Origin of the sequence: Candidatus Cybelea sp., assembly GCA_036489315.1 — a bacterium.
Classification (GTDB): domain Bacteria; phylum Vulcanimicrobiota; class Vulcanimicrobiia; order Vulcanimicrobiales; family Vulcanimicrobiaceae; genus Cybelea.
On the sequence record DASXFZ010000055.1, the window covers coordinates 57,672 to 101,790 of the forward strand.

Here is a 44,119-nt window from a genome sequence, read left to right on the forward strand (position 1 = left end):
CGTCATGCGGACGGATGAAATCGCGAACCACCGCAGCGCCGGCCTCCGAATCGTCCTCGCCGCCCTCCATCGAGCGTACGAGCGCCGCCTCGCCGCCCGCGACGTGCGACCGCACGAGTTCCGGCGGCGTTCCGAAGGTCGGCGCCATCTCGGAGGCATCCAGCGTAGCGATTCGTCCGCTGCTTCCCGCGCCGACGTAGTGCAGCGCCCCGCCGTTGCGCAAGCGCCGGGCGATCTCGTCGATTGCGTCGGCAATCGCAGGCGTCTGCGCGAGCACCGCGGCGACGGCATCTCGCTGATCGGCTGCAATCAGAGCGACGATCTGCTCCGTACTCAAACAATCGAGTCCGCCGCTCTTCGAACTCTCGCGTTCGGTCGGCGGAAGGTGCGTCACGATACGGCCCCCAGCCCGCGAGCGAGCGCGAGTGCGCCGGTATACGGCTCGGTTCGCTTCTCGACGACGGTCACGTCCAGCCACTCCTCGGCGATGCGCTGCTCCAACCGCTGCGAGAGCACGTTGGGCTCGCGAAGCAGGCCGCCGGAGAACGCCAACGGCAATGCCGGCCGGCCGCACTTTTCAACGATCGACGCAATCAGTTCCAGTAAGTCTTCGGCAGCCTCGTGCACGATCCGCAGCGCGTAGTCGTCGCCGGCGGCGGCCTGTTCGAGAACGATACGCGCGTGGCCGGCGATCTCGACGACCGGCGACGGCAAACGATAAAGGCGCACCAGCAGCTCTCGATCGCCGGCGTCGACCTGCTCGCGCAATCCGGCCGCGCCGATTGCGTACCCCGAGCCGCGGTCACCCAGCAGATAACCGTAGCCCCCCGCAAACAGGCCGCTGCCGTCGAGCTCCGCGTACGCGATCGAACCCGTACCGGCGATCAACACGATCCCGTCACCCTCGGGCACCGCTGCACGCAGCGCAACGCGCGCGTCGTGCGTCACCGCAACGGGTACGCCGGGGAATCGCGTTTCGAGCAAACGGCGAAGCCGCTCTTGCACGTCGTCCGAGCCGGCGCCCGCGACGCCGGCGACGATCGCAGCGGCGCAAACGCCCGCAAGAACGCTCTCGATCGCACTCGCGATAATCTGCGCGGCGCCGTCGAGGCCGACGACGTTCGGATTTGCGGGCTTCGCTTCGAACGTACGCACGATCTCTCGCCCGCGGGCCAGCGCTGCAACGGTACGGCTGCCGCCCGCATCGACCCCGACGAAGAGATTGGGCTTCGCAACGTCCAATAGGGGCCCGGGTGCGTTTGGCATTGGTGCTTCTTTATGCGCTCGCGCAGGCCGGTTCCCCGTCGCGTTCGCAGCTGCCGCCGGCGTGGTTCGATCCGTTCTGCGCCGTGTCGGTGCAAGCGGTGCCGTGGGACGTCAGGAGCAACGCTCCGGCGAGCGATGCCACGGCCGACGGCCTCGCGGTCGAGCTTTCCGCGGAGAACGCAAACCGGCTCGACGCGCACCTCACGCTGATCGGCGACACAAACGCCTACGACCTCTTGCTGCAGCGGGTCTCGCTTTCGGGTAGCCCGCCCGGACTGCGCTCCCGCCCGTATCTCGCGCAACTGCCGAAGGCCGAGGCGATTCGCTATGCGTTCGTCGACTCGTACACCGTCGGCTCGTCGACGACCAACTGTCCCTCCGAGCCGGTCAAGGTCGAGGCCGCCGGCGCCCGTCCGCAACGCCCGAATCCAGCCGACCGCGTCGTGGCCGTCTACAAACAAGCGATCGGGCCGCTGAAATGCGGCAAAGAGTTCGAGGCCCCGGCGCTCGCGGGCGCCTCGGTAGCCGAAGCGAGCGGCGTCGACAAACCGCGCACGAGCTTCATCATGGCCTTCGTCAACGCCAACGGTGACGTCGTGAAGACGTACGTGTGGCAGTCCAGCGGCATCGACTATCTCGACACCGCTGCGGCGGTCGCGGCCAGGCGTTCGCGATACGCGCCGGGCACGCTGCTATGCACGCCCGTGGTCGGCACCTATCTCTTCCGCGCCGACTTCAAGCCGTAGCCTTTCGAATAGATCCGGGAGATCGTAGGGTGCGAGCGCGCCCAGCACGACGCGGCGCCGCGCGCCTGTTGCCGCCGGAACGTTCGCGGCGCGCCCGCGCAGTGTTTCGTACCCCAGCACCGCAAACGCGATCGCCTCTTTTGCGTCTGCCGGCAAGCTAAACGCATCGCTGCGTTCGAGGCGGCCGGGCGCGATGCGCGCCGCCAGCCGCTCGAGCAAAAACGAATTGCGCGCGCCGCCGCCGCTGACGACGAGCGCCGCGCCGGCAAAGCCGGCGCGGCGGATAGCGAACGCGACCGCGACGGCCGTCAGCTCGGTCAGCGTCGCCGCGCCGTCTTCGAGCGTCAGCGTATCGAGCCGGGCCGCGTGCTTGGAGAGATACTGCCGTCCGAAGCGCTCGCGTCCGGTCGTCTTCGGCGGCGGCGCGAGGAAGAACTCGTCGCCAAGCATCGCTTCCAGCGTGCCCTCGTGGGTGCGGCCCTTTCGCCCAAGCGCGCCGTCGGCGTCAAAGCACTTTCGGCCGGCGGTGCGCTGCGTTAGGAATGCATCGAGCAGCATGTTGCCAGGACCGGTATCGAACGCGATTGCATCGTTGGCAGCCGCGCCCTTGCGCAAGAGCGTCACGTTTGCGATACCGCCGAGATTGAGGGCGACGCGATCCTCACCGGCGGAACCCAGCAGCAGCGCGTCGACGTAGGAGACGAGCGGCGCGCCGTGTCCGCCGGCCGCCGTATCGGCGCTGCGGAAATCGTAGCAGACGGTCGCAGCGACGGCTTCGCGGATGACGAATGCGTCGCCGATCTGCAGCGTCACGTGCGCGGGACCGTCGTGCCAGATCGTCTGCCCGTGCGAGGCCACGAAGTCGACTCGCTCGCCGCGGCGTATCTCGCCGGTCGCGCGCGCGTAGGCCCGTCCGAGCGCGTTGTGCAGGTTCGCAAGGGCGGCGACGCTCCCGGGGTTGGGCGGCAGCGCGGCGACGAGGTCCCTTTTCAGCGCTGCGGCATACGCGAACGTCTCGAAGCGCAAGAGCTCGAGCGCATAGCTTCCCGCGCGCGGCTCGATGCGCACCAACGCCGCATCGATACCGTCGAGCGAGGTGCCGCTCATGAGGCCAACGGCGATCACTTCAGGCCGAGGTCCTGGATCATCGCTTCGTAGAAGCGCAGCCGCAGGCTCCGCTCCGCGCTCGGCGTCGCGTCGCGCCCGAAGTAGACGCCGTTGGTCAGCAGCACGCCCTGCACGTCGCGCACCGGATCGGCCCAGACGCACGTGCCGACGAAGCCGGTGTGCCCGAACGACGATGCGTCCATCCAACGGCCGCACGAGTTTTCGTCGTTGGTTTTGAGCGCCCAGCCCAGCGCGCGACGGAGCGTAGAATCGTAGGCCTGTTCGCTCACCGCTTCCCGCGCGAGCGGCTCCGGCAGCAGCGCACAGACGCGGCCGGCAAACGGGGCGAGATACGACTCGGTCATCGCGGCGACGGCCGCCGCCGATCCGAAGAGCCCCGCGTGGCCGGCGGCGCCGCCCATCAGGTGGGCTTTCTCGTCGTGGACGAGTCCCTGCACGCGCCCGCGCCACGAGTCTTCTTCGGTGGCCGGGATCACGAGACGCTCGCGAGGTGATGGGCGGTAGGCTACGGTGCCGCCAAACGCTGCGCGAACGAGCGAATCGAGCGAACGGGCGGCGATCCGTTCGATCGCGACGCCGAGCGCGATGAACCCGAGGTCACTGTAGATCACGCGGTCGCCGGGCGCGCGCAGGAGTGGCGTTGTGAGCGCGAAGCGCTCGACGTTCTCGTTGAGGATCGCGCGGTAGTCGGCGCCCGAGTTCATCCCGGAGTCGTGCGCGAGCAGCATCCGCGCCGTAATGGCGGCGTGCCGCCCGATCTTCCATTCCGGCAGAACCGCCCAGAGCGGATCGTCGAGCGACAACCGATTCTGCGCGACGAGCTGCAGCGCGAGCGTGGCGACGAATAACTTCGTCAGCGATGCGAGATCGAAGCGGGTGTCGCAGTAGACCTGCCGCGCCTGGGCGTCATCGCGCGTCGTGCCGTACGCGCCCTCGAAGACGACGCGACCGCGATGCTCGATCCGCGCGACCGCGCCGGTGAACTCGTCACCGTGGCCGGGGCGCAGCGCCGCCTCGACGCGTGCGAACGGTTCTCGCGCGGTTTGAACCATCTTATTAAAGCGTCAAGTCGACGGGGAGTGTGCCGGTAGGCATGCTGTTGCCGAAGAGCACGTCGGCGAGGCCGCCGATCGACGCGGCGTCGTCTCCATAGGCCGCAAGCAGGTGCCGCGCGCCGGCAAACAGCGGCAGGTCGTACGGCTCGAGCAGCGAGACGACGAGCGCGTCGGGAAAGCGAGCGACGAGGGCGGCGATCGCTTCAGCCTGCCGCGCGTGAAGATGCGCGCGGCGCGCGAGCAGAATGGGACGACGATCGCTTTGCGCGAGCGAAGCAAATGCTCGTTCCACTTCCGCCGCGCTGGGATCGACCGCGAGCGTAACCTGCGCGAGTGCCGGCGCCTCGCGCTTTAAGGACGCGGGCTCGCTACCGAAGGAGACGGCGAGCGACGTGAGTGGGCTCGCTTCGGGCACGCCGCGCAATACGGTGATCGCACGTCGCGCGATCTCTCGCCCGACATTGGGGTGCGGCGGAAAGGCGTCGAGCGGCACCGGCGGATTCGCTGCTTCGCGCAGTCGTGCGACGCGGTCGTGTGCCTCCTCCAGGCGCGCGAGCGGCAGACGCCGCTGTGCAACCGCCGCCTCGATCTCCGCGGCGGCGGCCAAGGCGAGCTCGACGCTATGGCTGAAGATCAGCAGATCCGAACCCGCGTTGAGCGCGTCGACCGGCGGCGCGGGAGCGATCGCCTTCATCTCGAGACAATCGGTGACCAGCGCGCCGCGAAAGCCGAGTTCGGAGCGCAAGAGTTCCGTCGCGATGCGCGGGGAAAGCGTCGCCGGCTCTTCGCGATCGAGGCACGCAACGACGACGTGCGCGCTCATAATTGCCGCGGCGTCGCGCGCAACCGCGGCAAACGGCGCGATGTCGCGCGCGAACAGCGTCGCCTCGTCGACGTCGAGTGAGGGGCGCGCGTCGTGCGAATCGACGGCAGTCGCACCATGCCCAGGAAAGTGCTTGTAGCACGGCAGTATGCCGCCGCGCGTCAAGCCGCGCGCGAAAGCTGCTCCCAGCGCAGCGACGCGTTGCGGATTGGATCCGAAAGAGCGCGTGCCGATCACCGTGTTCGCCGGATCGAGCGCCAGATCGAGCACCGGCGCAAAATCGAGCGTGCACCCGGCGCGGCGCAGGTCGAAGGCGGTCTGCTCGCCGGCGCGCTGTGCGAGCTCGGCGTCGCCCACGGCGCCCAGCGCCATCATCGAGGGCATCGTCTCGACGCCACGCTCTAGCCGTGCGACGCGCCCGCCTTCTTGATCGATGGCGATCAGCGAACGGTCGCCGTATCGCTCGCGAATCGCGTCGGTGAAGGCGCGCAGCTCGGCGGCCGAGGCACCGTTGCGCGAAAACATGAGGTATCCCGCGAAACCCGCCCACTGCGGTTTCGGGGCCTCGGTCAAGCCGGTGAGGATGACGCCGCGAGCCAGAGCAGCGATGTCACTCACCGGCGCGCCGCTCCGTTTGCATCAAAGTGACGAATCCAAGCTGCCGGGAGGTCGAGCGCCACGCGGTCGCCTGGTTGCGTGCAATCGTCGCCCGGGACGCGCGCGACGATCGAGCCGCGAGCGGTCTCGACCTCGAGGTAAAGGTCGGCGCCCGTCCGTTCGCGGCGGGCCACGCGACCGTCGAGCGCACCCTCGGGCGCGAGGCGAACGCGCTCGGCGCGAATTCCCGCCAACGCGCCGTCGTGCTCGAAGAGATTCATCGGCCGCTCACCGAGAAAGCGCGCGACCGAAGTGGTGCGCGGCGCATCGTAGACGCGCTGCGGCTCGCCGATATCTTCGAGCCGGCCGCCGATGAGCACGGCGAGGCGGTCGCCGACGCTCATTGCGTCGACATGATCGTGCGTCACATAGAGAACGGGACCGCCGAAGCGTTCGTGCACCCCGAGTATCTCGTCGCGAACGCTGCGCCGCAACGAGGGATCGAGGTGCGCGAGCGGCTCGTCCAGGAGCAGCACCGCAGGATCGGAGAGGAGTGCCCGGGCGATCGAGGCACGCTGGCGTTCGCCGCCGGAGAGCTGGTTCGGCCGCCGTTCGAGACGATCGCCGACGTGCAGTGCCTGCGCCGCAGCAGTAACACGCGCGTCTCGCTGCTCGAAATCGCGCGCCGCAAAGCGCAGGTTCTGGCGAACCGTCATGTTGGCAAAGAGCGCGTCGTCTTGAAAGACGAGCGCCGCACGCCGCTCCTGCGGAGGCAGCCCAAGCTGCGAGACGTCGTCGATGCACACATCTCCGCCCGACGGATCGTGGAGGCCCGCGACGATGCGCAGCAAGGTCGTTTTCCCCGCACCCGACGGACCGACGATCGCCAGCGTCGCTTTGTCTTCTACGTCGAACGAAATCTTGTCGAGCGCACGCCGCTTTTGGCCCGGATAGCAAGCGACGAGTTCGCGCAGGCTCAGCGCCATTACGCGGGCGGCTGCACGAGCGAACGAAACTCCTCGCGGGCGCGTTGGTCGCCGGTTTTTGCCCGCGCGATGAGATCGCGCGCCGCCGTAACGGTTGCATCGTCGGCCTTCGCCCCGGCCAAGACCAGGCGAAGGGCGATCAGCGCCAGGTCCGGTATGCGCGCCCCCAGCCGCGCCAGGCCCTCGTAAAATGGGGCTGCAGGGCCCGATTCCGGACGATTCTCGAGAAGTTTACGCACGAGGTCATCTTTCGGCGGCACTCCGTCGAGGAGGTAACCGTCGAGCAACTCGAAGTCCATCGGCCATGGGCTTCGCCGCACGGGCCGGCTTGCTCTTCGCGATCGTGCTAACGACGTTAGGAGCCAACCGGAGTCAAAATGAAGTCGTGCGGCTGCTCGAACAGATGCGTGCCGCTGCCGGACCGGTATGGGGCGCGCATATCGTCTCCATCTCGCGCTTGACCTTCGAAGGGACGCCTGCGGTCGTATCGAGCGAGAGTCAGGCCTTGCAAGTCATCATTCGCCGCTGCACGGGCGAGCTTTGCGACGGCAGCTATTTCGACGGCCAGCGTCTCTATACGGTCAACATGAACGGCACGGCGCTCCCGCAATCGCCCGAGACGCAGCCCTACCTGCGCGCCTTGCGCCTGGTCGCGACGCTCAACTTCCTCTCGCCGTCGTTCATCGCTCGCGGCGGACGCCTCGGCGATGCCGGCAGCGAGAACATCGGCGGCCGCGTCTATCGGACAATCGTCGTCGCCGACCCGCAGTCGCTGGCGATTCGCGTCTACATCGATCCAGCCACCGGCCTGGTTCGCTACGCGCGCGCGTTCGGCTCGGGCGAGATGTACGAGTTTCGCAGCTATCGCCGCGTCGGCGCGCTCAACCTTCCCTTCGACGTGCTGAGCAACGGCAAGGCGTTCGAGCATTACGACGACCGAGCCATCGTATCGTCGGCCTTCCATCCGCCGCACGGGCTTACGCCTCTTCTACACGAGAGGCCGACGACCGTTGCCACCGATCCAAAGGCAATCGAACCGATCATCGACTGCAGCGTGAACGGGATTGCGCTGCGGTGCCTGATCGATACCGGCAACTCGGGTCTTTCGCTGAGCGCCGAGATCGCGAGCCGGCTCGGAGCGCCGGTGGTGGGAACGTATAAGGTGCGCGGCCTCGGTGGTTACGCGACGCAGGTCGTCCGCGCGGGGCCGCTTCGGATCGGCAGCGCGACCTATCCCGAGGCGTATTACGTCGTGCTCAACGATCTGCGCCGCTACGGATACGACGTCGTGCTTGGCTCCGACGTCTTCGGCGCAACGGGCGTCGTCGTCGACCTGAGCTCGCACGTCGTGCGCTTCGGCGCTGCTCTCGATGCCCAGTCGATCGCCGTTCCATTGTCCTTCGAGCACTTCATTCCCGTGGTGCGCGTCGGGCTCGGGAGCGTCGAGGCCGACCTAGCAGTGGATACGGGCGACGAGTCGAATGTAAATCTCGCATACGACTTTTATGCCAAGCATCCGGGGCTTTTCACTGTGACCTCGCACCGGCCCGTGAGCGGAATCGGCGGCAGCAGCATCGAGATGATCGGCGAGATTCCGCAGGTAACGATCGGCGGCTATCGCGCCGGTCCGCAACGCATCGGCACGACGTGGACGCTGCACGGGACCGCCTCGGGGCATCTCGGCGCCGCCTTCTGGCAGCAGTTCATCATTGGCTTCGACTACGCCGGGGGCCAGTTGCACCTCATCCCGAGGCACAGTTAAGCGCTTGAAGCAGCTCTGCGGCGCGTTTGTGTGCGGAGCGATTCTGCTTCTTGAAACCGGCGCCGGGCCGAGCAGCGTGACCATCGACGAGTGCACCATCATCGCCGTTCAGATGATGGATAAGGTCGACTCGAGCGACGCCCGCCCCGGCGATTTCTTCCGCTTCGAGACGATCAACGCGGTCACCACGGGCGCGACGATCGTCATTCCCGCACGGACGATGGGTGAGGGAATCGTCGCGGTCGCTTCGCCGGCGGCGCGCGACGCGCGCCCCGGCACGCTCGTGCTCGAGCCGCGCTACCTGATGCTCCCCACCGGAAGGCGCCTCGACGTCGTCCTCAATCACAACACGACAAACTTGATCGAAGCGGGCGCGAGCTCCGGGATTCCGGGCTATCTCGGCGCGATACCGTTTCCCGGGGTCGGCGCGGCAATCGGCGTCTTTAACTACTTCCACAAGGGTAAGAACATCGTCGTGCCGCGCGGCACGGCCTTCACCGTCTTCCCCAGCGACGATCCGTCGGTCGAGCACTGCCAAGACCATCCCGCATACTAGTGGCGATCGGTGCGGCGGCCTCTTGGCCGTTTCCTAGGGAGTGATGCTGACCGAGACGCCAAGCGGTTCGGTCGTCGCGTCGTACCTCTTGAAGGGATCGCCGCCGGAGGGATAGCGCCAAAAGACCACGCCGTTCGAGCTGCCGTCGTGGCATGACGTGCTGACCCCGACCAGAATGTTGCCTTCCTTGAGATTCACCGGCGTATTTTTCTTGCCGACGAAGAACGGCTGCTCGATGTCGGTGTAGCCGCTATCGCATCCGCCGTCGAGATTCGTGCTGCCGACGACCGTCAAGCCGCCGGAGGGATCCTCGACCGCCTGATACACGCCGCTCTGATAGCCGCCGGCATAGCCCTGATCCGTCAACGTGATGTGCTTGCCGTCCCACATGACGCTGCCCGGATAGAGAATGCTGGCGCCCGAGAGCGGGACGACGGCCATCGTCGCGCTGCCCGCCGCAACCTCGCAGAGGCTCACGAGCGTCGACGACCGGTTGCGCGTCGAGCCCTCATAGGACTCGCCGAGCACATAGAGGTTGCCGCGATCGTCGTAGCCGGCCGGCCACATGATATTGCAGGACGTATTGACGTAGGTCCGGCCCGTGCTCTTGCCTTTGCGGAAGACGGTAACGTTGCCGGGATTGAAACTCGTCACCGCAAGATCGCCTCCCCGGTCGACGGAGCAGCCCAGCGGCGTCCCGTCGGTGAAGAACGTCTCGAGCGGGCTCGTGCCGCCGTGCGCGAACTCCATCGTCTCGCCGTCGCCGTAGTTCGTGATGAAGACGTTACCTCGATCGTCGACGCACTGGCCGTAAGGCTCGTCGAAGCCGGTCAGCGTTCCGACCTGCTCTCCCGTCTTGTAGTTGGCGACGTTGACGACGTTTTTCGCCCAGTCCGAAACGTAGAGCAGCATATCCTTGACCCGTCTCGGACGGTGCATCCAAGAGTGACCTGGGGGCGTCGCGCGCGCGGGCGGTACCGGCACGAAGTGCGCGAGCGGCGAGCTCGCCATTTGCCCGGTCAGCATCGCCGCCGCCGGGGGTGCGCTGGTCGCCGCCGATCCGCCGCATCCGGCCAGCAACGTCAACGCCAACAAAAAGCCAACGTTCCAGCGCCACATTTTTCGTGTCTCCATGGGCTAACAGCTCACGCCGCCACCTTCTGCGGAGCCTCCGAGCCGACCCCTCCCGGCGGATCTACGGCTGCTTGGCCGCGAGCTTCTCGATAAGGGTGTCGGCCTCGCGCAGCCCGGCACGCGCAGCGGCCGTCGTCGCGTCGTCCTTCGAGCCGCTCGCGACCGTATCGAACAGGTTGCGGCCTTGCACTGCGGCTTTCTGCGCCATCCCGATATTGCCGATGGCGGCTTCGCTCGCGCTAAAGTAGAGAATATCTTGTGCCTCGTGCAGGAGCGCAGTCGAGCGAGCTTCGCCCGTCTTTGAACCGGCATCCGACGCATAGGCAAAGGCCGCCCGCTGGCACCAGGTAATGACGCCGGAATCGTCGTGCGCTGCGGCCGCCGCCGAACACTGCTTTTGGAAAGACTCCGGCGTCTCGCTTCCCAACGCGCGCGCGGAAAGCGAGAGGAGGGCAAGGGCCAGAATAATACTTGCCTGCTTCATGCGTCTGTGTTCGGCAAAAGGTCGTCGCCGTCTGGTAGACTAGTGGCCCGTAACAGCCACTAGTCGGTGCGGGTGCGCCAGCGGCGAATCGCCTCGTCGCGGAAGTCGACGCCCACCGAATCGCTCTGCCACGCCTCAGAGAAGCTCGCGCTGTGGCTGCGCGGGCGCTTTTCCGGCGGTAAAGTGTCGAAGCGGATGTGCATCGGCAGCGGAACCGCTTCGCCGAAGACCACGGCTTGCTGCGAAGGAAGGCTCGAGAGCGCGCTCAGCATCATGTGGCCGGTATCGGGCAACGCGCCTTCGACGAAGCGCTGATCGAGATCGTTTCCGAGACGCAGCGCGAAGACGGTGCCGCATTGCGAGAGGGCTTGCGGCGAGAGCTCCGACGGCCGCTGCGAGATCAGCGCGAGCGAGAGACCGTACTTGCGTCCCTCGCGGGCGATCCGGCTGATCGCCCGGCGGCAAGCAGAAAAGGCCGCGCCTTCGGTCGCCGGGAGATAACGATGCGCCTCTTCGCACGCCAAGAGAATCGGCGGACGGAGCTTTGGATCCGACCAAAGCGTAAAATCGAAGAGCATGCGGCTGATCAGCGAGACGATAACGTCGGCGATCTCAGAGGGCACGCCGGAGAGATCGACGATCGTGATCGGCTTGCCTTCGACCGGGATGCGCAGCAAACGCCCGACGATCTGCGAAAGATTGTCTTCGGCCTCAAAGCCGTCGGCAAACATGAACGCGAAGCGGCGGTCCTCCATCAGCGACGTCAGCTGCGCTTCGAGCCGGCGGTACGGTCCTGCCGTGTCGGACTTGTTAATCTGGCCCATCGCCTCGCGGAGGCTGCGGCGCAACTCGGGCACGGGGAACGGCGCCGGCGTATCGACGGTAACCCATGCTGCGTAATCGCGCGAGTGGGCGTAGGCGTGGCGCGCCTGGCGCAGCGCGCCTTTGAGGATGGTCGCCTGCGTCTCTTGCTCTTGCTGCGTACCGCCGCGCACGAGAATTTGCACGGCCTCCTCCAGATTGAGCAGCCAGAATGGCAGGCGCGTGTTTTGGATGTTGACAACCTCGGCCAGCTCGCCGAAGGCCGCCGAGTATTCGTTGTGCGGATCGAGCAGCAGCACGTGCGCGTTGGAACGCGCGGCGAGAATTTCGGAAAGGATCAGGGTAACGGCGCACGATTTCCCGCAGCCGGTCGAACCAACGATCGCAAAGTGTTTGGCCAGCAGCTCGTCGATCATCACGAACGCCGGCTGCAGCTCGTTGTTGCCCAAGCGCCCAACTCGGACGCTCGGCACGGCCGGACGGGCATAAACCGTCAGGAGGTCGCTGCTCGTAACCGTCATGACCGCATCGCCGAGCGAGGGAAAGCGCGATACGCCCCGCTGAAACGCCGCGCCGTGATCGGCCGCCGTCGAGATCTCTCCCACCAGACCGATCGAAAGCAGAAAGCCGTTACGGCCGGCGTTGAGCTCGATCGAGTTGACGATGCCGATGATATCGCGGTAACCGCAGATCTTGACGAGGGCGCCGGCGCCGATCGCGCCTTTGGCATCCTCGCTCTTTCCTTCGACCGTGATCTCCGACCCCGTGATTTTCGTGACCTGGCCGAGGACGCGGGGGGGTTCGGTCTCCGCTGTCGTGTTGAGCTGATTTAGCGAGAGCATGCGCGTCCCCAATACTTAGTGCGCCGGCCCCATTACGCGGGCCGGCTCGGTGGTTCTCGGCTGGGCGTGGCTTGCGAGCGTGCGCGGGCAAATCCTGCCCCGTAAGAAACAAAGCGGCCCGAACGGGGCCGGAAAATCGACGGCGGCACGATTCGGCTCGACGGCGTTAACGTCGCAACATCGCCGGACGCGCTGCGCCCCTTGCTCGGATACCTCCCGCAAGATTTCGGCATCTGTTCCTATTTATCGGCTAGTCAGTTCCCCGACTGCATAGGGGCGCGCAAAAACCCAGGCGGGCACTCGCGCTGCTAGCCGCGGGTGCCCGCCTGAAGCGTTTGCCGAGAGTATTTACGGAGAGAAGGCGATGCCCCAAGGCTCGTTCAGAGGGTAGTTGTTGCGCGGAAGACCTTTTGGATAGCTCAGCTGGAGCAGGTTCTGATAGCTTTCCGAGACCAGGTACAACTCCCTCGGACTGCCGGGCGCGAAGGCTAGGCCGCTGATGACGTTGGCCATTTGTCCGTAGCTGATCTTACGCTTCGGCTTAGTTGCGCCGGGAGGAAAGACCGCCAGATATTTCGGATCGATGCCGTAGAAACTGTTGACCGGTACGATGAGGTTGCCGTGGCTATCGAAGGTGAGCGCTTCCGCGGGAAAGCTGTTCGTTCCGAGATCGAGGTTGAGATCGCTCCCTTTGCCCGAACCTTCGGTCGGATATTCATAGATGCTGTCGAGGTATCTCGACCCCGTGATCCACGAGACGTAAAGCTTATTTGACGAATCGAGGGCAAGCGCGAACGCGTACTGATTGGGGAGCGTGATCGTTACGTTTGGCGTCACGCTTCCTGCGGAGTACTCCGTAACGCTCCCAAACGAGTTCGAACCTCCGCCTTGGTTGGCGACGTAGAGCGTTCCGTCGCTTCCCACCGCGACGCTTTTTGGCAGGTTGACTCCCTGTGTGTAGGTGACGCTCGGCGTCGTCTGCCCCGGAGGATAGACCGTAACGCTATTGCTGCCGAAGTTCGCAACGTAGAGGTTGCCGGCGCCGTCGGTAGCGATGCCTTCGGGAAGCGCGAGGCCGGAAGTGATCGTCGAGACCCGTTTCAGCTTCGTACCCGCCGCAGCGTAAGCGTTGACTTGGGAATAGCCGGTGTAGGCGTTCTGCAGCGAGATGTAGATCAGGTGTTTGCCGGCATGGGCGGCCGCGTTTGGCGCGCCCTTCGGGAGCGCCGCGAAATCAGACTGGGGCGAGGCGGCGCCGCAAGCGGTCAGCATCGCGCAGAGAGCGCCCAGACCCGCCCCTCGCATGAGAATCGTCATCATTTATTTCCTTCCAACTGCAGGTTCGGCGCGGTCGTAACGGCTTGAACGTACGCGTAGCCCGTGACGTCGAATTCTTCGAACGGCTTGCGTGCGCCAGGCTTATACCCGTAGATCGGCGCACAACCTGAGCCTTCGCACGCGAGCGGAACGTAAAGGTTGCCGTCGGGGCCGACATCGATCATGCCCGGCGTTGCGCCGAACGGAAGGTTGTCGATGACTTTGAACGCGTAGCGGGCGCCGGGACGAAACTCGGAGATGTAATCGCCAAGGCCGGTCGAGCCGACATAGAGATCGCCGTTCGCGTCGAGCGCCACGCCGTTGCCGCCGCCGGCGGAGATGAGTGCGTGCAGGTGGAGCGGCTTCGGTTTGCTCGAACCCGCGCGCACTTCGTATACGTCGGCCGCGCCCGTTTCGGCGTTGTAGTTGACGGCGTAGAGGTCGCCCTTTGCGTCGCCGGCCAAGCCGGCAAGGTTGCTGAATCCATGGGTTGTGATCTCCTTCGTGGGCGAGGTCGCGCCGGCCGGATAGACGTACACCGCGGCCGTTTCGTAACAGCGAGTCCCACACGAGGAGACGTAGACGGTGCCTTTGGCATCGGCGGTTATGCCGACCGGAAAGAAGATCTGGCCCTTCCAATAAGTGTTGAGAATCGTCGGAGCTCCCGTATACGGCGGTGCGAACTCCGAGACGTAGAAGTAATTGCCGTACGCACCGTTGTTGACGACGAAAAGATTACCGGAGGCGTCGACTGTCATCTGATCCTGATTTGCTTCAAGGCCGGTGATCTTTGCGATCGGGCCGCTCTTCGGATCCTTGAGCGAGTAGATCCCAACGGTTCCGTCTTCCTGGGTGACGAAAAGGAGCTGTGAAGGCAGCGTTCGCGTGTGAGCCGCCCGCGCTGCAGGCGGGAGCATGCTCGATGCGGCCGGCGCTCGCGATCCGGGCGCAGAGAGGCCGCCGCATCCCGCCAAGAACGCGATGGCGGGCAGCGCTATGAAGGCAAAAGATAGTCGTCGCATGGCTCATTATGAATCGGCCTTCCCTCGCCACACCTAGGTAATTACCTAGATGACTGCAAAGCGATTGCGGGCGGAGGTCACGTGCGATTGGAAATCGCTCTCATGGCAAGAGATGCCGTCGCCGATTCCCCTTACTACGTCGGACGCGAAGCCGAGCTCGACTCCGTTCGCAGCCTAGTGCACGATGCCGCGCTGGGGGATGGGTCGGCTCTCGTCTGGCTCGGCGAACCGGGCATCGGGAAGTCGCGGCTCCTGCGCGAGTGTGCTAGAAACAGCCGCTCAGTCCAGCTCGTAAGCGTTCGCTGTGGGGCACCCGCGCAGTTCGGACCCGATCTTGCCTCGCAGCTAGCCGTTGCGTTTCGCGTGCCGCGCGAAGCGGACGGCGGGCGAAAGCGTACGGCCGCTCTGCTCGAGGCGTTGGCGAAACGCGCGAGGCATCGGCCGGTCGCATTGCTGGTCGACGACGTCCATCTTGCCGATGCGAGCGAACGTGCGACGCTAAATGGCCTCGTAGCACTGACGGGGCACCACCGGCTGGCCGTAGTCGGCACCGCCGAGGAAGATGGGTGGCGCGGCCGCATCGTTGCGCGCCGCCTAAGCCCCCTCGACGAAGCCGCCACCGAAGTGCTGGTCCGGAGCCTCGCCGGCGTGCGCGCGCTCTCGAACGACGACGTGCATGAGATCGTTCGAACCGCCCAGGGAAACCCGCGGTTTGCGATCGAGCTTGTCCGCAACGCGCTCCAGCCGCGACGCGATGCGCCGCTCGTTCCCGAGAGCGCGCGAGCGGCGGCGGCGCAAATCCGCGCGGATCTGTCGCGAGCAGAGTTCGAGATCCTATCGGCGTGCAGTATCATCGGCGATACGTTTCGCGGCGAGTGGCTCCCGGAGATCGTCGACCGCCCGCGCATCGAGGTGGCCGACGCGTTACAGCGCGCCAGCGATCTCGGCGTACTCTTCGAGCAAGACGCTGCTTCCGGCTGGTTTGCCTTTCGGCGGGAGGCCTTACGCAAGGCGCTCTGTTCGGGTGTCGTCAGCATCAAACGTGAAATACTCCACCAGCGCGTCGTCCAGCGGCTCGGCGGCGAGCGCGAGGCGGACACGCGAACCGTCTCCCTTCTGGCGCACCACGCCGAAATCGTCGAAGACCACGAGTGTGCCGCGGCCTCGTTCATGCGGGCCGCCGATCAGTTTGGGGATTCGGCCGACTTCGCGGCGGCTGCGGAGTTTTACGTTCGCGCCGCCGCGCACGCGGAGCGCGGCGGCGCCAGGTGGGTCGCCTGCATGAAGCAGACGATGCGCTGCTATATCAATACGAGCGATTTCCGGCGCATGTCGTCGGTCGCTCGCTCTGTTGTCGAGACATTGGACGCGTCGCAGGAGGCCGAGACCGTCTCCAACGCCCTCGACTATCTCTTCTTGGCTCAACTGATCGAAGGAGACCTCGGTAATATCGAAGAGACGATCGCACGATTTGGGGAACTCGGCCTTCCGAACAGCGAGAACCGCAAGTGGGTCGCGATGCTGACGCTAGCCTACTGGCTCTCATATACCGGGCGCCTCAGCGACGCCACTCGGCTTTTCACTAAAGTACCGTTCGATCGCCTTGAAAACGACGAAGCCCGGCTCCGCTATTTCATCGCAAAAGCTGAGATCGAAGCGCTCGTAACGCCGCTGCGCCGTACGCTCGCGGTGATCGACCAAGCCGTTGAAGCCGCGAACCGTATGCCCGCCCTACGCGCCGCGGTCTCCGCCTACGGCTCCGGCGTCGAAATCGCGTGTCGTTTCGGCGACCTGCGCCTCGCTCGCGAGTACGCCGAGCGCGCGGACGCGGTCGCGGCAAAGAGAGAGGGCACCGTCAACGATCTGCGCCATCGAGCGCTGAAGGAACGCATGCGAATTGCGCTGCTCGCCGGAGACGTGGCCGACGCCAAGCGGCTCTTCCACGAGCACGCGGCCTGGCGCGCATCGGGCCGCCATAGCGAAGCCTTCGATGCGAGCGCCGCGGTCACGATCGGCATGCGCTCCGGCGATCTTGCGCTCGTCGATGCGTTTTTCGACTCGCAGCTCCTGCACGATGCAATCCGCGCGAACGACGCGGAATCTTGCGGAATGCTCCTCGCCGGCTTTGGCGAGGTGATGCAGGTTCGCGGCATGAGCAAAGACCTTCGCGGCGTCCTCGAGCGCTGCGTCAGCGAGGAGTTTATCGATCCATATACGGCGATTCAACTTTGGGCCGCGCGCGTCGCGGCGATCGGGTGCGCCGCCCGGGCCGTCGAACAGACCGAACGCTATTTCACCGCTGCGCTCGCGCCCAGCGCCCAGGCGCACGTTGCGTTCTGCAAAGCGACGCTCCTGAGCCGGCAGGGGCGACACGCTGCCGCTGCCGAGCTCGCCTCGAAGGCTGCGGCGCGATTTGGCGAGATCGGCTGGCGCCTCTATCAAGCCGGCGCGCTCGAGCTCGCGGGGAATCCACGCGCGGCCGCGCGCGTCTACGCCCAGTGCGGTGCGACGGCGGACGTCGCGCGTCTGGCCGCCGGCGAAACGTATAAAGCGAAGTACGCACCGTTCGGCGCACGCCTCTCCCCGCGCCAGCGCGAAGTGGCACGACTCGTTGCCGCGAAACGGTCGAACCGTGAGATCGCGACGGTCTTCGAGGTCAGCGTTCGGACGATCGAGCACCACGTCGAAGCGGCCTTTAGCAAACTGGGAATACGCGCCCGCTGGGAGCTGACGCCGGAGATGCTCGATCCGCCGGCTACGTGACCTCGGCCAGCGCGTCGACGAGCGGCTGCAGGTCGGCGACCGCGTGCTGCACGCGCGGATCTGCCGACGCGCGATACGCCTCAAGCAGCTCGCGATAGTTCCAAAGCGCCTGCTCCGGCGTTGAATGAAACCGATTCCAGACCGTCGGGCCGAAACGCTGCACGTCGCCCAGCGTCGCCCGCGCGTTGTGCAGCTTGTCCGCGGCGCTGACCAGAAGCACGGAAGAATCGCCGGTTTCGCGCAGATGCTCGTGGTAGCGCTCCTTACGAAACTGCCACGGCTCTTTCTGCCGCGGATCCTCGACCAGCGAGTCGGAACATCCCTCGACGATGCCCGCGACCCGGCCCCCGAAACGCTCGCGAATTTCTTCGAGCACCGGTGCGCCGCCGCGATCCTCGGGCGCATCGTGCAGGAGCGCCGCGATCGCCTCCTCCTCGTCGCCGCCGTATTCGAGCACGAGGCTCGCGACCGCCAGCAGGTGGCTCAGGTAGGGAACTTCGGTGCCCTTCCGCCGCTGATTGCCGTGCACGCGGTTAGCATAGGCGACCGCGTCGTCGAATCGCTCGGAAAGCTTCATTATGGCGCTCTTCGAAACGGACGTTCTCGTGGCCTACGGCGCAGACTTGGAAGCAAAGGAGTGGATGCCCGAACATGTTTGAGAACTTGACGACCAGACCCGACCCGCTCATCTATTTCGTCATCGTCTTCCCGATCTCGCTGCTGGCGCTTGCCGGCGGCTATTTCTACTCCGCAAGATCGCGATGGAATCAGCACGACAAGGCCGGTTGGGCATACGGCTTGGGACAGGCGGCGATCTTCGCGCTGATCGCGCTGATTCTGGGCTTCTCCTTCTCGTTTGCGGCCGGCCGGTACGAGGCTCGCCGGAGCCTCGTCGTGACCGAGGCCGACGCCATTCGAACCGCGTTTCTGCGCGCCGCGTTCCTGCCCGGGGCGCAGAGCGTTCCCTTCCGGCACGCGCTCGTCGAGTATACGCGCGCGCGGCTCAAGAGCTACGACGAAGTCGAAGATCCCAACGCCGAGCGGGCCGCGATCGACGAGGGTAAGCAGCTGCAAGGCGAGCTCTGGACGATGGCGACGAACGCGGTCTTGCGCGATCCGCGCAGTACGCTCTTTGCCGACGTAACGCGCTCGGTCGTCGAGACGATCAACGCCTCCGAAGAGCAGCTCGCCGCATTGAGCAACCACGTGCCGCGGCCGATCATCTTCATCATCGTCCTCTGCACGATCGTCGGGGCGTTTCTTTTCGGATTGACCTTCGGCTACGCTAAGGAGCCGCATGCCCTGCTCTCGGCGATCTTCTGCCTCTTATTTGCGGCGACGGTCTTTACGATCGTCGACCTCGACCACCCGCAAGGAGGCTTCATCGCCGTCGACGTGGCGCCGCTGCAGTCGCTGCTCGAAGACATGACCAACTCGCCGGCAACGCGGCTGATCCGCTCGCAGGTTCGCTAGAAATGTGCTTCAGAAGTTGAGGTCGGGCTCGCCCGCGAAGCGGAAGAGCCGGTCGAACTTCACGATGTCGAGGATCCGCTTAACGTTGGGGCGGATGTTGATCAGCGTGACCGGAAAATCTTTGAAACGAAAGTGCAGCAGCGCGAGCTGGTGCAGAAACGTCGAATCGATGTATGTCACTCGGCTCATGTCGACCGACGCCGGCCCGTCGGGCACCAGGCGCGCAAAGAGCGCGGCGACCTCTTCCTTTCGGCTGAGATCGTATTCGCCGTCGAGTTCGACGCGGCGAAGAGCGTGGGAACGCAAAGCCAAGCAATGGTAGCACCGTCTCTCCGAGCAAATCCTTGAAGCAACCTGGGAACCCAACAGGGCCTCGCCGATCGTGCGAAGGAAGTCGGGGCATGAGAACGCCGACTCCGGCGCCCGGGCCGGCCTCCACGCCCGGTCCTTCGGAAGCGTTTTGGAAGCGCTAAGCCGCGACGAGTTCGAGCGGGTCGTTGAGGAGGCGCTGGAATCACTTCCGCAGCGCTTCAACGACCTCATCAAGAACGTGGCCATCGCGGTCGAGGAGGAGCCGACCGACGAAGACTTCGAGAGCACGGAAGGGGAGGACGATGACGAGCTGCTCGGCATCTATCGCGGCGTCGCCCTCACCGAACGATCGCACGACGCCCCGCTTCTTCCCGACGAAATCGCCGTCTTCCGCGGCCCGATCAACCGCGTCGCGCGCAACCGCGCCGAAGCGGTAGACGAGGTGCGCGAGACGCTGATTCACGAGCTCGGCCACTATTTCGGGCTCTGCGATGAGGAGATGCCCTACTAAAAGAGCGAACCTGGCGGCGTGGCCAAGCTAAAATCGGTCGTCGTCCGGCAATTCGAGCCGCGAGATATCGCACCGTGCGGACGGATTTGTTACGAAGCCTTTCGTGCGATCGCGCAGCGGCACGGCTTCCCGCCCGATTTGCCGAGCTCCGAGGCCGGCGCCGGCATCATGGAGACGCTCCACGACAGTCCCGGATTTTACGGCGTCGTCGCCGAGCGCGACGGCGCGGTCATCGGCAGCAACTGGCTCGACGAACGCAACGCGATATCGGGGATCGGCCCCATCACGATCGATCCAGCAGTCCAGGACGGCGGCCTCGGGCGCCGGCTGATGGACGCGGTGATCGAGCGCAGCGACGCGCGCGGCTTCCCCGGCGTGCGCCTCGTGCAAGCGGCCTATCACTCACGTTCGCTCTCGCTTTACACCAAACTGGGCTTCGCGTCGCGCGAAGAGCTCGCCGTGATGGATGGCGACGCGGCGGACTCGAACCTAACGGGCTACACCGTTCGTCCTCTCAGACCCGATGATCTGCGCGCGTGCAACGAGATATGCACGGGCGTGCACGGCTTCGATCGGGGCGCGGAGCTTGCGGCCGCCGCCGCGGCGAACGCGGCGTTCGTCGCCGAACGCGAGGGCGCAATCCGCGCGTACACCTCGGGCCTGGGTTACTTCGGTCACTCTGCCGGCGAGACGACCGACGCTATCTGCGCGCTGCTGTTGACCGTCCCCCGGCTGCCGAGCCTCGGTGTGCTCGTGCCGATTCGCAACTACCGGCTCTTTCGCTGGTGCTTGGATCACGGCATGCGGGTCCTCATGACGATGACGCTCATGTCGCGCGGGCTGTATCAGGAACCCTCCGGCCCATATCTCCCATCCATCTTGTACTAGTGAGCGCGTTGCGGCGGCTCGTCCGCGGTTATTCCGACCTCTTCAACGGCTTCAGCAATCTAATCGCCGCGCTCCTCATATGCCTGCTCGGAGCGCTCCTGTGGGATCGCGGCCGCGCGATGGAGCTGGACTTTGCATCATTCGGCATGGGAGCAATCTTCTTCAGAAACGAGCTCGATACGCTGGGACTAGCGACTCTGGCCGTCGCGTTTACCGCCGTCGCCGCCCGCCTCATGCAAAGCTCACGATCGTCCCGCAAGTCGCAGCACGTACGGCAGCTGCTCGCGGTATTAGGCCACGCCCTCACGATGACCAGCGACGGCGCGACGATTCGCGTGGCGTGCCGGCTCTACGACCGCAAAACCAAGAGGCTGCTCCCGTACGAGACTTGGAGCATGCACCGCCACGCGGATACGTACGATCCAATCCCCTGCCAAGGCCCCGACTCCGAGAAGTTTGTCGTCGTGCGAGCCTTCAAAGGGAACTGGATCGACAAAAACGACGTACATATCAACGGCGACTATCCGCCCAACGTAAGAGTCTGGCAGGAGCTCAAAAGCGTGCTGGCCGCGCCGATCAGGAGCTTCGAATCGTCGGACCACGAGACCGCGCCGCTCGGGACGCTTTCGTGCGACAGCAACAAGTCGCTGGTTGAGAGCCGTTTCCACGATCAAGCCGCGATGGACATGGCGTCCGTCTCCGCAGCCTACATCTACGAGATATTGACCGGAGGTTGGGCATGAACAGCGACACGGAGTTGCTCGCAGCGGCAGATGCAGCGCGAAAGAACGCTTCTGCCGAATTTTCACACTTTACGGTTGGTGCGGCCCTCGAAACCGCCGATGGCCAAATCGTAACCGGGGCAAACATCGAAAATTCTTCCTACGGCTTGACGATGTGTGCCGAGCGCGTCGCGCTCTTCAAGGCGCTTTCCGACGGGCACCGCGAATTCAAAAGACTTCTCATCGTATCAGAAGATAACAGAGGCGTCGTGCCGTGCGGAGCGTGCCGCCAGGTCGTGTGGGAGTTTTGCGGAGATATCGAGGTGCTGTCGGCTGTACCCGGAGAGGTCGTACAGCGCTACAAGATGGAAGCCCTTTTACCAACTCCTTTTGACGCACGGAGCCTGCAATAGACGGCCTCCGCACCGTGGTTACTTGAAAAGATTGACTGCGTTACGGAGCGTCAGCGCAACTCCCCAAGCAAGCGGTATACCAACCCAAAGCCAAGCGAGCACGAGTGCGACGGTGTAACTCCTAGTCTGCTGCATGCTGCGTCTCCAGATAACGGCGTTCGTCCACGGGTCGCACGGCGAGATTACAAAGCAATCCAACGACGAGCAGCCCGGCCATCACGTACATGGTGACGGAGTACGCGTCGGCTTTCGCAACGCCGTGATTGATCTGATATTCGCGAATGTAGTTGAAGAGCACGGGCCCGAGCACGCCCGCGGCAGACCACGCGGTGAGCAGCGCTCCGTGAATCGCGCCGACGTTGACGGTGCCGAAGAGATCGCGCAGATAGGCTGGGATCGTCGCGAAGCCGCCGCCGTACATGCTGATTATGATCAGGAACGCGAGCACGAAGAGCACGATCGCGTGCATGTGCCCGAAGCTCGGCGCGAGCACGTAGAGTATCGCGCCGAGGATGAAGAATATGGTATAGGTCGTCTTGCGTCCCATGAAATCCGACGCGGAGGCCCAGCCGATGCGGCCGGCCATATTGAAGATGCTCATGAGCCCCACGAAGCCCGCGGCGGCAACCGCGGTTACCCCGAACATCTCCTGAATCATCAGCGAGGCTTGGCCGAGCACGCCGATGCCGGCGGTGACGTTCAAACAGAGCACGAACCAGAGCACGTAGAACTGCGGCGTGCGCAAGCGCTTGCTCGAGCACGACGTTGCGCGTCGTAACGAGGCCGTGGGAGGCGGTAGGCGCGACGTACCCTTGCGGCTGCCAGTTCTCGGGTGGAACGCGCACGATCATCGAGCCGGCGAACATCCAAACGAAGTAGACGATCGCGAGCACGATCATCGTCTGCGCGACGCCGGTATTCGCTGCATTAGCGAAATGCTTCATTAGCAGCACGGAGAGTGGCGCACCGATCAGCGCGCCTCCGCCAAAGCCCATGATCGCGGTTCCCGTCGCCAGACCAGGCCGGTCTGGAAACCACTTTACGAGCGTCGAGACCGGCGAGATATAACCGATGCCCAAGCCGCAGCCGCCGATCACGCCGTAGCCGAGATAGACGAGCCACAGCTGATGCGCGTCGATGCCGAGGCTCGCGACGACCAAACCGATGCAGAAGCAAAGCGCCGCAACGAACATCGCCGCACGCGGGCCGGCACGCTCGACCCACTTGCCGAACACGGCCGACGAGAGTCCGAGAAAGACGATCGCGATGCTGAAGATCCAGCCAATCGGCGGCACCGACCAATCGGTTGCCGCGGGCGCGGTGATGCCGATCGCCTGCGACATCGGCTTGGTGAAGACGCTAAATGCATACACCTCGCCGATGCAAAGGTGGATACAGAGCGCCGCGGGCGGAACGAGCCAGCGATTGAAGCCGGGGTTTGCAATCGAGCGTGAACGATCGAAGAATGCCGCCATGGCTGACGGTTCTTTTTGCGGGCGAGGGGCCCTGCAGTTTCTCAGCCGTCCAAATTCATGAATTCGTCGAGGGCCGCGAGCGCTTCGGGCAGATTCACTCGACCGTATCCGAGACGGCAATGCGCGTCGCCGGCGTCGAATGCGGTGCTTGGTAAAAGCAGCACCCCCGCGCGTTCGACCAAGCGCGTGCAGAAGGCTTCGCTGCTGCCGGCGAGATAACGCGGAAACGCCGTCGTACCCGCAAGCGGCCGCGTCCAGCGAAAACGATCGGCGCGACGGGCGAAAAAACCGTCGAGCAGGTCGAGATTCCGCGAGGTGATGCGCGCCACGCGCTCCCAGAGCTCGCCGGCGTGGCGCAAAGCAAGCGCTGCGAGCAGTTCGCTCGGCGCGCTGTTGCAGATCGTCAGATAGTCTTTGATCGAGGCCATCTCGTCCAACAGCGACACATCCTGCGCGGCGGCCCAGCCGATTCGCAAGCCGGCGAGCCCGTAGGCTTTGGCCGTGCCCCCCAGCGAGACGCCGCGTTCGTAGAGATCGGCGGCTGCCGGCAGCCGCTCCGCCTCGCGCTCGGTGCCGCGATAGACCTCGTCGCCCAGCAGCCAGATGCCGCGCTTGCGCGCGATTTCGACGATCGCGTCAAGCGCGCGGCGGGTGAACTGGTAGCCGGTCGGATTGTTCGGGGTGGTGATGACGATCGCGCGTGTCTTCGGACGGACCAGGCGTTCGAGCTCGCCCACATCGGGCGCTCCGCCGAGGTCGAGATCGGCATCCCAGCGCGTGACGTGCGCACCGAGGCTCTCTGCAATCGAATAGTGCGACTGATATGCCGGGAACTGCACGACGAGATGATCCCCGGGCTCGAGGATCGCGTGCATGAAGGCGAAGATCGGCTCTTGGGTGCCGCTGTGCGCGAGGATCTGTTCTGCGCCGCGGTTTTCGTAAAGCGAGGCGATAGCATTACGCAGCTCTGGAGTCCCGCGCGAGTCGATATATCCGAGCCGCAACTCGGCGAGCCGGCGATCCGCACCGGGTTCGAGCGCGAGCAGCTCGCTTATCGGCATCGATTCGGGGTCGCTCGAGCAAAGCAGGTAACGTGTGGTGAATTCGTAGCGCGCGAAGAACCGTTCCAACGCGAAGGGCCGAAGAGCATGTGCTTTCATCTTGCGGCGCTTCTCGGCGGCGGAGCTGCGGTCCGGCCGCCGCAGACTATACTATTAGGAATCTAGTTGACAACGCGAGCCGTCGGTGGTAGTCTCTATTACAATCTAATAGCTCTGGAGGATTTGCGCGAAGTGTCTCGCCGAAAAGCGGTCGTCCTAACCGATCACGAGCTGCGGCTCATGGAGGTGCTTTGGCGCAACGGGCAGGGAACCGTCGCCGAGGTTGTCGAGGGACTCGAGCCGCCGCCCCTTACCTATAGCACGGTGCTCACCACGCTGCGTACGCTGGAGCAAAAAGGACACCTTACGCACGACGAAGTTGGGCGCGCTTTCGTTTACCGCCCGGCGATCCGGCGAAGCGACGCGGCACGATCCGCCGTGCGGCACGTGCTCGACCGTTTCTTCGGCAGCTCGCCCGGAGCGCTCGCGGTAACGCTGCTCGACGGCGAACGGCTCTCCTCAGACGAGTTGGCCGAGATCAAACGGCTGATCGCGCGCAAGCGAAAGGAACGCTCGTGATTGCCGGCGTGCTTCTCAATGGCTTGTGGCAGGGAGCGCCGCTGGTCGCGATCGCGTGGCTGGTTACGCGCCTGATTCCCCGTTCCAATGCCGCCACGCGCTACGCCATTTGGTTTGCGACGCTGCTGGCGCTGGTAATCGTTCCGATCCTAGCAACCGCATCGCACGCGGGCGCGTCGCTCGCCGGCCTCGTGCAATCGCACGGCGCGGGATCGGCCGTCAAAATTACCTTGGTCCCGGCGGGCTCTTTCGTCTCGCACGCCGACGCGGTGTTTTCGTGGGCCGCGCCGGTCTTGCTCGGCTTTTGGTTTGCTGCGGCGGTGCTCGCGTTGATCCGTCTCGCGGTCAGCTTTTTTAGGGTCTACGCGATCCGGCGGGCGTTGCGGCCCCTCGCCGGCGCCGGCCGTGACGTCTGGGTGTGCGACGATCTCAGCGTGCCGATCGTCGCGGGCATCCTTTCCCCGGCGATCGTAATCCCGAGCGCGATTGCAAACGAGCTCACCCCTGCGAACCTGCAGCGGATCGTCGCGCACGAGCGCGCGCATATCCGCCGTTACGATCCACTCTGCAATCTGATTGCCCGCGCAGTCGAAGCGCTGCTGATTCTCAATCCCTGGGTGTACCTTGCGGGGCGCAACCTGTGCCTCGAACGCGAGGCCGCCTGCGACGATTGGGTCGTCGAGAGCGTCGGCAGTCCGGGCGAGTACGCCGCGTGTCTCGCGTTGCTCGCGCAATCGGTTCGCTCGCGAAACGCTCCGCTCTTAACCCCGACCGCGTTTCACTCGCGGCGCACCCTCATCGAGCGTATCGAACGTTTGGGTTCGAACGAACCGCGCCGCCTTACCATCAACTCCTTTGCCATCGGAGGTGCCGTCATGCTGTTTCTCATCGCAACGATCGTGCTGCAAGCACTCTCTCCTGCTCTCGCCCTCACGCCCGCGGTGCCAAAAAGGCTTGTGGTAGCGGCGACGTGCGCTCATCCGGTCGTCGAGGCATCCGCTACCGACCCCGCGCCGCCGATGCTGCCGCACGGGCTGGCGGTTTCCGGAACAACCGAGGTCTTAGTGACGCTCGCGCCCGACGGCCATGTCCTCAAAACATCCGTCGTGAAGTCGAGCGGCAATAAAACCGCCGACACTGCCGTCCTCGAAGCGGCTCGCAAGAGCAAGTACTCGCCCGAGATCGCCGACTGCGCGCCCGTCGAGGGAGCGTACCTCTTCCGCGCAGACTTCAAGCCGAGCCCCTAGAAGATAGGTTCCTCGGCCCTGCTAATGGGGGCGCGGCTCCCAGAGCTCGATGCGGTTGCCTTCGGGGTCGACGATCCAGCGGAACCGCCCGTACTCGTGGTCCTCGGCTCTTTCTAGAACGGTAACCCCTGCGCCAGCGAGCTTAGCGATCAGTTCGTCGAGGCCGTCGACCCGAAAGTTGAGCATCACCGGCTGCGTGCGTTCCCAGTAGTCGTCATCGGCATCGAAGATACTGAAGACCGTCAGCGCATTTGGATCGGGATCCTCCGACCAACGGAATGAGATCCCTTCGCCCGGTTTCTCAACGATTCCGAGATGCTTCTCGTACCATTTCGCGAGCGCTGCGGGATCCCGCGCGCGAATGAACACTCCGCCAATCCCAGTTACTCGGGCCATTTGTTCCTGGCTTTTCGACATCGCAAAGGGGGAGACCCTAGCGCCTAGACCCAACTGAGCCGTTAGCCGCGAGGCAGAGGCTCGCAAAGCACGAATACCTTCTAATGGCGTCCGAGGTACTTCCGAGCGGAACGGTTACGCTTTTATTTACCGACATTGAAGGCAGTACCCAGCTTTGGGAACGCCATCCGTTGGCGATGCGTGAGGCGTTATCGCAGCACGATAACCTGGTCCGTTCGACGATCGCTTCGAGCGGCGGTGCCGTATTCAAAACCGTCGGCGACGCCTTTTGCGCGGTGTTCCGAGATCCAGAGGACGCGCTTAGCGCATCCATCACACTTCAGCGCGCCTTGCACGATCACGCATGGCCGGCGGAGACCGGTGCAGTGCGCGTCCGCATAGGTATTCACAGCGGTGTCTGTACCGAGCGTGACGGCGACTACTTCGGGGCGACGACAAACCGTGTTGCGCGACTGATGTCGGCCGCCTACGGAGAGCAGATCCTTTTATCCGAAGCAACTGCCGCTCTGCTCCAGGACGCACTTCCGGAAGGGGTCACGCTCCGCAACGTTGGCCTGATTCGGCTAAAGGGCCTCAGCAGACCGGAGGCTGGTTTCCAAGTGATAGCGCCGGGCCTGCGCGCTGATTTTCCCGCGCCGAAGATGCTCGACTCGCGCCCCAACAATTTGCCCACGCAGATTTCGACCTTCGTGGGGCGTACGCTCGAGCTGCAGCAGGTCAGTACTCTGCTTTCTCGCGGCCGGCTCCTGACGATCGTTGGCCCGGGTGGTATTGGAAAGACCCGACTGACATTACAACTTTGTGCGACTGCCGCAGATCGCTATCTGGATGGGCGCTGGTTGGTAGACCTTTCCCCGGTTCGCAATGCCGACTTCATTCCGCAAGCCGTTGCCGATGCCTTAGGCGTTCGCGAACGCGCCGGTGAGCAAATAGAGGCGACGTTACTGGAGCACCTCGTCGACAAAACTCTCCTCCTAATCCTCGACAACGTCGAGCATCTGATCGGTGGCGTAACCCTCCTCGCGAAAAATGTCCTCTCGAAGTCACCTGGTGTAAGTATCTTGACGACGAGCCGTGAGCCACTGCACGTGGTCGGAGAACAGATTTATCGGCTCGGACCGCTGACCGAGGGTCGAGCGCTTTTCCTGGAGCGCGCGCGCCAGATCGCGCCAATGCTTACGCTTGACGATTCTGACGGTTCTGCGATGGCATCGCTCTGCGCGAAGCTCGAAAACATGCCCCTGGCGATCGAACTCGCGTGCGCTCGCCTCTCCTCGATGACCCTGGAGCACTTGGAACGCCGCCTCAGGTCCGCGCTCACGCTTTCGAGCAAAGATTCGACGGAGACCTCGCGGCACCGGACTCTGCGCGAAACGATAGCTTGGAGCTATGACCTGCTCTCCCACGACGAGCGCGTAGTGCTGCGGGCGCTCTCGGTGTTTGGCGGCGCATGCACCCTTGACGCGATTAGTGCGGTGGCGCCAGAAATCGCGAACGCCAACGAGATCGTCGATTCCCTCATCGACAAGTCGCTTCTCGAGGCCGAGGATCACGACGGCGATGCCTACTATCGCCTACTGGAGGTAGTCTGCGAGTACGGCCGCGAGCAGCTCAGGCAGTCGAACGAGGAAGCGGCAGCCGAGGCCGCACACGCAGGCTATTACGCGTCGATCGTATTGCAAGCGGCAGACGCCTACGGCAACGGCTCGCCCCCGGCAATGCTCGATAACGACACACCTAACCTTCGGTTGATGCTCGAATGGTATTTCGCAAACGAGCAACCAGAAGCAGTGCGTCTGGTTCGTACGCTTTCGTCCGATTGGCGAATGCGCGGAAATATTACTGAAGGCCGGTCCTGGATAACACGCGCTCTCAGCCTCGCAGAGAAGGAAGATTCTGACCGCGCACGTCTCCTTTGCCTAGGTGCGAGTTTCGCTACGTTGCAAGATGACTTAGATGAATCGCTAAGGCTTTCTAATGAGGCCCTCGGCATCTTTCGCTCACTCGATAGCAGCGAAGGGATCGCTCAGGCGCTCTTTCGCATTGCCGAGGTTCAACATCGCCAGGGTCACCTTGATACGGCTGAAGCTCTCTACCGCGAAAGCTTTCCACATTTTATCGAATCGGGTGACGCGCGTGCGGAGATGCTGTGCCTTGGGAATCTCGGAATGTTGGCGCGCCAGCGCGGGGATCTTCAACAGGCTCTCCAGCTGCTCGAAGACGCCATGGAGCGCGCGCAGCGCCTAGGCGAAGCCCGCATCCTCGGCGACGTCTCGATGGCGATAGGATGGGTGAAGTTAGGGCTGCGCGATCTCGAGAGCTCGCGGAGGCTGTTCGAGCGGACGCTTACGGAGCGGCTTCACCAAGGCGACCGATATGGAGCTTGCGCGGCGAGGCACGGGCTGGCAACCGTTGACTTAGAGGAAGGCCGCTTCCACGCAGCGCTTGAGGGCTTCATGGCGACCCTTCACGATGCTTCCGAGCTTCATGCCAAAGACTACATCGCACGCGCCCTTCACGGCATCGCCGCCGTCAAAGCAACGGATGGAGAATCCGACCTCGCTCTTCGTCTTTTGGGGATGGCCGATCGGCTCTTTCGAGAAAGCGGCCGGGAGCTTCACGACAGCATCGCATACGAGATGGCCGTGACGAAGCTGGAAGCTGCCATGCCGGAAACGCGGCGCGCTGCGCTGCGCCAAGAAGGAGCGCAGATGGACATGCGTGACGCGGCTGCCGTTTTAAACCGTAGCAAAGCGCTGGAGGTGACACCGTGATCAAGTTTCTTCGCGGAGTCATCCTTGCGATAAGCGGAGCGATTCTCGCTTCGTGCACGGCAGCGAACCAGGAGCGCATATCCGAGCCGCACGTCCTGCGCATCGCGGACTGGTCGGAACCATCTTCACTTAACCCGTTGCTGGCTCACGATCAAGATACGATCGGCCTGGATCTTCTCGTCGTCCAGACTCTGGTCGGCATATCACGCGACAACAAGATCACACCGGTATTAGTAACGCGCGTTCCATCTCGTGCAAACGGAGACATTTCTTCCGACGGAAGAACGATCGTTTATCATCTCAGGGATAACGTTCGATTCGCCGATGGCGTCCCGCTCCGTTCGGCGGATGTGGCATTTACCTATCATGCTATTATGGATCCACGAAACCCCGTCATCGAAGACGCCTATAGACGCATCGTTTCGCTCACTACGCCGAACCCACAGACCGTCGTCGTCAAGCTCCGAGAACCTTGGAATGCGGCTACACGCGAGCTTTTTGCAGAGTCCGATTTTGCTTTCGGCATCTTACCGGCGCATGCATTCAAGACGACGCTGCTTCGAGGGTCGGCGTGGGAACAGACTCCGTTCGGCACGGGACCCTTCCGTGTGACTCGTTGGTTCCGTGGAGATCGAATCGTTTTCGAGCCCAACGCCTATTTCGCGCCTCGGCCTAAGCTGAAGCGAATCGATGTACGAATCATGCCGGACCTAAGCTCCGTTGCAGTCGCCCTGCGTTCGGGCGAGGTTGATGTGGCACGCGTACCGTCCAGTCTCGCGGCACAGATCCGTCCGGATTCCGGATTGCGAATCGTAGCGACTCCGATCAATGGAATGGACTATTTATCACTTCAAACGTCGGCCGCCCCGACAAACGATGTTCGGGTTCGGCGAGCAATAGTTAATGCGATTGACGTTAAAATGATAGGTCGCGCGCTGCATATCTTCAGCCCTCCGGCCGCGGCATTCCTACCGCCGGTGCTTTCCTGGCACGACACCAGCCTCGAACCAGCCGTTCGTGACGTTTCGAAAGCAGATCTCCTCTTGAAGTCGGCCGGCTGGGAGTGGTCCGGAAGTCAGCGTAAAAAGGATGGCGTTCCGCTCAATGTGTTGATCGTCGCGCAGATTGGGAGTTCCGGCGTTTTTTCAGCCCTCGTGCAGCAGCAACTTCAAGCGGCGGGAATCGGCTCGACGGTAAAATCGTTCCCTGCAAGCATCTTCAACGCGCCTAATGGCCCGCTCAGGACGGGCAGGTTTAACGTCGCCGAGCAGGGCTGGATCGGCGGCGCCGACCCGGAGCAGAGCGTGGATTTCGCATGCAGCCAAGTAGGGGCGAATGGAACCAATATATTCCGCTTTTGCGATCCTCGTTTCGACGCTGCGTATAGAGATCAAGCGTCTACTGCGGACGAAGTGAACCGCGCTAGCGATTTTCGCGCAATGCAACAGATCATCGACGACGAGGCTCCGATTGTCCCGCTGTACTACACGCAATATCTCGATGCTGAGAACCGGCACGTCGTCGGCCTCGCTCGCAATATGCTCGGCTATCCGCTCAGTCCCGAAATGTGGGACGTAAAATAAGTTCCAGAAAAAAGGACTACCGACCGCTCGTTAGGAACGCTAAGCAAGCCAGCACCTGTCTTGGGTTTTTCAAAAGCGAGGAGGCTAGCGAATGAAGTTACAAGTTTTTCAATGGGGCCTTATTGGAGTTCTTATTCTGGCCACCGCATATTTCGGGTTTCGTGATAATTGTCTGGACGGAAATCCGATAGGCTTTGACTTCAAAACCGGAAGCGGCGTCGACCTCAAGGTTGACGGTGCACCTACGAGCCCATGCCTTCCGTCCACTGCACCCGGAGCGCCTAAGCAGCTTCCATGCGTAGTTCAGATTCGCTACCTGACCGACCCGGCGCCGAAGTGCCCGTCGCAGGCAACAAGTGATGATTGCAAGTCTAACGGGACGGATAGAAGCCTGCCAGAGTGTCCCAAGTCTGCCACGTGTATCACGATTAATGCCTCTGCCACGGTTCAGGACCAGGATGAGGACGGCGAACATCCGCTAAGCACAGCCCCCGGGAAAACTCAGACTAAAATAATTTTGTCCCCGATGCGTTAGGAAAAACTGCGTCTATTGCACGATCCAAGGAGGTCTTCCGCGGCCTGCTCGCGCGAACGCAGCCCGCTCAAAGCGATCCGACCGAACCGAACGTACCAATGCGGCAACTCGGCGTGCCTATCACTCCCCCGTCGGCGAGAGCCCTAGCCTACCCCGTGCGAGCAGTCACGTTCTCAAGGCGTCGCTTCTTAAAAACTCAGTACTAATGTATTACGGGCCAAAACCGGGACGTCGCATCATCGCTCGAGCGCCGCGTAATGCCGCGCGGAAATGACCACGCCGTCGATGCCGCTTATTCGAGGCATCATGCAGCGAAATCGCCACCCAGGCGTCGAACGCTTTGAGCGTGACCTCTGCCACGCGAGTCTTGATTGCCGGGGCCGGGCCGACGGGACTCGTGCTCGCGTTGAGTCTCGCCCGACAGGGCATTCCGTTCCGGCTGATCGACGCGGCGGATGGACCCGGCGAACGGTCGCGCGCGATGGTCGTGCAGGCTCGCACGCTCGAGTTCTACCGGCAGTTTGGCTTCGCGGACGCTATGGTCGAGGAAGGAATCGTCGTGCAGCGCCTGCATTTGCGTGAAAGCGTCCGTGGAGGCGCATCGCGCGAGGTGTTGCAGCTTCGCTTTAGCGATCTGGGCGCCGGCATCAGTCCCTATCCGTTCGCGCTTACGTATCCGCAAGACGATCACGAGCGCTTCCTCGAAAAACGTCTCGCGGAAGCGGGCTTTGCGGTCGAACGGAAAACCGCGCTAACCGGATTGTCGCAGGATGAAACCGGCGTCCGCGTGACGGTTACCGGGCCAAACGGTGAGGAAGGGATCGAGGCCGAGTATCTCTGCGGCTGCGACGGCGCGCACTCACGGGTGCGCGAATCACTCGGCCTGGGCTTTGCCGGCGTCACGTACGAGCAGCCGTTCTTCGTCTGTGACTGCAAGGTCGCCGAGGGGTTCGATACCGACCTTTACGCCAACCTCGGCGAGCACGCGCTGGTCCTGCTGTTCCCGGTTCGCTCGAGCGGAATGCAGCGCTTGATCGGGCTCGTCCCCCCGGAGCTTTCGAAAACCGAAAACCTGACCTTCGACGACATCCGCAATCGCATCGAACCGGTACTCGGCACGCGGGTGACCGAGGTCAACTGGTTTGCGTTCTATCGCGTGCACCACCGCGTCGCCGAGCGCTTTCGTAACGGACGAGCGTTCATTCTGGGCGACGCCGCGCACATTCACAGCCCGGCGGGCGGTCAAGGGATGAATACCGGTATCGGCGATGCGGTGAACCTCGGCTGGAAGCTTGGCGGCGTGCTGCGCGGCCGAACGGCAGCAAACGTTCTCGAAAGCTTTGAAGAGGAGCGCGTCGCTTTTGCGCGCGCTTTGGTGGCAACGACCGATCGCGCGTTCACCGCCATCGTCGCGCCCGGCCTCGCCGGTGAGTTTATCCGCCGCTTCGCTGCGCCGCTCGGCATCGTAGCGGCGACGCGGCTGCCGGTCACGAGGCGCACCTTCTTCCGCCTCGTTTCCCAGACGCAGATTCACTATCCCGATTCAAGCCTGAGTGAGGGTAAGGCGGGCGGCGTCCGCGGCGGCGACCGCCTCCCGTGGGTGGAGAGCATCGACAACTACGAACCGCTACGCTCGCTGGACTGGCAGCTGCACGTCTACGGGCAGCCCGGAAGCAGCGTCGCGGCGCTCTGCGAGCATCTCGGCATTTCGGTAGAAGCGTTCGCGTGGAGCCGCGACGTAGCAAAAGCCGGTTTCGCCCACGACGCCGGCTATCTCGTTCGGCCGGACGGCCACGTTGCACTCGCATTTGAGGGCGACGAGCCGGCGCGCTTGGACGCTTACGCTCGGGGCATCTCGCTTTCGGCGATCGCGCCGAACCCCTAGCGGGAGATCGCCGTCTCCAGTGCCTGCTCGAAGCGCTGGGGCTGGTCGAACATCACAAAATGGCGGCTTGGCGTGATTAGGACGACCTTACCGTCGGGGGCATTTTCAACCCAGCGCGTGTAGTCGTCTTGCTTTTGCGCGGCCGTTTTGAAGCCTTGATACGGATCGATATCGGGGTCGAACGGGATGATGGCGGTAAAGGGAACCGTTATTCGTTTGAGGCCCGGCGTGAGATCGAGCGAGAGCGCGGCCTGCAGCCACGCGACGATCGCTGCCGGCTTGCTGCGCGCGGCCAGGATCTCGACGGTTTCGACATCGCCTTTTTGCGTGATCGTATGCTGCAGCGTCTGCTTGCGGGCGACGGCGCTCACCTCAGCCTGCGGCAACCCTTCGTACGGAGCCGTGCTTTTCTTTACGGCCGCGTCGCGGGCCGGCTGCGTTGGAGCGACCGGGTATCCGCCTTCGACCGTCACGAGATTTGTGAGATCGTTGGGATAGTGCTCGGCAAAGTAGACGGCGAGCGTTCCGCCCAAACTGTGTCCGACGATCACCGGCCGGCGGAGATGCCGGGTGACGATCAATTCATGCAGGCTCTCCGCCGCGCGAGCCATCAAGTCGTCGCCTGGTACCATCGGACGACCGCCGAAACCGGGCAAGGTCACGACGACGTTGTATTCCTTCGAAAGCTTGTTGATCTGCGCGTTCCATTGCCATGAGCCGCAAAAGAGCGCCGGAATAAAGACGAGCGCGCGATTATCGCGATTGCCGAAGCGTTCGACTTTCAAGATGCCGGAGTAGGAAGTGCCCTGCGGCTGTACGTGGCGCTCAGAGACGGTCGCACCACAGCAGAGCGGCGCGGCTGAGAGCACCACGAGTATCAGCGCGCAACGCGTCAGGAGCCTCATGCTCTCGCTATTCGGCGTGGCCTTCGAGGTTCCAAGCAGGCGTTTCGGGGACCCGGCTTACTCGGGTTCGTAGGCACTCTTTGGGAGAGGCCGAGCCCGAATCGCTCCACCTTCATCTGCTTCGATAAGATCGACGTAGTAACGAAGATCCTCCCGACCGGGATAGCGTTGCGCGCGACGCGCCTCGAACGTCGCTTTCTCATCGTCGCTGCGTTGACCTCGATCGAGGATGCGGTGGTTGAGATCCTGCGCGTCCGCCGCGTCGTAGTGCCGGCCGTGTGCTTGTATCCAAGCATAGACCCGATCGTCGTTGTGGCCTTCGCGCACGTACGCTTCCAGCACGTCGCCATCGACTTCCAAGAACCCCAGCACCGTGGCATCCATCCCAACGGTCTTGTAGTTATATCCGTCCAGGGTTGGCGTTCCGACGGCGCGCATCTTATCGATCAGCCGCGGCAGGAACACCAAGCCGAGTGCCTTTTCGTACGGGCTGCGGAATGGGCGCCCGGACCCCTCGTTGCGCATCGCTCTACACTACTTTCAGAGGCACCGCATTGCAATAAAACTTTCTAAAAACCGTTCGTGCGCGCCTGGCGGTTCACTCGATCGACCGGCGCGACATCCAGATCAGCAAACGCCGCGGGCTCAGCCGCGAACCGAGCACAACCAGCTTATTCGAAAGCCCGGGAACGACGAGATCGCGCCCGGCCAGCATCGCGCGGTAACCGCTTCGCGCAACCGGCGCCGCCCTTGCCAAGGGCAGTTTTCCAAAGAGCAGCGAACGGCCCGCATTCGCGCGCTCGGCAAAGCCGGTTGCCGAAGCCCCGGGAGCCAGACAAGTCACCGTGACGCCCGTGCCGCGAAGCTCCTCGGCGATTCCCTGCGAAAAAGAGAGCACGTAGGCCTTACAGGCGTAGTACACCGACATGAATGGGCCGGGCAGCAGGCCGGCTGTCGAAGCGACGTTTAAGATTCGGCCGGAGCCGCGGGCACGCATAGCCGGAACGTAAGCGCGAACAAGCTCGGTCAACGTCAAGACGTCGAGGGCGATCTCGTCGCGAATGCGCTCCGGCGGGATCTCGTCGAAGCGGCCGTTCGTGGCGAAGCCGGCATTGTTGATCAGGACGTCGCACTCCGGCACGTGCTTGAGTACGGCTGCCGCGGCATCGGGCTTGCTCAAATCTAAGACCAGCGTCTCGACGCTCACGCCGTATCGCGCACGCAATTCCGCAGCCAACGCTTCGAGCTTATCGCCCGAGCGCGCAATAAGTACGAGATCGTGCTTGTCGGCGGCGAGCAGCTTGGCAAACTCTAAGCCGAAACCGCCTGAGGCGCCGGTCACGATCGCACGACTCATACCGCCTACTTTCTCGAGCCGCTCGCACGGCTCGAGCCGCAGCCTTCAGGTTATTGCTTTGAGCCGGGCCTCGCAGGCCTCCCAGTCGATGTTGCCGATGAAGGCTTCGACGTACTTACCTTTGTCGGCCGGCTTGTAATCGCGCAGCCACGCGTGCTCCCACAGATCCATGACGACGATCGGCTCGCAGCCGGCAAGGTTGTTGACATTGTGGTCGCCGACCCAAACGTTGAGGAGCTGTTTTGTATCGGGATCCAGGTAGGTGATCGCCCAGCCGATGCCGCGCATCCCCCCGGTCGCAGCGAAGTCCTTCTTCCACTGTTCCGCGTCACCGAACGATTTCCCGAGGGCATCGTGCAGCTTGCCCGATTTCAAGGCCACCGGCGAGCTGGTGAGGTTATCGAAATAGTATTCGTGGAGCCGCATCCCGTCGAACTCCCACCCTAAGCGCCGGACGATCTCGGCAAACTCGGGGCTCGCGCCGGAGTTCTGGCCGCCGCTTCGAAGCGCGTCGATTCGGTCGAGAAGCGCATTGGTGTTTTTGACATAGCCTTCGTACAGGCCGAAGTGGATCTCGAGGGTTTGGTCCGAGATGCCCTGCAATCCGGACAGATTCCATTTTTTAGGCGAATATCGCGCAGTAGTACTAGCTGTGGTCATAGAGATGCCTTACCCATCCGCCCATTGAAAATCCTACGAACCATGCGACGGATTGAATCAAGCTATGCGTAGGCTGCTCAACTTAGGATTACCTACCTTTATGTTCGGGTATGTTTGGGGCTGTTTTGCCGGCGGGCGAGGGCCGGTTGGCAACGGTCCGGCCGTTTCGGGAGCCCCTGCGACGAATAGGCAGCCGCGGCGAATTTCAAACGTTAGCCGGCCAGACGATATCTTGTGCGTGACCGTCGCTGCGGCAGATCGTCACCGCTTCGCTTGGTCCCGGCCAGCTTTTCACCGCGGTACGATAGGCGCGTCCGTCGAGCTCCATCGAAACGTGCGCAAAGGGCGCGACCGCCGATGCCGCCTCAGCGCACTGCGCGATCGTGCCGACGAGGCGGGCTTTCTCTTGGGGTGAAAGGTGCTCTTCCACGAGGGTGCTGATCGCGACCGTGACGCGACCGCCGGCCGTGCCGCCTTCACGCGGAAGCCAAGTCGCGTAGCTCTCTTGGTCGACCGTGACCGGAAACGCGCGCGCGACCGCGAGCGCGCCGCGCAGACGCTCGAGACGGTCGTGTTGATCGGGCCAAACGAACGACGTCAATCGTAGACGGTCTTCTTCTTTTGTTGCATCGAGCGGGTGGAGATCGCAACCGCGGCGATCGGTTATTTCGAGATAAGCGTCCAGCGACGCCGGGTGCCCCGAGGCGATGCGATTGCGCAGCACTAGCGGCGATTCCGGATCGCCCCAGCGCCAGTCGCCGCCGTCGTAGCCGAAGCGGTCGAAACGAAGATTGAGCCCCGCGCTCGCGCCGATCTCGCGAAGGCGCAGCGGCATCCCGAAACGCGCCGCCAGAAAAGCGCACGCGGCCAGCAGCGGCATCGAACGCGCCGGCTCGTTCGTCTGGGGGATCCTTGCGAGAATCGGCGCCAATCGCTCGGGCGTGCGCGCGACAATTTCGCGGACGGCTCGCCAGGCGGCGCGCGCGTCGCCGTTGCCGCCGGTTGACGGATAGTGCGTTCGAAGCTTCGGGTCGCCGGACAATGCGAGATAGTGCAACGCACCGGCGAGATGCAGTCCGGGGCGAAAGTACCCGTCGAGGGAGTCGAACAACGCCGCGACCGCGCGATCGCCCGCGCGATACTGCGCGATCGCTTCGCGCAGCAACGCAGCCGTGAACGGGGAGCCCATCGCCGCGCAGGCCTGCGCCTGGTGTTCCAACCGCGTCGTTATATCCGTCATTTTCCTCGTAAGTATAAGCCCTGGTTTTTTCGGGTATCGTAAAACTCCCAACCACGTGCTGGCGGCAGGCCAGGCAATGAAAGGAAGAACGATGTCGGTCGAAGACCCCACCGTCGATCCGCGGCCCGATCCCGACGACCCCGAAGCGCCCGAGACGAATCCGAATTCGCCGCCGCCGAACCCGGCCGAAGGTAGTCCGTTGCCCGACGAAGACGGGGGCAACAACGACGTCAGCCCCGGCGGAGAATAGGCGGAGCGGCAGGTACGCAGCAGCGTTAGTACAGGCCGGGAATCAGGCGCGCGGTACGCGCACGATAGGCGTCGTATTCGGGGCCGAAGTGCGCGCCGAGCAGTGCCTCCTCCGAACGAATGCGCGCGATAATCACCGGCACGAGCAGCGCGGTGCAAATCAGCCCGAGCGCCGACCGAAAGGCTAAGCTCCAGCCAACTGAGCTGATCAATAACCCGGCGTAGCTGGGATGGCGGATGACGCCGTAGATTCCGGTCGTCAGCAACTGATGACCGCGTTGGATCGCTACCAGCCCGCTGAAGCGATCGCCCAAAATGAAGACCGGCCAGATGCGCAGCGCGCCGCCGATAATGAAGAGCACGAGACCGGCCCAGCGAATCGCATCGCCGCCGAACGTAAGAAGGCCGATGCGATCGGAGTATGCGGGCACCACGGCAAGCGCGAGGCCGAGCAGCGAGAAGGGAATCAGCACCCAGCGATTGGAGCGGTCCTCTCGCTCCCCGCGCGATATACCGCCGCCGGCCAGCGCCGCGGCGATAACGAGCGCGCAGAAAGCAATCGTCAGGGCGATGAGCGGCGGCTGGGAGAAAAAGCGCGCGAATCCGCCGTCGCAGAGAATCACGAGCACGAAATAGGCGGCCGAGGTGGTGAGCACGATTAGCTGGCGCATCACGATCGTGCGAGCTCGTGCAGCAGCTTTGCGTATTCCGCGGCTTCGCGTTTGAGAGCGGCGCTCGGCAGAATAGCGGCTTCGGCCGACAGGGTGAGCAGCAGCCCGTAGGGCGTGGCGTGATGTTCGGCCAGCCGGCGCGCTTCACGCAGGTGTTCGCGCGCCGAGCCGACGTCGCCGAGTTTTGCGTGCGCGGTCGCCATCAGCCGATGCGCGTCGCCGAGGCCGCGCTCCGTCCGTTGCGCGCTATAGCCGGCAAGCGCCTCACGCGCCTCGCGCAATGCCGCCTCGTGTTCGCCGAGACGGTCCAACGCGGCGGCCGCAGACGCGTGCCAGCCCGGCACAACCGCGCGCGGGCACCAGGACCCCTCGCCGGGACGAACGTAGCCCATCAGCGAGAGCGCGTCGTGCGGACGGCCGGTCATCGTGTAGGCGTGCGCCGCTTCCATCATCAAGCCGGAACGATCGCCGGGACGCGCGCCGCGCAGCGCGTGGGGTGCCATCGTGCGGTAGCGGCGGATCGCCTCAGTATAGTCGCCGCTGACGGCGTTGAGCCCGACGAGCACCGCTCCGAGGCGGCTCGCCGTCGACGACCATCCGGACTCGGCGCCCCGTTGCAGCAATACCGCGATTTCGCTGACAGCGGCGCGGGTTCGCCCCGTGACGATCGCTTCGATCGTCACGTGTACCGCCGAGATCTCGAGCGCCTCAGGACGGTTCGCAAGCCGGAACGCATCGATGAGCTCGACCGCTTCGGCCGAAGAAGATCGAGCCTGCGCGAAGTTTCCAAGTCTAAACTGCAACAGCGCTTCGTCGCCGAGCGTGTCGGCGAGGGCGGAGTGGGGCTTGAGCAGCGCGGGTTCGGCAGCGATGCTGCGCCGCAGAAAAGCGCCCGCGCGTTCAAAATGCGAGACGCTCTCCAACGGCGTTAGGGATAAGTGCGCCTGCGCGCGAGCGAGGCGTCCGCGCAGCCAATCGGCGACGGCGGGGGCGAACTCACCGTCGTTGAGTACGTGCGACGCGGCGCGCACAGCGGCCGACCCGGCTGGTTCGTCGCTATAGTCGTTCGCCGTTTCGGCCAACTCGAGCAGCAGGTCGGCGCGCTCGAGCAAATCGCTTGCGTCTCTCGCGAGTGCGCGCAGCGCGTCGAGGCACTCCGCGTTTCCGGATTGCGCGAGGCTTCGCGCGAAGGTCTTGCCTGCGAGCACCGCTTCGCCGCCGGCTGCAAACGGGGACGCATCCGCGACGGCCGGGCGGTCCTCCGCGGCGCCTGCATTCTCGTCGAAGAGATGCTCGCTGAGAAAGGCGAGCGCCTGGCGGCGATCGCGAAAGAACTGCCGCGGCGAGAGCGCTAGTGCACGCTGAACGACGGCGGCACTCTCGCCGCCGAGATCGTAGCGCCGCACGATCTCGCGCTGGCGCGGCGGCAAACGGAATAGCGCGATCTCAACGGCGCCTAGCATCGCCAGATGCCGCCGAGCTTCGAGCGAGCGCAACGTCCGCAGCTCGCGCAGCAAGCGGCGTACGGCGGAGAGCGGATCGTCTCGATCTGACTTGCGCGCCATGGAATCTTCTCTTCTCCAGAACGAGCCTCGGGTCTGCCGGGTGACGTGGCATTCTGGCGAAGCGCAGCCCGGCCCCGACTCAAGTAATGCCGCATTTTCGCGCCGCGGTAGGAGCTGGCGCCCGAGCAATCGGAGGGTGCACTGCCATGAAAACATTTGCCGCGCTTGGCGCGATCGCACTTCTCACGGCCTGCTCCGGGATCGGATCGCACGCCGCTCCGGTTCTCCCGAATAGCGGGGCCGCTTCGCAAACGGCCCCGAAGGGCCACGGAAAGTATAACGGGCAAGTCTTCGTTTCAGATTTGGACAACGCAGCCGTTTGGATCTGTCCGACAAACTTCAAGGACATTAAATTCGGCTACCTCGCCGCGACCGGGCAGCTGCAAGGCGTCTCCAACCCGTCGCAGCTCGCGGTCGACGCCAAAGGTACGATCTACGTCGCGAACGCGCAGGTCGACGCCAGCGGCGCCGGCTCGATCGGCGAGTATCCACGCGGCGCGACGTCACCCGCTCGTACGCTGACGACCGGCCTCAACACGACGACGGGAGTCGCGGTCGATTCTCACGGCACCGTCTATGCGAGCAATAAATACCTCGCCTCAGTCGTCGTCTTTCCATCAGGGAAGAGCGCGCCGAGCGAAAGGATCACCGCGAATCTGGTGGGCCCCGACGGCCTGGCCGTCGACGGGCACGACAACTTGTACATCGCGGACAGCTCGGCCAACGACGTGCTGGAGCTGACGCACGGTTCGAAGACGCCGCGCTCGCTCAAACTGACGAAGATCGCGCGGCCGGTCGGCGTTGCGCTCGACAGCAACGGCGACCTCTTCGTCAGCAACATGCTCGGCGCGAAGTCGACGGTCACGATGTACGCACCGGGCTCGACGGCACCGAAAGAGACGATCGTCGTACCCGGGCCGGTCTTCAACTCGTCGCAGAGCACGATCGCCGAGCCTGCGATGCTCTCGGTCACGCAGCCGGGCGACATTCTCATCGTCAGCGCTCCGCTCACGCTGGCGCTGATCGGCGGCAAAGAGTGGTTCGGCTACGTCCCCGCCGTCGTCGGGTACGCAGCCGGACAGACGCAGCCGGCCTGGAGCCAATACGTAACTACTGGCTACGACGCCGTTTTCCAGCCGGAGAAATAAGATGAGGCTTTTGATAATCGCATCGCTAGGGCTACTCTCTATCGGCGCCGCGCACGGTTCACGGTCGCTGCAAACGCGGCCGACGTGCGCCTTCAACATTCCGCTGTCCGCCGCGCAGTGTCAACGGCTGCACGCCGCAACCGGGGGTGCCGGCGCGAGCTGGGCACCCAGCGGCACGAGTTCGACGCTGCTCTACACGTCGGAGCCGTTCGAAGCCGCCGTCGATATCTGGACGGTCGGCGCGAAGGGGTTCAAATCTAGCGGCCGCTTACAGCTCGGCACCGGAGCGGTTCCACTCGGCCTGACGACCGATGCGGCGCAGAATCTCTACGTTGCAATCGCGACCTTCGGTTCGGGAACGCCGAGCGTCGACGTCTTTGCGCGCGGGGCGACGAAACCGAGCAAAGTCTACACCCAAGGGCTTAGCGCGCCGGAGGACGTCGCGGTCGACGCCCACGGGACGCTCTACGTCGCGAACCTCGCCAACGCGCTGGGCGGCGGCTGCGGACAAGGCAGCGGCCCCGGCGGCAACGTGATCGAGTATGCGAAGGGCAGCATGAGCCCGACGCGCACGATCGATGACTTTATCGGCTGTCCCCAAGCGATCGCCGTCGATTCGAGCTCAAATCTCTATTTGACGAATCTCTACTATCCAAGCAGCGGTTTTGTGGTTAGCGATGTCACCGAATACGCGTATAAATCGACGCACGGGACGGCCTTGGGTCTGCAGGTGCCGGGCGGTCCCGCTCTCGGCGGCATTCAAATTGCATCCAACGGCGACGTCGTCGTCGAGAACGTGGAAGACGACGCCACGCTCAACCAGGTCCTGAGCTACCCGCACGGCTCGAAGAAGCCGTCGAGCACGATTCAGTATCCCGGCACCGGCTGGGGAACCAGCTTCAAGTTCTTCGCGCTCTCCGGAAACCGGTTCTACGCGCCGGCCTATATCGTCGAGAGTTATCTAGACGTCGCAACGCGGCCGGCCAAGTTCGCTTATCCGAGCGCACGCGAGCTGCTCGTGCAAAAAACGAGCAGCAGCACCGAGCCATTCGCCTACGGCATGGCGGTCAGCCCCAGGAAATAACGTTCCGCGGGACTACTTTGCAACGCTGACGGCCGCACCGGCCGGACCGTCGAAGCTGCCTTGCAGGGTCTTCAATACCGGGCCGCCGGCCGGGTACTTCCACATTTGCGCGTTTTCATTTCCGGCATCGGCCGCGGCAACGTGCCCTTCCTGAATGCAGAATTCGGTGAGATCGCTACCGCCGCGCAGCGGCGTAAACCCGACCTCTTTTCCCTTCATTCCGTGAATCGCGAAGTGGTAAATGCCGCCGCCGCCGTAGACGGCGAGGTAGTTGTCGTGCCACTGGAAAGTGCCGAGGATATTCGGGTGCAGCGTGATGGCCTCGAACGAACGGCCGCCTTTGGGAAGCTCCAGGAGTGCGAAGCGGTTACTGGGGGTGAGGCCGTCGACGAAAAGGTCGCCACGATCGTCGTAGGCGTCGCCGCCTGATGAGGTCAAACCGTCGGAAATGGTCGTGCCCGAGCCTGAGCCGTACGCGAAGACTACGATGTCGCCGGCACCGAGGATTGTAACCGCGAGATTGCCGGTTGTCGGGTCAACCGCGCAGTAAGCGGGTTCGCCAATATCTTCGCTCAAGGTCGAGATTGGGGATGTGCCCCCGTGTGCGTATTCCATAATCTCATCTGCGCCCGAAGCAACGACCCACCAGTTGCCGTGGCTCGTCTTCGACGTACATTCGCCTTGCGGGTCCGTAATAGGGGTCAACTCGCCGGCCAACTTTCCACCGGGGTAAGTAAAAACCAAAACGGTGCTGCTGTAGAAATTCGAGATATAGAGGAGGTCGTGCTTCTTCGCGTCGGGCGCCATCCAGGAGCGACGACCCGCATGCGCCGCGATCGCCGGCGTTCGCCGCATCGCCTCCGACCCCGCTGTCGGCAGCTGCATGTCACCCTGCGCCGGCCGAAGAGCGCCGCAGCCTGCGAGCATCGCTCCAGCCACGAATAGACCGAGCCTGCGGGCCGGGGACGAAATCCTCATCTGTCTACTCCTTACTCCGCAAATGGGTTAGCGGCTTGGAACATCCGATTTCGCGCTCTCTAAAGCCTATCGCAACGGCTTGGGTGCAAACCTGCGGGACGGCGACGCCTGCGCGGCTTATTAGCGGTAGCCCGTGCCCGGATAGCGTGAGACGACCGCGTTCGCGACGTATGCATGCTGGCGCCAGTCGTAGGTAAAGCGCTCGTAGAGCCGCGGGCCGCGCGCGTAGGGATCCTGCGGCCGAGGCACGTTGAAGTATTCGCCGACGATCGTTTGATCTCCGATCTCGAAGCGGAAGAATCCATGCTGATCGTCGACGTAGGACTCGAGCGTGACGCTGATGCCGTACTCTTTATCGGGAACGATAATCGGAGTGCTCGTCGCCTTCACCGACTTCTGCATCTTGTGCAGGTTCGAGTAGCCGCCCGCGCCCGCAACCAGATAGGGAACGATGGCCTTCTCACCTTTGATCGGAACGCTGAAGCGCTGCATGTTGTGGACGTGCGCGGCGACAACGAGATCCGGATAGCGCCCGGAGGCGGCGATCGCCTTCATCACCGGCTCTTGTACGTGCGGGCTCCCCGAGTGAAAGTTATCGAGCGAGTAGATCGGGTGGTGCATCGTGAGGATCACCGCACGATCTTGATCCTCTTTAGCGGCCGTGAGTTCTCCGACCAGCCACTCGTACTGCGTGTCGTCGAGGTCGCCGCCCGGCTCGACGTTGGTGTAGAGACCGATGATGCGCGCGTGCGGCGCGAGCAGCGTCCAGTAGACGTAGGGCTGGGTCATCGCGTCACGGGGAATATCGCCGGCTTCGGGCCGGTGAACCGCGTCCTGCGCACAGAAATTCTTGACGAATCCGGCGAGGCTCGTTTCGCCCTGGAGGTTCTCGCCGTCGTGATTTCCGGGGATCGCGAAGACCGGCCCCGGATAGTGCTCGTACGGTTCGTAAAACTGTGCGTAATACTGGGCGTCCTGGCCGTTGAAGTAGACGCAGTCGCCGCATGAATAGAAGAACGCGGGGTTGTAGATCGGATCGTTGGCG

General features: G+C 63.8%; 43 protein-coding genes and 1 pseudogene (1 of these 44 running past the window's edge). 18 read left to right on the forward strand and 26 right to left on the reverse strand.

Annotated elements, in window-relative coordinates:
- Nucleotides 1-394, reverse strand: the 5' portion of a protein-coding gene (locus VGG51_11925) for an N-acetylmuramic acid 6-phosphate etherase (GenBank protein HEY1883737.1). The gene continues 491 nt to the left of window position 1, outside the view; 394 of the gene's 885 nt are visible here — the first part of the coding sequence; its start codon is at nucleotides 392-394; its stop codon lies off the left edge, out of view.
- Entirely contained in the window at nucleotides 391-1,266 is an 876-nt protein-coding gene (locus VGG51_11930) for a BadF/BadG/BcrA/BcrD ATPase family protein (GenBank protein HEY1883738.1), read from the reverse strand. Before VGG51_11930 ends, VGG51_11925 begins: the two co-directional genes overlap by 4 nt.
- On the opposite strand from VGG51_11930, the gene VGG51_11935 reads away from it, so the two are divergent.
- Nucleotides 1,254-2,012: a hypothetical protein gene (locus tag VGG51_11935; GenBank protein HEY1883739.1), complete on the forward strand. Its 759-nt coding sequence runs from the start codon at nucleotides 1,254-1,256 to the stop codon at nucleotides 2,010-2,012. The genes VGG51_11930 and VGG51_11935 overlap by 13 nt on opposite strands.
- On the opposite strand, the gene VGG51_11940 is transcribed toward VGG51_11935, so the two are convergent.
- Genes VGG51_11940 through VGG51_11960 form a run of 5 tightly spaced genes read right to left on the reverse strand, consistent with a single transcriptional unit; the run spans nucleotide 1,959 to nucleotide 6,840 of the window.
- Nucleotides 1,959-3,119: an anhydro-N-acetylmuramic acid kinase gene (locus VGG51_11940; protein HEY1883740.1), complete on the reverse strand. Its 1,161-nt coding sequence runs from the start codon at nucleotides 3,117-3,119 to the stop codon at nucleotides 1,959-1,961. The two genes, VGG51_11935 and VGG51_11940, sit on opposite strands and share 54 nt — an antisense overlap.
- Nucleotides 3,120-3,133: 14 nt before the next feature.
- A complete protein-coding gene (locus tag VGG51_11945; protein HEY1883741.1) occupies nucleotides 3,134-4,192 on the reverse strand; it encodes a serine hydrolase domain-containing protein in 1,059 nt (352 codons plus the stop codon).
- A 4-nt stretch (nucleotides 4,193-4,196) separates the two neighbouring features.
- Complete coding sequence (locus VGG51_11950; GenBank protein HEY1883742.1) at nucleotides 4,197-5,636, reverse strand: glycoside hydrolase family 3 N-terminal domain-containing protein; 1,440 nt, start codon at nucleotides 5,634-5,636, stop codon at nucleotides 4,197-4,199.
- Nucleotides 5,633-6,601, reverse strand: a complete 969-nt coding sequence (locus VGG51_11955; protein HEY1883743.1) for an ABC transporter ATP-binding protein — start codon at nucleotides 6,599-6,601, stop codon at nucleotides 5,633-5,635. The genes VGG51_11950 and VGG51_11955 overlap by 4 nt, the downstream gene beginning before the upstream one ends.
- A complete protein-coding gene (locus VGG51_11960; protein HEY1883744.1) occupies nucleotides 6,601-6,840 on the reverse strand; it encodes a hypothetical protein in 240 nt (79 codons plus the stop codon). The genes VGG51_11955 and VGG51_11960 overlap by 1 nt, the downstream gene beginning before the upstream one ends.
- Before the next feature lie 65 nt (nucleotides 6,841-6,905).
- On the opposite strand from VGG51_11960, the gene VGG51_11965 reads away from it, so the two are divergent.
- Complete coding sequence (locus tag VGG51_11965) at nucleotides 6,906-8,363, forward strand: retropepsin-like aspartic protease (protein HEY1883745.1); 1,458 nt, start codon at nucleotides 6,906-6,908, stop codon at nucleotides 8,361-8,363.
- A gap of 4 nt (nucleotides 8,364-8,367) precedes the next feature.
- On the forward strand, nucleotides 8,368-8,919 hold the full coding sequence (locus VGG51_11970) for a hypothetical protein (protein ID HEY1883746.1): 552 nt from the start codon (nucleotides 8,368-8,370) through the stop codon (nucleotides 8,917-8,919).
- A 33-nt stretch (nucleotides 8,920-8,952) separates the two neighbouring features.
- Here VGG51_11970 and VGG51_11975 read toward each other — a convergent pair whose 3' ends face one another.
- The 5 genes from VGG51_11975 to VGG51_11995 form a co-directional block, all read right to left on the reverse strand.
- Entirely contained in the window at nucleotides 8,953-10,053 is a 1,101-nt protein-coding gene (locus VGG51_11975) for a hypothetical protein (protein ID HEY1883747.1), read from the reverse strand.
- Between the two features lie 61 nt (nucleotides 10,054-10,114).
- A complete protein-coding gene (locus VGG51_11980; GenBank protein ID HEY1883748.1) occupies nucleotides 10,115-10,537 on the reverse strand; it encodes a hypothetical protein in 423 nt (140 codons plus the stop codon).
- A gap of 59 nt (nucleotides 10,538-10,596) precedes the next feature.
- Nucleotides 10,597-12,201, reverse strand: a complete 1,605-nt coding sequence (locus VGG51_11985) for an ATP-binding protein (protein HEY1883749.1) — start codon at nucleotides 12,199-12,201, stop codon at nucleotides 10,597-10,599.
- 348 nt (nucleotides 12,202-12,549) lie between these two features.
- Complete coding sequence (locus VGG51_11990; GenBank protein ID HEY1883750.1) at nucleotides 12,550-13,521, reverse strand: hypothetical protein; 972 nt, start codon at nucleotides 13,519-13,521, stop codon at nucleotides 12,550-12,552.
- Complete coding sequence (locus VGG51_11995) at nucleotides 13,518-14,540, reverse strand: hypothetical protein (protein ID HEY1883751.1); 1,023 nt, start codon at nucleotides 14,538-14,540, stop codon at nucleotides 13,518-13,520. The genes VGG51_11990 and VGG51_11995 overlap by 4 nt, the downstream gene beginning before the upstream one ends.
- Nucleotides 14,541-14,642: 102 nt before the next feature.
- Between VGG51_11995 and VGG51_12000 the strand changes: the two genes are divergently transcribed.
- Nucleotides 14,643-17,303 carry an AAA family ATPase gene (locus VGG51_12000; GenBank protein ID HEY1883752.1) on the forward strand — a complete coding sequence of 887 codons (2,661 nt, stop codon included), beginning with the start codon at nucleotides 14,643-14,645 and terminating at the stop codon, nucleotides 17,301-17,303.
- Here VGG51_12000 and VGG51_12005 read toward each other — a convergent pair.
- Nucleotides 17,296-17,880 carry an HD domain-containing protein gene (locus VGG51_12005; protein ID HEY1883753.1) on the reverse strand — a complete coding sequence of 195 codons (585 nt, stop codon included), beginning with the start codon at nucleotides 17,878-17,880 and terminating at the stop codon, nucleotides 17,296-17,298. The genes VGG51_12000 and VGG51_12005 overlap by 8 nt on opposite strands.
- Nucleotides 17,881-17,954: 74 nt before the next feature.
- Here VGG51_12005 and VGG51_12010 point away from each other — a divergent pair, with 74 nt between their 5' ends.
- Complete coding sequence (locus VGG51_12010) at nucleotides 17,955-18,776, forward strand: hypothetical protein (GenBank protein HEY1883754.1); 822 nt, start codon at nucleotides 17,955-17,957, stop codon at nucleotides 18,774-18,776.
- A 9-nt stretch (nucleotides 18,777-18,785) separates the two neighbouring features.
- Here VGG51_12010 and VGG51_12015 read toward each other — a convergent pair whose 3' ends face one another.
- The gene (locus VGG51_12015) at nucleotides 18,786-19,088 is read right to left on the reverse strand and encodes an STAS domain-containing protein (GenBank protein ID HEY1883755.1); all 303 of its coding nucleotides are present in this window, start codon (nucleotides 19,086-19,088) and stop codon (nucleotides 18,786-18,788) included.
- A 148-nt stretch (nucleotides 19,089-19,236) separates the two neighbouring features.
- Between VGG51_12015 and VGG51_12020 the strand changes: the two genes are divergently transcribed.
- From VGG51_12020 to cdd, 4 genes are read left to right on the forward strand one after another with little or no spacing between them, the layout of a single operon-like run.
- On the forward strand, nucleotides 19,237-19,599 hold the full coding sequence (locus tag VGG51_12020; GenBank protein ID HEY1883756.1) for a metallopeptidase family protein: 363 nt from the start codon (nucleotides 19,237-19,239) through the stop codon (nucleotides 19,597-19,599).
- Nucleotides 19,600-19,617: 18 nt separating this feature from the next.
- The gene (locus tag VGG51_12025) at nucleotides 19,618-20,487 is read left to right on the forward strand and encodes a GNAT family N-acetyltransferase (GenBank protein ID HEY1883757.1); all 870 of its coding nucleotides are present in this window, start codon (nucleotides 19,618-19,620) and stop codon (nucleotides 20,485-20,487) included.
- Between the two features lie 8 nt (nucleotides 20,488-20,495).
- Nucleotides 20,496-21,230, forward strand: coding sequence for a hypothetical protein (locus VGG51_12030; protein ID HEY1883758.1), 735 nt, complete (start codon nucleotides 20,496-20,498; stop codon nucleotides 21,228-21,230).
- Nucleotides 21,227-21,622 (forward strand): cytidine deaminase, encoded by a 396-nt coding sequence (gene cdd / locus VGG51_12035; GenBank protein HEY1883759.1) that lies wholly within the window; start codon nucleotides 21,227-21,229, stop codon nucleotides 21,620-21,622. Before VGG51_12030 ends, cdd begins: the two co-directional genes overlap by 4 nt.
- 121 nt (nucleotides 21,623-21,743) lie before the next feature.
- On the opposite strand, the pseudogene VGG51_12040 reads toward cdd, so the two are convergent.
- A pseudogene (locus VGG51_12040) lies at nucleotides 21,744-22,376 on the reverse strand (MFS transporter).
- Between the two features lie 383 nt (nucleotides 22,377-22,759).
- On the opposite strand from VGG51_12040, the gene VGG51_12045 reads away from it, so the two are divergent.
- Nucleotides 22,760-23,158 carry a hypothetical protein gene (locus tag VGG51_12045; GenBank protein ID HEY1883760.1) on the forward strand — a complete coding sequence of 133 codons (399 nt, stop codon included), beginning with the start codon at nucleotides 22,760-22,762 and terminating at the stop codon, nucleotides 23,156-23,158.
- Here the strand turns inward: VGG51_12045 and VGG51_12050 are convergent.
- Nucleotides 23,139-24,257 (reverse strand): aminotransferase class I/II-fold pyridoxal phosphate-dependent enzyme, encoded by a 1,119-nt coding sequence (locus tag VGG51_12050; GenBank protein HEY1883761.1) that lies wholly within the window; start codon nucleotides 24,255-24,257, stop codon nucleotides 23,139-23,141. The two genes, VGG51_12045 and VGG51_12050, sit on opposite strands and share 20 nt — an antisense overlap.
- A gap of 132 nt (nucleotides 24,258-24,389) precedes the next feature.
- Between VGG51_12050 and VGG51_12055 the strand changes: the two genes are divergently transcribed.
- Entirely contained in the window at nucleotides 24,390-24,776 is a 387-nt protein-coding gene (locus tag VGG51_12055; protein HEY1883762.1) for a BlaI/MecI/CopY family transcriptional regulator, read from the forward strand.
- Nucleotides 24,773-26,023 carry a M56 family metallopeptidase gene (locus tag VGG51_12060; protein HEY1883763.1) on the forward strand — a complete coding sequence of 417 codons (1,251 nt, stop codon included), beginning with the start codon at nucleotides 24,773-24,775 and terminating at the stop codon, nucleotides 26,021-26,023. The genes VGG51_12055 and VGG51_12060 overlap by 4 nt, the downstream gene beginning before the upstream one ends.
- Nucleotides 26,024-26,044: 21 nt before the next feature.
- On the opposite strand, the gene VGG51_12065 is transcribed toward VGG51_12060, so the two are convergent.
- Nucleotides 26,045-26,419: a VOC family protein gene (locus tag VGG51_12065; protein ID HEY1883764.1), complete on the reverse strand. Its 375-nt coding sequence runs from the start codon at nucleotides 26,417-26,419 to the stop codon at nucleotides 26,045-26,047.
- Between the two features lie 104 nt (nucleotides 26,420-26,523).
- Between VGG51_12065 and VGG51_12070 the strand changes: the two genes are divergently transcribed.
- The 3 genes from VGG51_12070 (at nucleotide 26,524) to VGG51_12080 (ending at nucleotide 33,217) form a co-directional block, all read left to right on the forward strand.
- Nucleotides 26,524-29,214 (forward strand): adenylate/guanylate cyclase domain-containing protein, encoded by a 2,691-nt coding sequence (locus VGG51_12070; GenBank protein HEY1883765.1) that lies wholly within the window; start codon nucleotides 26,524-26,526, stop codon nucleotides 29,212-29,214.
- Entirely contained in the window at nucleotides 29,211-30,797 is a 1,587-nt protein-coding gene (locus tag VGG51_12075) for a peptide ABC transporter substrate-binding protein (GenBank protein HEY1883766.1), read from the forward strand. Before VGG51_12070 ends, VGG51_12075 begins: the two co-directional genes overlap by 4 nt.
- An 881-nt stretch (nucleotides 30,798-31,678) precedes the next feature.
- The gene (locus tag VGG51_12080; GenBank protein HEY1883767.1) at nucleotides 31,679-33,217 is read left to right on the forward strand and encodes an FAD-dependent monooxygenase; all 1,539 of its coding nucleotides are present in this window, start codon (nucleotides 31,679-31,681) and stop codon (nucleotides 33,215-33,217) included.
- Here the strand turns inward: VGG51_12080 and VGG51_12085 are convergent.
- The 5 genes from VGG51_12085 to VGG51_12105 form a co-directional block, all read right to left on the reverse strand.
- On the reverse strand, nucleotides 33,214-34,122 hold the full coding sequence (locus VGG51_12085) for an alpha/beta hydrolase (protein HEY1883768.1): 909 nt from the start codon (nucleotides 34,120-34,122) through the stop codon (nucleotides 33,214-33,216). The two genes, VGG51_12080 and VGG51_12085, sit on opposite strands and share 4 nt — an antisense overlap.
- A gap of 57 nt (nucleotides 34,123-34,179) precedes the next feature.
- Nucleotides 34,180-34,647, reverse strand: a complete 468-nt coding sequence (locus tag VGG51_12090) for a DUF5069 domain-containing protein (protein HEY1883769.1) — start codon at nucleotides 34,645-34,647, stop codon at nucleotides 34,180-34,182.
- A gap of 73 nt (nucleotides 34,648-34,720) precedes the next feature.
- Nucleotides 34,721-35,479, reverse strand: coding sequence for an SDR family oxidoreductase (locus tag VGG51_12095; protein ID HEY1883770.1), 759 nt, complete (start codon nucleotides 35,477-35,479; stop codon nucleotides 34,721-34,723).
- 45 nt (nucleotides 35,480-35,524) lie between these two features.
- Complete coding sequence (locus tag VGG51_12100; GenBank protein ID HEY1883771.1) at nucleotides 35,525-36,082, reverse strand: Fe-Mn family superoxide dismutase; 558 nt, start codon at nucleotides 36,080-36,082, stop codon at nucleotides 35,525-35,527.
- Nucleotides 36,083-36,344: 262 nt separating this feature from the next.
- A complete protein-coding gene (locus VGG51_12105) occupies nucleotides 36,345-37,379 on the reverse strand; it encodes a DUF2332 domain-containing protein (GenBank protein ID HEY1883772.1) in 1,035 nt (344 codons plus the stop codon).
- Nucleotides 37,380-37,470: 91 nt separating this feature from the next.
- Between VGG51_12105 and VGG51_12110 the strand changes: the two genes are divergently transcribed.
- The gene (locus VGG51_12110; GenBank protein ID HEY1883773.1) at nucleotides 37,471-37,629 is read left to right on the forward strand and encodes a hypothetical protein; all 159 of its coding nucleotides are present in this window, start codon (nucleotides 37,471-37,473) and stop codon (nucleotides 37,627-37,629) included.
- A gap of 25 nt (nucleotides 37,630-37,654) precedes the next feature.
- Here VGG51_12110 and VGG51_12115 read toward each other — a convergent pair whose 3' ends face one another.
- Nucleotides 37,655-38,299 (reverse strand): isoprenylcysteine carboxylmethyltransferase family protein, encoded by a 645-nt coding sequence (locus VGG51_12115; GenBank protein HEY1883774.1) that lies wholly within the window; start codon nucleotides 38,297-38,299, stop codon nucleotides 37,655-37,657.
- Nucleotides 38,299-39,864: a hypothetical protein gene (locus VGG51_12120; GenBank protein ID HEY1883775.1), complete on the reverse strand. Its 1,566-nt coding sequence runs from the start codon at nucleotides 39,862-39,864 to the stop codon at nucleotides 38,299-38,301. The genes VGG51_12115 and VGG51_12120 overlap by 1 nt, the downstream gene beginning before the upstream one ends.
- A gap of 146 nt (nucleotides 39,865-40,010) precedes the next feature.
- Here VGG51_12120 and VGG51_12125 point away from each other — a divergent pair, with 146 nt between their 5' ends.
- Nucleotides 40,011-41,012 (forward strand): hypothetical protein, encoded by a 1,002-nt coding sequence (locus tag VGG51_12125; GenBank protein HEY1883776.1) that lies wholly within the window; start codon nucleotides 40,011-40,013, stop codon nucleotides 41,010-41,012.
- A 1-nt stretch (nucleotide 41,013) separates the two neighbouring features.
- Nucleotides 41,014-42,096 (forward strand): hypothetical protein, encoded by a 1,083-nt coding sequence (locus VGG51_12130; protein HEY1883777.1) that lies wholly within the window; start codon nucleotides 41,014-41,016, stop codon nucleotides 42,094-42,096.
- 12 nt (nucleotides 42,097-42,108) lie between these two features.
- Here the strand turns inward: VGG51_12130 and VGG51_12135 are convergent, their stop codons facing one another.
- Nucleotides 42,109-43,074: a hypothetical protein gene (locus VGG51_12135; protein ID HEY1883778.1), complete on the reverse strand. Its 966-nt coding sequence runs from the start codon at nucleotides 43,072-43,074 to the stop codon at nucleotides 42,109-42,111.
- Nucleotides 43,075-43,194: 120 nt separating this feature from the next.
- A partial coding sequence (locus VGG51_12140) for a metallophosphoesterase (protein HEY1883779.1) occupies nucleotides 43,195-44,119 on the reverse strand: 925 nt, incomplete at its 5' end.

Excerpts from the sequence above, each read along its gene's own strand:
- VGG51_11930 (HEY1883738.1), bottom strand. The coding sequence starts at position 1,266 with ATGCCAAACGCACCCGGGCCCCTATTGGACGTTGCGAAGCCCAATCTC.
- VGG51_11940 (HEY1883740.1), bottom strand. The coding sequence starts at position 3,119 with ATGAGCGGCACCTCGCTCGACGGTATCGATGCGGCGTTGGTGCGCATC.
- VGG51_11945 (HEY1883741.1), bottom strand. The coding sequence starts at position 4,192 with ATGGTTCAAACCGCGCGAGAACCGTTCGCACGCGTCGAGGCGGCGCTG.
- VGG51_11955 (HEY1883743.1), bottom strand. The coding sequence starts at position 6,601 with ATGGCGCTGAGCCTGCGCGAACTCGTCGCTTGCTATCCGGGCCAAAAG.
- VGG51_11965 (HEY1883745.1), top strand. The coding sequence starts at position 6,906 with ATGGGCTTCGCCGCACGGGCCGGCTTGCTCTTCGCGATCGTGCTAACG.
- VGG51_11975 (HEY1883747.1), bottom strand. The coding sequence starts at position 10,053 with ATGGAGACACGAAAAATGTGGCGCTGGAACGTTGGCTTTTTGTTGGCG.
- VGG51_11980 (HEY1883748.1), bottom strand. The coding sequence starts at position 10,537 with ATGAAGCAGGCAAGTATTATTCTGGCCCTTGCCCTCCTCTCGCTTTCC.
- VGG51_11985 (HEY1883749.1), bottom strand. The coding sequence starts at position 12,201 with ATGCTCTCGCTAAATCAGCTCAACACGACAGCGGAGACCGAACCCCCC.
- VGG51_11990 (HEY1883750.1), bottom strand. The coding sequence starts at position 13,521 with ATGATGACGATTCTCATGCGAGGGGCGGGTCTGGGCGCTCTCTGCGCG.
- VGG51_11995 (HEY1883751.1), bottom strand. The coding sequence starts at position 14,540 with ATGCGACGACTATCTTTTGCCTTCATAGCGCTGCCCGCCATCGCGTTC.
- VGG51_12000 (HEY1883752.1), top strand. The coding sequence starts at position 14,643 with ATGGCAAGAGATGCCGTCGCCGATTCCCCTTACTACGTCGGACGCGAA.
- VGG51_12005 (HEY1883753.1), bottom strand. The coding sequence starts at position 17,880 with ATGAAGCTTTCCGAGCGATTCGACGACGCGGTCGCCTATGCTAACCGC.
- VGG51_12010 (HEY1883754.1), top strand. The coding sequence starts at position 17,955 with ATGTTTGAGAACTTGACGACCAGACCCGACCCGCTCATCTATTTCGTC.
- cdd (HEY1883759.1), top strand. The coding sequence starts at position 21,227 with ATGAACAGCGACACGGAGTTGCTCGCAGCGGCAGATGCAGCGCGAAAG.
- VGG51_12045 (HEY1883760.1), top strand. The coding sequence starts at position 22,760 with ATGCCGAGGCTCGCGACGACCAAACCGATGCAGAAGCAAAGCGCCGCA.
- VGG51_12050 (HEY1883761.1), bottom strand. The coding sequence starts at position 24,257 with ATGAAAGCACATGCTCTTCGGCCCTTCGCGTTGGAACGGTTCTTCGCG.
- VGG51_12065 (HEY1883764.1), bottom strand. The coding sequence starts at position 26,419 with ATGGCCCGAGTAACTGGGATTGGCGGAGTGTTCATTCGCGCGCGGGAT.
- VGG51_12070 (HEY1883765.1), top strand. The coding sequence starts at position 26,524 with ATGGCGTCCGAGGTACTTCCGAGCGGAACGGTTACGCTTTTATTTACC.
- VGG51_12085 (HEY1883768.1), bottom strand. The coding sequence starts at position 34,122 with ATGAGGCTCCTGACGCGTTGCGCGCTGATACTCGTGGTGCTCTCAGCC.
- VGG51_12090 (HEY1883769.1), bottom strand. The coding sequence starts at position 34,647 with ATGCGCAACGAGGGGTCCGGGCGCCCATTCCGCAGCCCGTACGAAAAG.
- VGG51_12095 (HEY1883770.1), bottom strand. The coding sequence starts at position 35,479 with ATGAGTCGTGCGATCGTGACCGGCGCCTCAGGCGGTTTCGGCTTAGAG.
- VGG51_12105 (HEY1883772.1), bottom strand. The coding sequence starts at position 37,379 with ATGACGGATATAACGACGCGGTTGGAACACCAGGCGCAGGCCTGCGCG.
- VGG51_12110 (HEY1883773.1), top strand. The coding sequence starts at position 37,471 with ATGTCGGTCGAAGACCCCACCGTCGATCCGCGGCCCGATCCCGACGAC.
- VGG51_12115 (HEY1883774.1), bottom strand. The coding sequence starts at position 38,299 with ATGCGCCAGCTAATCGTGCTCACCACCTCGGCCGCCTATTTCGTGCTC.
- VGG51_12120 (HEY1883775.1), bottom strand. The coding sequence starts at position 39,864 with ATGGCGCGCAAGTCAGATCGAGACGATCCGCTCTCCGCCGTACGCCGC.
- VGG51_12125 (HEY1883776.1), top strand. The coding sequence starts at position 40,011 with ATGAAAACATTTGCCGCGCTTGGCGCGATCGCACTTCTCACGGCCTGC.
- VGG51_12130 (HEY1883777.1), top strand. The coding sequence starts at position 41,014 with ATGAGGCTTTTGATAATCGCATCGCTAGGGCTACTCTCTATCGGCGCC.
- VGG51_12135 (HEY1883778.1), bottom strand. The coding sequence starts at position 43,074 with ATGAGGATTTCGTCCCCGGCCCGCAGGCTCGGTCTATTCGTGGCTGGA.